The organism is Amycolatopsis sp. NPDC114478 (genome assembly GCF_055633805.1).
In genome coordinates, this window is record NZ_JBVKDO010000016.1 from 1 (window position 1) to 56,861 (window position 56,861).

Annotated in this window: 49 protein-coding genes and 1 rRNA gene (1 of these 50 running past the window's edge); 33 read left to right on the forward strand and 17 right to left on the reverse strand. The window is 71.7% G+C overall.

The annotated features are described in order from the left end of the window. Positions 1 to 124: 124 nt before the first annotated feature. From rrf to recN, 7 genes are all read left to right on the forward strand, one after another. Positions 125 to 241 (forward strand): 5S ribosomal RNA (gene rrf, locus ACZ7OH_RS35195). A 97-nt stretch (positions 242 to 338) separates the two neighbouring features. Further along, positions 339 to 2,339 carry a tetratricopeptide repeat protein gene (locus ACZ7OH_RS35200; protein ID WP_470284798.1) on the forward strand — a complete coding sequence of 667 codons (2,001 nt, stop codon included), beginning with the start codon at positions 339 to 341 and terminating at the stop codon, positions 2,337 to 2,339. Then, entirely contained in the window at positions 2,332 to 3,297 is a 966-nt protein-coding gene (locus ACZ7OH_RS35205) for an HAD-IIA family hydrolase (RefSeq protein WP_470284799.1), read from the forward strand. Before ACZ7OH_RS35200 ends, ACZ7OH_RS35205 begins: the two co-directional genes overlap by 8 nt. 16 nt (positions 3,298 to 3,313) lie before the next feature. After that, positions 3,314 to 3,511 carry a hypothetical protein gene (locus ACZ7OH_RS35210; RefSeq protein ID WP_043774930.1) on the forward strand — a complete coding sequence of 66 codons (198 nt, stop codon included), beginning with the start codon at positions 3,314 to 3,316 and terminating at the stop codon, positions 3,509 to 3,511. A gap of 5 nt (positions 3,512 to 3,516) precedes the next feature. Next, positions 3,517 to 4,344 (forward strand): TlyA family RNA methyltransferase, encoded by an 828-nt coding sequence (locus ACZ7OH_RS35215; RefSeq protein WP_470284800.1) that lies wholly within the window; start codon positions 3,517 to 3,519, stop codon positions 4,342 to 4,344. Then, the gene (locus ACZ7OH_RS35220; protein WP_470284801.1) at positions 4,341 to 5,267 is read left to right on the forward strand and encodes an NAD kinase; all 927 of its coding nucleotides are present in this window, start codon (positions 4,341 to 4,343) and stop codon (positions 5,265 to 5,267) included. The genes ACZ7OH_RS35215 and ACZ7OH_RS35220 overlap by 4 nt, the downstream gene beginning before the upstream one ends. 87 nt (positions 5,268 to 5,354) lie before the next feature. After that, a complete protein-coding gene (recN, locus tag ACZ7OH_RS35225) occupies positions 5,355 to 7,136 on the forward strand; it encodes a DNA repair protein RecN (protein ID WP_470284802.1) in 1,782 nt (593 codons plus the stop codon). Between the two features lie 178 nt (positions 7,137 to 7,314). On the opposite strand, the gene ACZ7OH_RS35230 is transcribed toward recN, so the two are convergent. After that, positions 7,315 to 7,761, reverse strand: coding sequence for a MarR family winged helix-turn-helix transcriptional regulator (locus ACZ7OH_RS35230; RefSeq protein ID WP_470284803.1), 447 nt, complete (start codon positions 7,759 to 7,761; stop codon positions 7,315 to 7,317). Between the two features lie 66 nt (positions 7,762 to 7,827). Between ACZ7OH_RS35230 and ACZ7OH_RS35235 the strand changes: the two genes are divergently transcribed. From ACZ7OH_RS35235 to ACZ7OH_RS35250, 4 genes are all read left to right on the forward strand, one after another. Continuing rightward, a complete protein-coding gene (locus tag ACZ7OH_RS35235) occupies positions 7,828 to 8,814 on the forward strand; it encodes a zinc-binding alcohol dehydrogenase family protein (protein ID WP_470284804.1) in 987 nt (328 codons plus the stop codon). Next, entirely contained in the window at positions 8,811 to 9,986 is a 1,176-nt protein-coding gene (locus ACZ7OH_RS35240) for a DUF1266 domain-containing protein (RefSeq protein WP_470284805.1), read from the forward strand. The genes ACZ7OH_RS35235 and ACZ7OH_RS35240 overlap by 4 nt, the downstream gene beginning before the upstream one ends. Before the next feature lie 88 nt (positions 9,987 to 10,074). After that, a complete protein-coding gene (steA, locus tag ACZ7OH_RS35245) occupies positions 10,075 to 11,259 on the forward strand; it encodes a putative cytokinetic ring protein SteA (RefSeq protein WP_470284806.1) in 1,185 nt (394 codons plus the stop codon). Beyond that, positions 11,256 to 12,206 (forward strand): copper transporter, encoded by a 951-nt coding sequence (locus tag ACZ7OH_RS35250; RefSeq protein ID WP_470284807.1) that lies wholly within the window; start codon positions 11,256 to 11,258, stop codon positions 12,204 to 12,206. Before steA ends, ACZ7OH_RS35250 begins: the two co-directional genes overlap by 4 nt. 3 nt (positions 12,207 to 12,209) lie before the next feature. On the opposite strand, the gene ACZ7OH_RS35255 is transcribed toward ACZ7OH_RS35250, so the two are convergent. The 4 genes from ACZ7OH_RS35255 to ACZ7OH_RS35270 all read right to left on the reverse strand — a co-directional run bounded on the left by ACZ7OH_RS35255 (position 12,210) and on the right by ACZ7OH_RS35270 (position 17,589). Continuing rightward, entirely contained in the window at positions 12,210 to 13,913 is a 1,704-nt protein-coding gene (locus ACZ7OH_RS35255) for a glycosyl hydrolase family 18 protein (protein WP_470284808.1), read from the reverse strand. Between the two features lie 193 nt (positions 13,914 to 14,106). Further along, entirely contained in the window at positions 14,107 to 15,372 is a 1,266-nt protein-coding gene (locus ACZ7OH_RS35260) for an alginate lyase family protein (protein WP_470284809.1), read from the reverse strand. Positions 15,373 to 15,463: 91 nt separating this feature from the next. Then, entirely contained in the window at positions 15,464 to 16,171 is a 708-nt protein-coding gene (locus tag ACZ7OH_RS35265) for an aspartate/glutamate racemase family protein (RefSeq protein WP_452069334.1), read from the reverse strand. Beyond that, entirely contained in the window at positions 16,168 to 17,589 is a 1,422-nt protein-coding gene (locus tag ACZ7OH_RS35270; protein WP_470284810.1) for an NCS1 family nucleobase:cation symporter-1, read from the reverse strand. The genes ACZ7OH_RS35265 and ACZ7OH_RS35270 overlap by 4 nt, the downstream gene beginning before the upstream one ends. A 199-nt stretch (positions 17,590 to 17,788) precedes the next feature. On the opposite strand from ACZ7OH_RS35270, the gene ACZ7OH_RS35275 reads away from it, so the two are divergent. The 4 genes from ACZ7OH_RS35275 (at position 17,789) to ACZ7OH_RS35290 (ending at position 22,813) form a co-directional block, all read left to right on the forward strand. Beyond that, positions 17,789 to 18,472, forward strand: a complete 684-nt coding sequence (locus tag ACZ7OH_RS35275) for a GntR family transcriptional regulator (RefSeq protein ID WP_470284811.1) — start codon at positions 17,789 to 17,791, stop codon at positions 18,470 to 18,472. Positions 18,473 to 19,237: 765 nt separating this feature from the next. Beyond that, entirely contained in the window at positions 19,238 to 20,398 is a 1,161-nt protein-coding gene (locus ACZ7OH_RS35280) for an acyltransferase (RefSeq protein ID WP_470284812.1), read from the forward strand. An 88-nt stretch (positions 20,399 to 20,486) separates the two neighbouring features. Then, positions 20,487 to 22,187 carry a CTP synthase gene (locus tag ACZ7OH_RS35285; protein ID WP_470284813.1) on the forward strand — a complete coding sequence of 567 codons (1,701 nt, stop codon included), beginning with the start codon at positions 20,487 to 20,489 and terminating at the stop codon, positions 22,185 to 22,187. Then, the gene (locus ACZ7OH_RS35290) at positions 22,184 to 22,813 is read left to right on the forward strand and encodes an NUDIX domain-containing protein (protein ID WP_470284814.1); all 630 of its coding nucleotides are present in this window, start codon (positions 22,184 to 22,186) and stop codon (positions 22,811 to 22,813) included. The genes ACZ7OH_RS35285 and ACZ7OH_RS35290 overlap by 4 nt, the downstream gene beginning before the upstream one ends. 21 nt (positions 22,814 to 22,834) lie before the next feature. On the opposite strand, the gene ACZ7OH_RS35295 is transcribed toward ACZ7OH_RS35290, so the two are convergent. Further along, positions 22,835 to 23,344, reverse strand: a complete 510-nt coding sequence (locus tag ACZ7OH_RS35295) for a DUF1707 domain-containing protein (RefSeq protein ID WP_400897679.1) — start codon at positions 23,342 to 23,344, stop codon at positions 22,835 to 22,837. 109 nt (positions 23,345 to 23,453) lie between these two features. Here ACZ7OH_RS35295 and xerD point away from each other — a divergent pair, with 109 nt between their 5' ends. From xerD to ACZ7OH_RS35325, 6 genes are all read left to right on the forward strand, one after another. After that, the gene (xerD, locus tag ACZ7OH_RS35300) at positions 23,454 to 24,356 is read left to right on the forward strand and encodes a site-specific tyrosine recombinase XerD (protein WP_400899749.1); all 903 of its coding nucleotides are present in this window, start codon (positions 23,454 to 23,456) and stop codon (positions 24,354 to 24,356) included. Between the two features lie 146 nt (positions 24,357 to 24,502). Further along, positions 24,503 to 25,474, forward strand: a complete 972-nt coding sequence (locus ACZ7OH_RS35305; protein ID WP_372665604.1) for a ParA family protein — start codon at positions 24,503 to 24,505, stop codon at positions 25,472 to 25,474. Next, the gene (locus ACZ7OH_RS35310) at positions 25,471 to 25,878 is read left to right on the forward strand and encodes a cobyrinic acid a,c-diamide synthase (RefSeq protein ID WP_400897683.1); all 408 of its coding nucleotides are present in this window, start codon (positions 25,471 to 25,473) and stop codon (positions 25,876 to 25,878) included. The genes ACZ7OH_RS35305 and ACZ7OH_RS35310 overlap by 4 nt, the downstream gene beginning before the upstream one ends. Beyond that, positions 25,878 to 26,792 (forward strand): segregation and condensation protein A, encoded by a 915-nt coding sequence (locus tag ACZ7OH_RS35315; protein ID WP_400897685.1) that lies wholly within the window; start codon positions 25,878 to 25,880, stop codon positions 26,790 to 26,792. Before ACZ7OH_RS35310 ends, ACZ7OH_RS35315 begins: the two co-directional genes overlap by 1 nt. Then, positions 26,789 to 27,709, forward strand: a complete 921-nt coding sequence (scpB, locus tag ACZ7OH_RS35320) for an SMC-Scp complex subunit ScpB (protein WP_470284815.1) — start codon at positions 26,789 to 26,791, stop codon at positions 27,707 to 27,709. Before ACZ7OH_RS35315 ends, scpB begins: the two co-directional genes overlap by 4 nt. Then, on the forward strand, positions 27,696 to 28,448 hold the full coding sequence (locus ACZ7OH_RS35325) for a pseudouridine synthase (protein WP_470284816.1): 753 nt from the start codon (positions 27,696 to 27,698) through the stop codon (positions 28,446 to 28,448). The genes scpB and ACZ7OH_RS35325 overlap by 14 nt, the downstream gene beginning before the upstream one ends. Here ACZ7OH_RS35325 and ACZ7OH_RS35330 read toward each other — a convergent pair. Next, on the reverse strand, positions 28,427 to 29,248 hold the full coding sequence (locus tag ACZ7OH_RS35330; RefSeq protein WP_470284817.1) for an SAM-dependent methyltransferase: 822 nt from the start codon (positions 29,246 to 29,248) through the stop codon (positions 28,427 to 28,429). The genes ACZ7OH_RS35325 and ACZ7OH_RS35330 overlap by 22 nt on opposite strands. A 66-nt stretch (positions 29,249 to 29,314) precedes the next feature. On the opposite strand from ACZ7OH_RS35330, the gene ACZ7OH_RS35335 reads away from it, so the two are divergent. Continuing rightward, complete coding sequence (locus ACZ7OH_RS35335; RefSeq protein WP_470284818.1) at positions 29,315 to 31,156, forward strand: Xaa-Pro dipeptidyl-peptidase; 1,842 nt, start codon at positions 29,315 to 29,317, stop codon at positions 31,154 to 31,156. Here the strand turns inward: ACZ7OH_RS35335 and ACZ7OH_RS35340 are convergent. Genes ACZ7OH_RS35340 through ACZ7OH_RS35355 form a run of 4 tightly spaced genes read right to left on the reverse strand, consistent with a single transcriptional unit; the run spans position 31,153 to position 33,671 of the window. Next, positions 31,153 to 31,509, reverse strand: a complete 357-nt coding sequence (locus tag ACZ7OH_RS35340; protein WP_470284819.1) for a nuclear transport factor 2 family protein — start codon at positions 31,507 to 31,509, stop codon at positions 31,153 to 31,155. The two genes, ACZ7OH_RS35335 and ACZ7OH_RS35340, sit on opposite strands and share 4 nt — an antisense overlap. Positions 31,510 to 31,558: 49 nt before the next feature. After that, complete coding sequence (locus ACZ7OH_RS35345) at positions 31,559 to 32,752, reverse strand: cation:proton antiporter (protein ID WP_470284820.1); 1,194 nt, start codon at positions 32,750 to 32,752, stop codon at positions 31,559 to 31,561. A 7-nt stretch (positions 32,753 to 32,759) separates the two neighbouring features. Further along, positions 32,760 to 33,242 carry a cation:proton antiporter regulatory subunit gene (locus ACZ7OH_RS35350; protein ID WP_470284821.1) on the reverse strand — a complete coding sequence of 161 codons (483 nt, stop codon included), beginning with the start codon at positions 33,240 to 33,242 and terminating at the stop codon, positions 32,760 to 32,762. 36 nt (positions 33,243 to 33,278) lie between these two features. Beyond that, the gene (locus tag ACZ7OH_RS35355; RefSeq protein WP_470284822.1) at positions 33,279 to 33,671 is read right to left on the reverse strand and encodes a DUF4267 domain-containing protein; all 393 of its coding nucleotides are present in this window, start codon (positions 33,669 to 33,671) and stop codon (positions 33,279 to 33,281) included. 66 nt (positions 33,672 to 33,737) lie between these two features. Between ACZ7OH_RS35355 and ACZ7OH_RS35360 the strand changes: the two genes are divergently transcribed. The 10 genes from ACZ7OH_RS35360 to ACZ7OH_RS35405 all read left to right on the forward strand — a co-directional run bounded on the left by ACZ7OH_RS35360 (position 33,738) and on the right by ACZ7OH_RS35405 (position 49,109). Next, positions 33,738 to 34,304 carry a TetR/AcrR family transcriptional regulator gene (locus tag ACZ7OH_RS35360; protein WP_470284823.1) on the forward strand — a complete coding sequence of 189 codons (567 nt, stop codon included), beginning with the start codon at positions 33,738 to 33,740 and terminating at the stop codon, positions 34,302 to 34,304. A 92-nt stretch (positions 34,305 to 34,396) separates the two neighbouring features. Then, positions 34,397 to 35,101 (forward strand): (d)CMP kinase, encoded by a 705-nt coding sequence (gene cmk, locus ACZ7OH_RS35365; protein WP_400899753.1) that lies wholly within the window; start codon positions 34,397 to 34,399, stop codon positions 35,099 to 35,101. Continuing rightward, positions 35,098 to 35,757 (forward strand): lysophospholipid acyltransferase family protein, encoded by a 660-nt coding sequence (locus tag ACZ7OH_RS35370; RefSeq protein ID WP_470284824.1) that lies wholly within the window; start codon positions 35,098 to 35,100, stop codon positions 35,755 to 35,757. Before cmk ends, ACZ7OH_RS35370 begins: the two co-directional genes overlap by 4 nt. 16 nt (positions 35,758 to 35,773) lie before the next feature. Beyond that, positions 35,774 to 37,234: a ribosome biogenesis GTPase Der gene (gene der, locus ACZ7OH_RS35375; RefSeq protein WP_470284825.1), complete on the forward strand. Its 1,461-nt coding sequence runs from the start codon at positions 35,774 to 35,776 to the stop codon at positions 37,232 to 37,234. Between the two features lie 254 nt (positions 37,235 to 37,488). Continuing rightward, a complete protein-coding gene (locus ACZ7OH_RS35380) occupies positions 37,489 to 41,385 on the forward strand; it encodes a Pls/PosA family non-ribosomal peptide synthetase (protein ID WP_470284826.1) in 3,897 nt (1,298 codons plus the stop codon). Positions 41,386 to 41,475: 90 nt separating this feature from the next. Then, positions 41,476 to 42,891, forward strand: a complete 1,416-nt coding sequence (locus ACZ7OH_RS35385; RefSeq protein ID WP_470284827.1) for a M1 family metallopeptidase — start codon at positions 41,476 to 41,478, stop codon at positions 42,889 to 42,891. 241 nt (positions 42,892 to 43,132) lie between these two features. Then, positions 43,133 to 43,387 (forward strand): hypothetical protein, encoded by a 255-nt coding sequence (locus ACZ7OH_RS35390; RefSeq protein WP_470284828.1) that lies wholly within the window; start codon positions 43,133 to 43,135, stop codon positions 43,385 to 43,387. Positions 43,388 to 43,516: 129 nt separating this feature from the next. Then, the gene (locus tag ACZ7OH_RS35395; protein WP_470284829.1) at positions 43,517 to 45,811 is read left to right on the forward strand and encodes a glycosyl hydrolase family 95 catalytic domain-containing protein; all 2,295 of its coding nucleotides are present in this window, start codon (positions 43,517 to 43,519) and stop codon (positions 45,809 to 45,811) included. Between the two features lie 25 nt (positions 45,812 to 45,836). After that, on the forward strand, positions 45,837 to 48,113 hold the full coding sequence (locus ACZ7OH_RS35400; protein WP_470284830.1) for a glycosyl hydrolase family 95 catalytic domain-containing protein: 2,277 nt from the start codon (positions 45,837 to 45,839) through the stop codon (positions 48,111 to 48,113). Between the two features lie 84 nt (positions 48,114 to 48,197). Then, positions 48,198 to 49,109 carry a peptidylprolyl isomerase gene (locus ACZ7OH_RS35405; RefSeq protein WP_470284831.1) on the forward strand — a complete coding sequence of 304 codons (912 nt, stop codon included), beginning with the start codon at positions 48,198 to 48,200 and terminating at the stop codon, positions 49,107 to 49,109. Here the strand turns inward: ACZ7OH_RS35405 and ACZ7OH_RS35410 are convergent, their stop codons facing one another. The 5 genes from ACZ7OH_RS35410 to ACZ7OH_RS35430 form a co-directional block, all read right to left on the reverse strand. Then, positions 49,110 to 50,852, reverse strand: a complete 1,743-nt coding sequence (locus tag ACZ7OH_RS35410; protein WP_470284832.1) for an FAD-dependent oxidoreductase — start codon at positions 50,850 to 50,852, stop codon at positions 49,110 to 49,112. Further along, positions 50,849 to 52,624 carry a maleylacetate reductase and hydroxyquinol 1,2-dioxygenase domain-containing protein gene (locus tag ACZ7OH_RS35415; protein WP_470284833.1) on the reverse strand — a complete coding sequence of 592 codons (1,776 nt, stop codon included), beginning with the start codon at positions 52,622 to 52,624 and terminating at the stop codon, positions 50,849 to 50,851. Before ACZ7OH_RS35415 ends, ACZ7OH_RS35410 begins: the two co-directional genes overlap by 4 nt. A gap of 134 nt (positions 52,625 to 52,758) precedes the next feature. Beyond that, positions 52,759 to 53,634: a helix-turn-helix domain-containing protein gene (locus tag ACZ7OH_RS35420; RefSeq protein WP_470284834.1), complete on the reverse strand. Its 876-nt coding sequence runs from the start codon at positions 53,632 to 53,634 to the stop codon at positions 52,759 to 52,761. A gap of 135 nt (positions 53,635 to 53,769) precedes the next feature. Beyond that, positions 53,770 to 54,651, reverse strand: coding sequence for a PDR/VanB family oxidoreductase (locus ACZ7OH_RS35425; RefSeq protein ID WP_470284835.1), 882 nt, complete (start codon positions 54,649 to 54,651; stop codon positions 53,770 to 53,772). Between the two features lies 1 nt (position 54,652). Next, on the reverse strand, positions 54,653 to 55,291 hold the full coding sequence (locus tag ACZ7OH_RS35430) for an MSMEG_1061 family FMN-dependent PPOX-type flavoprotein (protein ID WP_470284836.1): 639 nt from the start codon (positions 55,289 to 55,291) through the stop codon (positions 54,653 to 54,655). A gap of 67 nt (positions 55,292 to 55,358) precedes the next feature. Here ACZ7OH_RS35430 and ACZ7OH_RS35435 point away from each other — a divergent pair, with 67 nt between their 5' ends. Further along, positions 55,359 to 55,976, forward strand: a complete 618-nt coding sequence (locus ACZ7OH_RS35435; RefSeq protein ID WP_470284837.1) for a TetR/AcrR family transcriptional regulator — start codon at positions 55,359 to 55,361, stop codon at positions 55,974 to 55,976. Positions 55,977 to 55,980: 4 nt separating this feature from the next. Here the strand turns inward: ACZ7OH_RS35435 and ACZ7OH_RS35440 are convergent, their stop codons facing one another. Next, positions 55,981 to 56,861 carry the 3' portion of an aminoglycoside phosphotransferase/kinase family protein gene (locus ACZ7OH_RS35440; protein ID WP_470284838.1) on the reverse strand. It continues 16 nt past the right edge of the window, so the window shows 881 of its 897 coding nt (coding positions 17-897); the start codon falls outside the window, past its right edge; it ends in the stop codon at positions 55,981 to 55,983.

Consider the following 56,861-nt stretch of genomic DNA (forward strand, 5'->3'; position numbering starts at 1 on the left):
ACAGTAATGTGTTGTCGAGTTGACTGGTACTAATAGGCCGAGGACTTGTCTACGAAGATGTTGCGCATCCACTCTACGGTTCTGAAACACCACGCCGGTGACGGTGTGTGTTGTTTCGGAGTGTTTCGGTGGTTTTAGCGTCAGGGAAACGCCCGGTCCCATTCCGAACCCGGAAGCTAAGCCTGACAGCGCCGATGGTACTGCAACCGAAGGGTTGTGGGAGAGTAGGACACCGCCGAACTTACCTTACGTACGGCCCGTTAGGATAGCCAGTTGGCTGCCCTAGCGGGCCGTACGTGTATGTCCGGAACAAGATTTTTTTCATGGCAGGAGGCCAGGTGTCCGAGTTCGGTCGACGAGACTCAGCGGATGATGGGTCCGGCCGGTCGGCACGCCGGGACGAAGGCTCCCGGGGCCGATCGGACGAACCCCGGGGGAACCAGCGCGGTGGCGCGAAGCAGGACCGCGGCGGCCGCGACAGCGGTCACCAGGGCCGGCCTCGCCGTGACGACCGCGGGGTCCGCGGCGGCGGCAAGCCGTTCCGCGGCAGCGACGGTCCCCGCGACCAGCGCGGAGGATACGCAGGTCAGGGCCGTGGTACGAGCGACCGCGACGACCGTCGCGGCAGCTTCCGCGACGGTGGCCGCGACTCCGGCGGCCGGCCGGGCGGCAGCAGCCGGTATTCGGGCGGCCCGAGCCGTTCCGGCGGTGGCCGGTACGAGGACCGCGACAGCAACCGCTCCGGCGGGCGCTCCGAGAACTCGAGCCGAGGTCAGGACGACCGCGGCGGCCGCCCCCAGGGCAAGTCCTCGTACGGCGATCGCAAGCCGCGCTGGGAGGACCGCAGCAGCCGCCCCGGCTCGGACTCGCGCGGCGGCGGCTACCAGCGCCGCGACGACGACCGTAGCCGTGGCAGTTCGGACTCCCGCGGCAGCTACCAGCGCCGGGACGACGACCGCGGCCGTAGTAGTTCGGATTCGCGCGGTGGTTACCAGCGCCGCGACGACGACCGCGGGCGCGGCAGTTCGGACTCGCGTGGCAGTTACCAGCGGCGCGACGACGATCGCGGCCGTAGTAGCTCGGACTCGCGTGGCAGTTACCAGCGGCGCGACGACGATCGCGGCCGTAGTAGCTCGGACTCGCGCGGTAGCTACCAGCGCCGCGACGACGACCGGAGCCGTGGCAGCTCCGACTCCCGCGGCAGCTACCAGCGCCGCGACGACGACCGCGGCAGCCGGACTGGTGGCTTCAAGCGCGAGGACCGCGGCGGCTACCAGCGGCGCGACGACGATCGCGGTGCGCGCACCGGCGGTTTCAAGCGGGATGATCGCAGTGGTTCCGACCGTCGCGACGATCGCGGTGGCCAGACCGGCGGGTTCAAGCGCGAAGACCGTGGCAGCTACCAGCGTCGCGATGACCGCGGTGGTTCCGACCGTCGCGATGACCGCGGTGGCCAGACCGGCGGCTTCAAACGTGAAGACCGCGGCAGTTACCAGCGGCGCGACGACGACCGCGGCCCCCGCACCGGCGGCTTCAAGCGGGACGACAGCCGGCGCGACGACACCCGGCGTGACCGGCCCCGTCGCGACCCGCAGCCGCGCGTCGGGGGTCCTCTCGACGACGAGGCCCTCGCCAGGGAGCTCCTCGAAGCCCCGGAACTCCCCGAGGACATCGAGTTCTCCGACCTCGACGAGGAGGCCCGCCGCGAGCTGCGGACCCTGCCCAAGGGCCTGGCCGAGACCGTCGGGAAGCACCTCGTCGCCGCCGGGGGCCTGATCGACTCCGATCCGGAAGCCGCGCTCGAGCACGCCAAGTACGCCAAGGCCAAGGCCTCGCGCGTGCCGATCGTGCGGGAAGCGCTCGGCCTCGTCGCCTACCACGCCGGCAACTGGTCGGAAGCCCTCTCCGAACTGCGGGCCGTCCGGCGGATGACGCGTAGCGACGACCACATCGCCATCATCGCCGATGCCGAGCGTGCGCTGGGCCGGCCCGAGCGCGCCCTCGACCTCGCGAAGGAAGCCGACACCACGAAGCTGGCGAAGGCCGTCCAGGTCGAGCTCGCCATCGTCGCGGCCGGCGCGCGGCGGGACTTGGGGCAGCTCGACGCCGCCGTCGTCTCGCTGCAGGGTGACGACCTCAAGGCCGAGAAGCGCGACCCGTGGAGCGCTCGCCTCTTCTACGCCTACGCCGACAACCTCGTGGCCGCCGGCCGCAAGGACGAGGCCGTCCAGTGGTTCCTCAACTCCGCCGAGGCCGACGCCGAGGACGAGACCGACGCCGCGGAACGCGCGGCGGAACTGGCGAACGAGAAGAAGGACACCGAAGACTCGGATGAGTGACGCCCTGCTCGCGGCCTACGACGCGGTCCTGTTCGACCTCGACGGCACCGTCTACCACGGCACCCGGGTGATCCCGGGCGCCCCGGAGACGGTGCGGGCCGCGCGTGAGCACGGCACACCGGTCCGGTTCGTCACGAACAACGCGTCCAAGGCCCCGGCCGAGGTCGTCGACCACCTCACCGGCCTCGGCATGCCCGCCGACGCCGGTGAGGTGCACACCAGCGCCCAAGCGGGCGTGCAGCTGCTGAAGGAACGGCTCGAGCCCGGCGCCGAGGTCCTGGTCGTCGGCACCGAGTCCCTCGCCGCCGAAGTCACCGGAGCCGGCCTCGAAGCCGTCCGCGAGAACGCCCCGAGCGTCCAAGCCGTCGTCCAGGGCCACTCGCCCGACAACACCTGGGCCGCGCTGGCCGAAGCCTGCCTGGCCATCCGCGCCGGCGCGCTCTGGGTGGCCTGCAACGTCGACGCCACCCTGCCCACCGAGCGCGGGCTGCTGCCCGGCAACGGCGCGATGGTCGCCGCGCTGCGCACCGCCACCGACGTCGAGCCGCTCGTCGCCGGGAAGCCGGAGCCGCTGCTGTTCGAGACCGCCGCGCGGTCGGCGGGCGCGGAGCGGCCCCTGGTCGTCGGCGACCGGCTGGACACCGACATCGCCGGCGCGGTCGCCGCGGGCATGGACTCGCTGGTCGTCCTCTCCGGCGTCGCGACGCCGGAGCAGCTGATCGAGGCCGTCCCGGCCCAGCGCGCCACGTACCTCGCGAAGGACCTCACCGCGCTCACCGAGTCGGCCGACGACCTGAAGATCGGCCCTCGCCCGGGCTGGACCGTGACCGTCGAGCACGGCACCCTCACGGCGAAGGGCGACGGCGACGCCCTGGACCTGCTCCGCGCGCTGTGCCACGTGGCCTGGGAGACCGGCGTCACCGAACTCGGCGAGGACGCGAAGGCCCGGCTGCGCTGACTGCTACCGTCGTAACGTGCAGGATCATCCCTACCCCGTCCCGGGCCCGCCGCCCGGTTCGTTCTCGCAGCAGACCGACCCGCGCGCCGGCATCGACGAAGCCGTCGCCGGGCTGGACGACCTCGACGCGCTGCCGCTCGCGGAGCACGTCGAGCGGTTCGACGCCGTGCACACCGAGCTGACGGTCGCCCTCTCCAGCATCGACAAGGTCTGACCGCGGTGCCCAAGCGGGCGCGCCTCGACGCGGAGCTGGTCCGGCGCGGCCTCGCCCGGTCGCGCGAGCAGGCCTCGGCCCTGATCACCGGCGGCAAGGTCACCGTGCGCGGCATGGTGGCCAGCAAGCCCGCCACCGGTGTGGAGTCCGACGCGCCCATCGTCGTCAGGGACGAGGACGACCCCGGCTGGGCCTCCCGCGGCGCGCACAAGCTGCTCGGCGCCCTGGAAGCGTTCAGGGACCTCAGCGTCGAGGGCAAGCGCTGCCTCGACGCCGGCGCGTCCACCGGCGGCTTCACCGACGTCCTGCTCCGCAACGGCGCCGCGACCGTGATCGCCGCCGACGTGGGCCGCGGCCTGCTCGACTGGCGGATCCGCACCGACGACCGGGTAGTGGTCATGGACCGCACCAACGTTCGCAACCTCTCTCCCGAAGACCTCGGCGGCCAGGTCGACGTCGTCGTCGGGGATCTCTCGTTCATTTCGCTGAAGCTCGTGCTGCCTGCGCTCGCCGCCTGCGCGCGCGAAGGCGGCGACCTCGTGCCGATGGTGAAACCGCAGTTCGAAGTGGGCAAAGACCGGCTCGGCAGCGGTGGCGTCGTCCGCGACCCCGAACTGCGCGCCGAATCGGTGCTCGCGGTCATCGACGAGGCCGCGAAGCTCGGGCTCGCGCTGCGCGGCGTCACCGCGAGCCCGCTGCCCGGGCCGTCCGGGAACGTCGAGTACTTCGTGTGGCTGAAGAAAGAACACGTGGCCGAGTCCACTGTGGACGCGGTAGACAGGTCTGAGGCCGAGCGGCTCGTCCGAACCGCCGTCGAGGAAGGGCCCGCATGACCACCGAACGTGAAGTGCTCCTCATGGTGCACCCCGATCGCGAAGCGACGGGCGAGGCCGCGCGCGAGGTTTCGGCGCGCTTCGCCAAGGCCGGCATCCGGATCCGGGTGATCGAGCAAGACGTCTGCGCGCTGATCAACCCCGACGAGCACGGCGTCGGGGCGACGTGCACCGTCGTGGACCCGGACGACAACCCCGCCGAAGGGGTCGAGCTCGTCTTCGTCCTCGGCGGCGACGGCACGCTGCTGCGCGCGGCCGAGCTGGCCCGCCCGGCCGGCGTGCCGGTGCTCGGCGTCAACCTCGGCCGCGTCGGCTTCCTCGCCGAGGCCGACTCGGACGCGCTGGCCGACACCGTGCAGCGCGTGGTCGACGGCGACTACCAGGTCGAACCGCGGATGACCATCGACGTCACGGTCACCCACGACGGCGAAGAGCTCGCCCGCGAGTGGGCGCTCAACGAGGCCAGCGTCGAGAAGAGCACCCGCGAGCGGGTCCTGGACGCGCTGATCGAGGTCGACGGCCGCCCGGTGTCCGCGTTCGGCTGCGACGGTGTGCTGTGCGCCACACCGACCGGTTCGACGGCGTACGCGTTCTCGGCGGGCGGCCCGATCATCTGGCCGGACGTCCAGGCGCTGCTGGTCGTGCCGAGCAACGCGCACGCGATGTTCGCACGGCCCCTCGTCGTCTCGCGGAACTCGGTGATCACCGTCGGGATCGACCCCGACGGCTCGCCCGCCGTCCTGACCTGCGACGGCGGCCGGCTCATCGAGCTGCCGCCGGGGGCCCGCGTGCGGGTGACGTGCGGCAAGACCCCGGTGCGGCTGGTCCGCCTGTGGGACGGCCCGTTCACCGATCGGCTCGTGCAGAAGTTTTCGCTGCCGGTGAAGAGCTGGCGGGAGCGCCACGCGCGCCCCTGCGAGTGACCACTCGGCGATTCATTCGAACATATCGGCGACTCGCCGGGTGCCCGCGCGCGCAGAGTGTCGGTGGGGGCCGCTACCGTAGGCGGCGTGCTGGCCGAGATGCGCATCCAGGGCCTCGGAGTCATCGAGGACGCCCTGCTGGAACTGCACGCGGGCTTCACCGTCGTCACCGGTGAAACGGGTGCGGGGAAGACCATGGTCGTCACCGGGCTGCACCTGCTGTCCGGGGGCCGAGCCGAGGTGTCCAAAGTCCGGACGGGGATGCTCAAGGCGTTCGTGGAAGGGCGGTTCACCTATTCCGGTGTCGAAGGCGCCGAACGGATCGTCACCGAGTCGGGTGCCGACGTCGACGAGGACGGCAGCGTCATCGCGCTGCGGGCCGTCGCGGTCGACGGGCGCTCACGCGCCCACCTGGGTGGCCGGTCGGTGCCGGTCGGCGTGCTCGCGGAGCTGTCCGAACAGCTGATCGCGGTGCACGGGCAGAACGACCAGCTGCGGCTGCTGCGCCCGAGCGAACAGCGTGACGTGATCGACCGGTTCGCCGGCGACGCGGTGGCGAAGCCGCTGACCGCGTACCGCGAGGTCCGGTCCGAGTGGCTGGCGGTGATCGCGGAGCTGACCGAGCGGTCGACGCGGTCGCGGGAGATGGCCCAGCAGGCCGACCTGCTCAAGCACGGGCTGACCGAGATCGACGCCGTCGCGCCGGAGCCGGGCGAGGACGTCGAGCTCACCGCGCAGATCAAGCGGCTCGCGGCGGCCGACGAGCTGCGCGCGGCCGCGACCGAGGCGCACCTGGCGTTGTCGGGCTCGCCGGACGGCGACCCGGACGCCCCGAGCGCGATGGGCATGGTTTCCGAGGCGCTGCGGCGGCTTGCGACGTCCGAAGACGCGGTGCTGCGCGAGCTGGCGCCGCGGCTGGAGGAGGCGTCGACGCTGCTGACCGACGTCGGGTCGGAGCTGGGCAGCTACGTCGAGACGCTGGACGCCGACCCGGCGCTGCTGGAGAAGGTCCTCGCCCGCCAGGCCGACCTGAAGCGGCTGACCCGCAAGTACGCGGCGGACGTCGACGGCGTGCTCGCCTGGGCCGACGACGCCCGGCGCCGGCTCGAGTCGATGGACACGTCGGAGGAGGCGCTCGCCGAGCTCGCGCTGCGGCGCGACCAGCTCGCGGTGCAGCTGGCCTCGCACGCGGTCGAGGTGTCGGCGGCGCGCGTCGAGGCCGCGGCCGCGCTGGCGGAGGAGATCACGCGCGAGCTGTCCGGGCTGGCGATGGGCCAGGCGGCGATCGAAGTGACGGTCGAGCAGCGCCCGGCCGAGCACGGCGACACGCACGCGCTGCCCCTCGACGGCCGCGCGGTGCACGCGGGGCCGGACGGCGTCGACGACGTCGAGCTGCTGCTGCGCGCCCACGACGGTGCGCCGCCGCTGCCGGTCCACAAGGCCGCCTCGGGCGGTGAGCTGTCGCGGGTGATGCTGGCGATCGAGGTGGTGCTCGCGCACGCGGACACGGTCCAGACGCTGGTGTTCGACGAGGTCGACGCCGGGGTCGGCGGCCGCGCGGCGGTCGAGATCGGCCGGCGGCTGGCCCGGTTGGCCCGGACGCACCAGGTTCTGGTGGTGACGCACCTGCCGCAGGTGGCGGCGTTCGCGGACCAGCACCTGGTGGTGGACAAGGGCCACAGCGGCGGGGTGACGCGCAGTGGCGTGAAGAACCTGAGCCAGACCGAGCGGGTCAACGAGCTGGCCCGGATGCTCGCCGGCATGGACGACACCGAGACGGGCCGCGCGCACGCGGAGGAGCTGCTGGCGACGGCGGAGAAGGCCAAAGCCGAGCCGGCACCGAAGCCCAAGCGGGGCAAGAAGAAGTAGGCGGCTCTTCGGGCGGAGGGCCGGGGCCCCGGGACTGGGGCGCCGCCGGGGTTGGGGCCGGGCCAGGGCCGGGCTGGGCCGCCGGGGCTGGGATGTCGCCGGGGGGTGGGGCCGCCCCGGGGGCCGAACTGGGCCGCTGGGTTGGGGCGCCACCGGGGGATGGGGCTGCGCCGGGGGCTTAGCGGCGCTCGAGGTCGGCGTTGATCGCGCCGAACACCTGCGCCAGCGTTCGCGCCTGCTCACGGCTCACGTGGTCCGCGAAGTGCCGCTGTACCCCGCGCACGTGGGTCGGCCAGGCCCGTTCCAAGGCCGCCAAACCCTCGTCGGTCAGCACCACCAGCGTCGACCTGCGGTTGGCCGGGTCCACCTCGCGCCGCGCGTAGCCGTCGCGCTCCAAGCCGTCCACCACGCGCGTCAAGCCGCTCGGGCTGTGCACCAGCGCCTCCGCCAGCTCCTTCATGTGCAGCCGGCGGTCCGGGGCCTCCGACAGCTGGACCAGCGCGTCGTACGTCCGGTGCGGCATCCCGTGCTCGGCTCGCAGCTCCGCGTCCAGCACCCTCAGCAGCAGCGCCGATGAGCGCAGGAACCCCCGCCAGGCCGCGTCGTGTTCGTGGGACAAGCTCACGCCGGGAATACTACTCGCGCGGACTGTTGTTGTGCGGACTGTTCGCATGCGAAGAAAGGACCCAGGATGCGCGCGGTGGTACTCCGGGAACCCGGTCCCGTCGAAAACCTCGAACTCAAAGAACTTCCGCTGCCCGAGGTGAAACCCGGCTGGGTGCGGATCGCCGTCAAGGCGTTCGGGCTCAACCGGTCCGAACTGCACACCCGCCTCGGCCTGGCCGACGGCGTCACCTTCCCGCGGGTGCCCGGGATCGAGGCCGTCGGGGTCGTCGACGCCGGTGGTCGTTTCGCACCCGGGCAGCAGGTCGCCACCATGATGGGCGGGATGGGCCGCACCTTCGACGGTGGCTACGCCGAATACACCCTCGTGCCGGAGAGCCAGGTCATCCCGTTCCGGAGCGACCTGCCGTGGGAGGTCCTCGGCCAGGTCCCCGAAACGCTGCAGACCGCGTACGGCTCGCTCACCACCGGGCTCGACCTCAAGGACGGCCAGACGCTCCTGATCCGCGGTGGTACGTCCGCGCTCGGGTTCGCCACCGCTGCCCTGGCGAAGGACCTCGGCGCCACCGTCTTCGCGACCACACGCCAACAAGAGCGGCTTCAGACCCTGCGCGACCACGGTGTCGACCACCCGCTCCTCGACGACGGCGACATCGCCACCCAGGTCCGGAAGATCGCGCCCGAGGGGGTCGACGCCGCCCTCGAACTCGTCGGGACGCCGACCCTGCCGGACACCCTGAACGCCACCCGCGTGCACGGCACCGTCTGCTTCGCCGGCATGTTGTCCAACCAATGGACGATCTCGAACTTCTATCCGATCGGATACCTTCCCGCCGGGGTGCGGTTGACCGCTTATGGTGGTGAGGCGGACGACCTGCCCGCCTCCGTCCTTCAGCGCCACCTCGACCGGATCGCCGCCGGCGAAACGAGCCTCGGCCCGGCGAAGGTGTACGCGATGACGGAGATCCGGCAGGCGCACGACGACTTGGAGCACAACCGGACGGCGGGCAAGCTCGTCGTGCTGACCGGCCGAGCGGAGGGAGCCGCCCCGTGATCCTGCCGCCGCCCGCCGACGTCGAAGCCCAGCTGGCCGCCGCCCGCCGCGACGGCGACCTGGACCGCTACCTCGGCCTGCTCGCCGGGGAAGAGCTCTTCGTCCCGATCCGGCGGGTGGACGCCCACAGCATCCTCGACGAGCGGGCGGAGACGTTCCCCAACGTCTACTTCGAGACCGGCGGCGACGAGTTCCTGCAGGTCTTCACCCGCGGCGCGCTGCCCGACCTCGGTCCGGACGTCGTCGCCATGAGCGGCGCGCTGGACTGGGCGGTCGACGGCGTCGGCCGGCACGAGCGGGTCGTGTTCAACCGCGGCACCCGGGGCGAGTGGCGGCTGGCCGGCGCGACCCTGCAGCCGTGGCTCGACGCGCACCACGACGACGTCGTCCCGCTGGAGGAGCAGGTCGAACGGCTGATCACCGCGCCGTACGGGCACCTCGAAGGACCGATCGCGCACGCGCTGGCGTGCGGTGCGCACCTGGCCGTGCTCAACGCGGCGCCGTGGAACGTCCTCGACGCGCGCCGCCACGACTACGTCGCCGAGGTGCGGGGCCTGCGGGACTGGTGGGGCGTGCCGGACCCGCCGGCCTGGCGCGCGACGATGGCCGACCTGATCGGCGACGGCTACGCGCTGACGCCGGGCAACCTCGTGCTCATGCTGCGCCTGCGGTTCGCCGCCGAGTACGGGCTGACCAGCGGCGAGTTCGACCCGCTGACGTGGGCGGACCTGGTCGACCGGTGGTGCGCGGAGAACGACGCGGCCGAGCAGGCCGAGGAGCTGCGGCACACCGTCCGCCGGGTGTCGCGCTGCGAACAGCGCTTCCGGGCCGACGGCCTGGTCGACGCGGACGGCTTCGTCACGACGGCGCTTTCGTGGGACGTCGGCCGCGCGGTCAACATCGCGCGGTGGGGGCTCGCGGCCGGTTATTGCGACGCGCTGACCGCCGAGCTGATGGTGCTCGAAGCGGGTTCGCTGGCGCGCCGCTACCACCAGTCATGGGCCGACCTGTCGGCCGGGTACCTGATGGGCCGCGTCCTGCACGCCGAGGAGGACGAGTTCGGCGAGTGGTACCCGGCGGCCGTGCGGGTCCACCACCAGCTCCTTCAGGACCCGGGCAGCCCCTGGGTGAACCTCGATTTCGGGTCGCTCTCGGAGGAGTCCGACGCCTGACCCGTGCGGGGGAGGTCACCACAACGAGTCACCTGGGCTACGGCGTGGCGAGCATCGTCCCACGAGCAAATTTGTCACCATCGGCCACATGAAGCTCACCGGCTTGCTCACGCGGAACCAAGAACCCCTCCCGGGGATCACCGGCGTCGCCCGCGTGGACCGCCGGACCCGGGAGCTGCTGCGCCGGATCAGTCCCGGCGACATCGTCGTGCTCGACCAGCTGGACCTCGACCGCCAGACGGCCGACGCCCTGGTCGAGGCGGAGGTGGCCGGCGTGGTCAACGCGTCGCCGTCGATCTCCGGCCGGTTCCCGAACCTGGGGCCGGAAATCCTCATCGCCGCCGGCGTCCCGCTGGTCGACTCGGTCGGCGGCGAGCTGCTGCGCACGATCAAGGACGGCACCAAGCTGCGGCTGCACGAAGGCCTCGTGTACGTCGGCGAGCGCCAGGTCGCCTCCGGGATCGAGCAGACCGCCGACAGCGTCGCGGACCAGATGATCGAGGCCAAGGCCGGGATGTCGACGCAGCTGGAGGCGTTCTCGGCCAACACCATCGAGTTCCTCCGCCGCGAGCGCACGCTGATCCTCGACGGCGTCGGCGTGCCGGAGCTGAAGGTCGCCCTTCGCGACCGGCACGTGCTGGTCGTCGCGGGCGGCAACGGGCACGCCGAAGACCTCAAGAAGCTCAAGAAGTACGTCGCCGAGCACCGCCCGGTGCTGATCGGTGTCGACGCCGGCGCCGACACCCTGCGCGTGCAGGGGTACCGCCCGGACGTCATCGTCGGCGACCCCACCGGCATCGGCACCGCCACCCTGCGCGGGGGCGCCGAGGTCGTGGTGCCCGCCCAGCCGGACGGGCACGCCCCCGGTGTCGAGCGGATCCAGGACCTCGGCATCGGCGCGGTGACGTTCCCCGCGTCGGGCAACGCCGAGGACCTCGCGCTGCTGCTGGCCGACGCGCACGGCGCGAGCCTGGTCGTCACGGTCGGCTTCCAGGCGACGCTGCGCGAGTTCCTCGACCACGGCCGGTCCGGCTCGAACCCGTCGACGTTCCTGACCCGGCTGAAGCTCGGCACGAAGCTCGTCGACGGGAAGGCGGTGGCGACGCTGCACCGCAGCCGGGTGTCGATCGGCGCGGTCGTGCTGCTCGTGCTCGCCGCGGTCGTGGTGGTCGCCGCGGCCCTGCTGGTGTCCGACGTCGGCTCGGTCTACCTGGACTGGCTCCGGCACACCTGGAATTCGCTCGCCGCCTGGGTCAAGGGATTGTTCACGTGATTTCGCTGCGCTACCACGTCGTTTCCATCGCCGCCTGCTTCCTCGCGCTGGCTGTCGGGGTCGTGCTCGGCTCGACGGCGCTGAACGGCACGCTGCTGTCGGGGCTCGCGGGGGAGAAGAAGGACCTCGGCAGCCAGGTCTCCGACCTCGAGGCGCAGCGCAACGCGCTCAACGCCCGGCTGGCCGACGCCGACGCGTTCGCCGGCTCGATGGGGCCGAAGGTCGTCGCGGGCGCGCTGGACAAGCGGTCGGTGGTGCTCGTGACCACCGAGGACGCGCGCCCGGCCGACCGGGACGCGCTCAAGCAGCTGGTCGGCCAGGCCGGCGCGTCGGTGACCGGCGAAGTGCAGCTGACGTCCGCGTTCGCCGACCCGGGGAAGGCCGACCAGCTGCGCGACGTCGTCACGCGGCTGCAGCCCGCCGGCTCGAAGTTCCCGACCGCGGGCGACTCCGGCACGCTCGCCGGCGCACTGCTCGGTTCGGTACTGCTGCTGGACAAGACCACCGCGAAGCCGCAGTCCTCGGGTGAGGAGCTGGCGGCCGCGATCGGCGGTCTCACCGACGGCGGGTTCGTCAAGGCGGGCGGGGACGTCAAGCCCGCGCAGCTGGCGCTCGTGCTGACCGGGGCGCAGGCGACCGGCGACGGCGCGGGTGACCGCGCGGCGACGATCGCCCGGTTCGCCACGCAGCTCGACCGCTCCGGCGCCGGCACGGTGCTCGCGGGCGACGCCGGTTCGGCCGAAGGCACCGGCGCGCTGGGCGTGGTCCGCGCGGACACGTCGGCGACGTCGATCCTGTCCACTGTGGACAACGTGGACAGCTCGGCCGGCCGGGTGAGCACGATCCTGGCGCTGAAGGAACAGCTCGACGGGGGCGCTGGACGCTACGGCATCGCCGGTAACGCCCAGGCCCCCGCGCCCGGGGTCAGCCACCCCGACGGGAACTGAGGCTCAGCTCGCGAGCCACAACGCCGGGACGTTCGGCGGTTCCCAGCCCGGCTGCGACGTGTGCGCCTGGCGGCACGTGTACGTGACGCCGTTGTAGGTCACCTTGGCGCCGGCCGCATACGCGGTCCACGGTGCCCACGCGGGGACCGACGGCGGTGTGCTGGTCGTCGTCGGCGGAGTGGTGGGCGTGGTCGGAGTCGTGGGCGTGGTGGGTGTGGTCGGAGTTGTCGGGGTTGTGGGGGTGGTGGGTGTCGTGGTCGGCGGGGCCGAGCAGTTCGGCGTCGAGGCCGCGAGACCGTCGACCACCGCGTGGAACAACGTCGACCCCGGGTCCAGGTCGTAGAGCGAGAACATCATCGCGCCACCGAGACCCGTGCAGTGGATGTAGTCCGTGCGCGCCCGGACCGATTGCGCCGACGAGCCGCCGTAGAAGTTCGTCCCGTCGTAGAACCAGGCCGACTGCGTGACCGGGTCCCAGTACGTGTCCGCCGGGTTGTCGACGACGCCGGACAGTTCCTTGTACATCGCGACGCCGGGGACGTTGCCGCTCAACGCGTGCCCGGGCGACGGGCCCGAGGCCGACTGGTACAGGCCGTGGTTCGACCCGGCGGGCACGCCGGTCCAGCCGCGGTAGTAGAACGGGATGCCGAGCGTCAGCTTGGCCGCCGGGAAGCCGCCGGCGATGCCGTACGCGCTGTTGCCGTGCAGGTAGTCCTTCACCACCGAATCGATCGTGTACTTCTCGGTGCCCGGCGGGATCGTGCCGGACGGGTCGTTCGGCGACGAGTACAGCGGGTCCTGGAAGTTCGTCGGCCCGGTCGCGTCCCACGCGCCGTGCATGTCGTAGGTCATCGCGTCGCCGAAGTCCAGGTACTGGCCGATCCGGTCGGTCTGGATCTTCGCGATCTTGTCCTGGCCGCCGGGCAGGGCGGCCGAGAGCGCGTAGTGCTTGCCGCCCAACGCGTCCAGCTCGCTGCGGAACTCAGCCATCAGCGCGGTGTAGTTCGCGGTGTCGGCGGCGCTGTAGTGGTTGCCGACGTGCCCGGTCGGCGACCCCGGGTACTCCCAGTCGATGTCGATGCCGTCGAAGATGCCGGCCGCGGTGCCCGGGCCGCCGTAGCCGCCCGACGCCGGGATGTTGCCCTTGACGAACATGTCCAGGCACGAGCTGACGAACTTCTTGCGGGACGCGTCGGTCGCGGCGGCGTCGGAGAAGTACTTCGAGTACGTCCAGCCGCCGATCGACAGCAGCACCTTGAGGTTCGGGTGCTTGGCTTTCAGCTCCTGGAGCTGGTGGAAGTTGCCGGCGATGGGCTGGTTCCAGGTGTCGGCGGTGCCGTCGACGCTGATGTCGGAGCCGAACGTCTTCTGGTAGTCGGCGAACTGGTCCTCGGCGCCGTCCCCGGCGTTGGGATCGCTTTCCCCGCCGGGATCCGGCGTTGTCGCCTTGGTCGCCTCGAAGCACGTGAGGTTCGCGGGATCGATGTTCTCGAAGTCGTAGAGCAGGTAGTCGAGGTTGCCGGCGATGGCGTCGACGTTCTTCAGGTAGTAGGCGTTCTGGTAGATGCTCCACTGGTCGTAGTAGGCGATCCGGACCCCGCCGGAGGTCGCGGCGGCCGCGCCCGGCGCGGCCGGGCCGGCGACGGTCAGCCCGCCGATCACGACGGCGGCGGCCGCGGCGGCGACCAGGGCGAATCTTCGCTGCATGGGCGTCTCCTCGCGCAGGCGGACGGCCCTCTCCCGGCCGCGACGGCGCGGGAGAGGGCGTACGCGACGGTTCTTCACGAAGCGGGTCCGGCCCCGGTCATGAATGTGCGCGCGGAGACGACGAGGTGTCAATACTTTGGACTAGACCAATCTGCCGGACCGCGCGCTATGCGACGCGGTGTCCGGATTCTCCCTACTTCAGTGGTGGGTCGAGCGGGAAGCACGACACGCGCACCGGCCACGTGTCGCCGCCGGCCGGCAGCGGCATCTGCATCAGCGCGGCCGCCGCGTCGGAGTCGTGGGCCTCTTCGGCGGCGGCGTGGAAGATGTCCGCCGCGATCGACTGGTCGAACACGCCGATCTGCTGGTGCGGCCACGCTTCCGCGCCGTGCAGCGCGCCCGGGATCAGCTGGTCGACGACCTTCCGCAGCGTCACGCCGTTCGACGCCTGGTACTTCCAGACGTCGACGCCGAGGTTCTTCCCGGCCTCCGCCATCCGGCCCCACGCGGTGAGGTTGAAGTTGACGTAGTGCCACGACATCGTCCGCGACAGCTCGAGGGGCTGGCTGCCGTCGGCGGCGAACTGCACCGGGAACCGCTTCTGCTCCGCGTCGAGGATGATCTTCCGGGCGGCGTCGCGGTGCCCCAGGTACGCCGAGATCGCCGCGTTCTGCATGTCGAGGAAGGTGCCGTGGTTGTTGGTGGCGGCCAGTTCCAGCTTCGCCTGCGGGCTCGTCTGCATCCAGTCGAGGTACTGGCTCAGCCACGCCTTGATCCCGGAGCGGTCCTTGCCCGTCCAGCCCGGCGCGCCGCCGTCGAGCAGCGCGAACGCGTCCATCAGCTGGCTGAACGACTGGGTCGAGTCGATGATCCCGGTGCCGCTGATCGTGGTCTTGCACGGGATGATCTGCGAGTACGTCATGTTCGGGTTCATCTTGGTGGCCGGGTCGAGGAACCACGTCCGGATGTCCAGCGCCGCCCGCTTCGCGTACTTCGCGTCGCCGGTGTAGTACCAGGCCAGCGAGAGGTAGTACATCGCGTCCCAGGCCCACATCCGGTAGGTGTGGTCGGTGATCGCGTCGGCCTCGGGGTTGCGCTGGCCGTCCTTGCTGACGTACGGGCAGCCCTGCGGGTTTTCCGGCGTCTTCGGCTGGCTCGCCCACCAGTACGGCGCCTGGCTCGTGTAGTCGTGCTTGTCACCGCTGGGCGGCGCGGACGGCTTGTCCACGACCGACCACGGGCCGGCGGTGAGCGCGGTGTCCGCCTTGGCCAGCACGGCTTTCAGCGCGTCCCGCTGGGCCTGGGACGCGTGGCCGGCGCGGATCGCCTGCTTGGTGTTCGCGAGCTTGGCGCCGTCGGTGACGATCGTGTGCGGTGGCGACGCGGCGGCCGCCGTCCCGCTGACCGGGACCAGGAGCATGCTCGCGGAAACCGCCAGCGCGCCTAGGACTCTTCGCACGTCGACCGCCTTCCGGGGACGTCGAAATCCCCACGTCGTCACCGGGCGGCGGTACGGCTGCAGGGATTCTGACGTCCTCGGGCGGCAGGTGTCAATCGGGCCAGGTGCGGCGCTTGGCCAGCGGCCGGGCGTACGAACCCGCGCGGCTGGTCTTCAACCCCAGGGCCACCAGCGACTCGGCGAGCCGGACCGCCGCCGCGACGCCGTCGATGACCGGAATGTCCAGCATCGTCGCGATCTTCCGGTCCAGGCCGGTCATCCCGGCGCAGCCGAGCACGAGCACCTCGGCGCCGGCGTCCCGGGCGCGGCGGCCGGCGGTGAGCAACGCCGATTCCGTACGACGCTCGTCGGTCAGCTCCAGCACCCCGAGGCCGGCGCCGGTCACCGTGACGCAGTTCTGCGCGACCCCGGCGGCGTGCAGGCTGTCCTCGATCAGCCCGCACGTCCGGTCCAAAGTGGTCACGACGCCGTAGCGGCGGCCGAGCAGGCAGGCCAGGTGCGCGGCCGCTTCGGTGATGTCGACGACCGGGACGTCCAGCAGCTCGCGGGCGCCTTCGCGGCCGTGCTCGCCGAAGCCGGCGAGCACGACGGCGTCGAACGGTTCTTCCAGGCCCCGCAACAGATCCAGCACAGCCGCGGCGGACAGGAAGCTGTCCAGCCAGCCCTCGGCCGACTCCGGGCCCCAGCGCGGCGTCCGGGCGAGGATCTCGGTGCCGGGGCTCGCGGCCGCGCGGGCCCCGGCTTCGATCTCCTTCGTCATCGCCTCGGTGGTGTTGCAGTTGGTGACGACGATCCTCATCGATGCTTCCTCGAAACCGCGAAGTACAGCAGCGCCGAGGACGCCGTGCCGATGAACCACGAGTACGGCGCGGCCGGGGCGAAGAACGGCACCAGCGCGATCACCGCGGACAGCGCGGCCGTCGGGAAGAACGTGACCAGCGCCCGCGGGTTCACGCGCGGGTAGATCCCGTCGGCGACGAACAGCTGCGCGACGTCGACCTTGCCGCGCCGGATCAGGTAGTAGTCGACGATCATGATCCCGAACAGCGGCCCGAGGAACGCGCCGAGCCCGCCGAGGAAGTAGTTGACCACCGCCGGCGAGGAGTACAGCTTCCACGGCAGCACGCACAGCGCGGCGACCGCGCTGATCATCCCGCCGACGGTGAAGGTGATCCGCTTCGGCCAGATGTTGGCGAGGTCGTAGGCCGGGGAGACGAAGTTGGCGACGATGTTGACGCCCATGGTGGCGATGGCGAACGTCAGCGCGCCGACGATCAGCACCGGCGTGTTGTGCACCTTGGACAGCAGCTCGGCCGGGTCGGTGATGGCCTCGCCGAACACCTGCATGCTGCCCGCCGTGACGATCACCGACAGCAGCGCGAACGCCGTCGAGTTGATCGGCAGGCCCCAGAAGTTGCCGCGCTTGACCGTCTTCTGGTCCGGGGCGTTGCGGGAGAAGTCGCAGAAGTTCAGCATCAGCGTGCCGTAGGTGGCCAGGATCAGCCCGGCCGCGCCGAACCACTGGCGGATCTGCTCGCCCGTCGAAAGCTGCTTCGGGCTGCTGGTCAGCGAAATGTGCCAGTTGCCGGCGGCGAGGATCCACACGGCGAGGGCGATCATGACGACCCAGATCGCCGGGCCGCACCAGTCCTGGAACTTGCGGACCGACTCCATGCCGCGGGTGAGGATGAGCGCCTGGACCGCCCACAGCGCGATGAAGCAGATCCAGCCGAGCGCGTGCAGGCCGAGGAAGCCATGCTCGGTCAACGGTTTCAGACCCGGGTCGATGGTGAGCACGAGCAGCGTGATGGCCACGCTCGCGAGGTAGGTCTGGATGCCGTACCAGAAGATCGCGATGATCGCGCGGATGAGCGCGGGCAGGTTGGCGCCGAACGTGCCGAAGCTGATCCGCGCGACGACCGGGAACGGCACGCCGGTGCGCTGGCCGATCCGGCCCATCAGGTTCATGCCGGCGTAGATGATCACGAAGCCGAACAGCAGGGCGGTGAACACCTGCCAGGCGGACAGGCCGAGCACGAACAGCCCGGCCGCGAAGGTGTAGTTGCCGAGGTTGTGCACGTCCGACATCCACAGCGCGAAGATGTCGTAGACCTTCCAGCGACGTTCTTTCGCGGGGGCGAGGTCTTCGTTCCAAAGCCGGGGATCCGGCGGTGGGCTCGTCTCTTGCTGGTTCTCGGTGAGCGGGGCGGCGGTCATGCTGGCCTCCGGTCCACGGATATTTTGGGGGTTCCGGGTGGCGGAGCCCCCGGCCGGGGCGAAGCTCCGCTCGATTCAGTGCAGCGACGGCGATTTGGGATACCAAAATTTGGCATCCCAAATATCACCCCGATGTCCGCCGTCGTCAACCCTTCGGCCCGTAAACTCTTGTTACGGGCGTGTTGAGGAGAGGGGACCGGTGACGACGGCGAGCGAGCGGCAGCCCCTCGCGGCCACCCGCCAGCGGGTGCGCGACGAGCTGCGCGAACGGATCTTGACCGGCCGGCTGCGCCCGGGCGACCGGCTGGTCGAGCGCGAGCTGGCCGAGGACCTCGGTGTCTCCAGGGTGCCCGTCCGCGAGGCGATCCGCAGCCTCGAGGCCGAGGGGTTCCTCGTCGAGCAGTCGGCGCGGCGGATCGTCGTCCGGCAGCTCGCGCGGGTCGACGTCGAGGAGCTGTTCGACGTCCGGGAAGCCCTCGAAGGACTCGCGACGGGGCGGGCCGCCGAACGAGCGGGCGCGGCGGAGCTGAAGCGGCTCGAGCGGGTGCTCGCCGACGCCGCCCGCGCGACCGCCCGCGGCGACGCGGCCCGGATCACCGTGCTCAACTCGCGGTTCCACGACGAGATCGTGGCCATCGCCGGCAACACGCTGCTGACCACGATGCTGCAGCCCCTGCAGGGCCGGCTCCGCTGGCTCACGAGCCAGAACGAGCACTGGGACGACCTGCTCGGCGAGCACCGCCGGCTCTACGAGGCGATCGCGTCGGGGAACGCGGAGCGCGCGCACGCCGAAGCGGTCGAGCACGTGCGGGTCAACCGCGAGGTGACGCTGAAGTCCCTCTTCGGCGACGATCAGGCGGAGATCGCGGCCGGCTCGAGGTAGGGCGCCACGGCACGCAGGGCCCGCTCGCCGGCGGGCGCGATGTAGCGCATGGCGCTTTCGGCGGCTTCGAGGCCGTGCAGCCGGGCGAGGACCCAGGTGGCGGGTTAGGTCGAGGCGAGGCAGCCGCCGGCGGTAGCCAGGGTGCCGCGACGCCAGCCGCGAGGAGCTGGGTGCTCTCCGCCGGGCAGGGCACGCGGCTCGTCGGGATCGTCCGGCAGCACGGCGCGACGATCATCGAGGACGCCCCGCCGCCGCTGGCGATCGCCGGAAGCCACCGTCTACGTCTCGGGGCTGTCGAAGAGCGTCGCGACGGGGTTGCGCGCGGCGCTGGCTCGAAGGCGGTACCGTCGCACGCTGGGAGGCCCGCAAGCGCGAGGACGCCAAGCGCTCGCCTCGGCGGTGCTGGCGGTCGCCACAGCCGAGCCGTTCGCTACGACGCCGACGGTGCCGCAGGTGCTCCGGCCGGCGCCGGGATCGGTGGGACACGCCGAACTGCGCGCTGGTCTCGAAGGGGTCCGCGACGAGGTCGAGCGGGATGTTTTCCGCTGATCACGGCCGGATGACGAAGGTCACGCTCGGTACCGGAGAGCTCACGTATTAACATGATCCGCGGGTCCTCGCTCCATGAGCGGACGTGGCATATCCAACAGCCCGCGGACCCGCTGCCAACAGGCGCTTCCCAGTGCCTTCATGGGAAATTCACAGAATGGGTGGCAAGTCTGACAACGTGAACGACGCCGACGACGGTGCCGGAACGGCGGCACGATGACGACTGCCCAGGCCACTCTCGAAGCGCCCTCCCGGATCGCGAGACCGGGTGGGAAAGCGCCGTACCTGCACCAGATCGACCTGTTCCGGCTGGTCACGTTCGCCTGCGTGATCCTCATCCACGTGGTGGGCGCGACCAACTTCCCGCAGGACGTCGGCGCCAACGCCGTCGAGACACCGCTGCACTTCACGCGGGAGGCGTTCTTCGCGCTCACCGGGTTCGTGCTGGTGTTCCAGAACCGCGGCCGCGAGATCACCCCGGGCGACTTCTGGCGCAAGCGGCTGCCGCTGGTCGCGACGCCGTACCTGGCGTGGTCGATGTTCTTCTGGGCGTTCTCGCTGGTGACCGGCACGCAGCAGCCGGCCTCGCTCGAGGCGTCGATGCGCCTGCTGCTCAGGGACCTCGTCACCGGGGGCGCGTGGTACCACCTGTACTTCCTGCTCGTGACGATGCAGGTGTACCTGCTGTTCCCGTGGATCATGAAGCTGCTGCGCGCGACCGAGGGCAAGCACAAGTGGCTGCTGCTCGGCAGCGGCGGGCTGCAGGTCGGCGTGACGCTCTTCATGACCTACCAGCCGTTCGGTGTCAGCTACGAGACGATCACCCACCTGTACGCCACGGTCCTGCCGTACCAGTTCTACACACTGTTCGGCGCCGTCGTGGCCATGCACTTCGAGGCCGTGCACGCCTGGGTCGGCCGGCACCGGCTGCTGCTCGGCGGCGCCCTGGTCGCGGTGCTGGCCGGCACCGAGTGGTACTACCTGCACACCGTCCACAGTGGAACGTTCCCGCAGGTGGCCAGCGACCCGTTCCAGCCGTACCTCATCCCGTGGTGCGTCACCGTCATCGCCGCGATCTACGCCTTCACCACCTGGTGGTCGGGTCGCCGCGTCGACGGCGGCCGCGGCGCCCGGCTGGTCTCCTGGGCGGCGAACCGGTCGTTCAGCATCTTCCTGGTCCACCCGCTCGCGCTGGCGTTCCTCGGCCCGCTGATCCCGCGGGTGGCCGACCGCTTCGGGGCGCCTTGGCTGAGCGTGATCATCTACGTGGCCACGATCGCGCTGACGATCGTCATGGTCGAGGCGCTGCGGCGCCTGCCGGGCAGCCGCGCGCTCACCGGACGGCCGCGCCTGCGGCTCGCGAAGGCCGCCGCGTAGTCACCCCGAAGGGTGGTCAGGAGCACAAAAGAGAGTTCCGGCATGTCCCGGCGCGCGGATCCGCGGTCTTCGGATATGCTGGCGGCCCGTGGGACTTCAGTCACGGGCTACCAAGTACGTTTTTGTCACCGGAGGCGTCGCCTCCTCTCTGGGTAAAGGACTCACGGCTTCCAGCCTGGGACAGCTCCTTACCGCGCGCGGGCTTCGCGTCACGATGCAGAAGCTCGATCCGTACCTCAACGTCGACCCCGGGACGATGAACCCGTTCCAGCACGGTGAGGTGTTCGTCACCGACGACGGCGCCGAGACCGACCTCGACATCGGGCACTACGAGCGCTTCCTCGACCGCGACCTCGACGGCAAGGCCAACGTCACGACCGGTCAGGTCTACTCCGAGGTGATCGCCAAGGAGCGCCGCGGCGAGTACCTCGGCGACACCGTGCAGGTCATCCCGCACATCACCGACGAGATCAAGGCCCGGATCACCGCCGCGGCCGAGCCCGACGAGGCCGGGAACGCCCCGGACGTCGTGATCACCGAGGTCGGCGGCACGGTCGGCGACATCGAGTCCCTGCCGTTCCTGGAGGCCTGCCGCCAGGTCCGCCACGACGTCGGCCGCGACCACTGCTTCTTCCTGCACGTCTCGCTGGTGCCGTACCTGGCGCCCTCGGGCGAGCTCAAGACGAAGCCGACCCAGCACTCGGTCGCCGCGCTGCGCAACATCGGCATCCAGCCCGACGCGCTGGTCTGCCGGGCCGACCGCGAGATCCCCGAGGACCTCAAGCGCAAGATCGGCCTGATGTGCGACGTCGACACCGAGGCCGTCATCGCCTGCCCGGACGCGCGGTCGATCTACGACATCCCGAAGGTGCTGCACAGCGAGGCGCTCGACGCCTACGTCGTCCGGCGCCTCGGGCTGCCGTTCCGGGACGTCGACTGGACGGTGTGGGGCGACCTGCTCGACCGGGTGCACAACCCGAACGAGGTCGTGCGGATCGCGGTCGTCGGCAAGTACATCGACCTGCCCGACGCCTACCTGTCGGTCACCGAGGCCCTGCGTGCGGGCGGGTTCGCCCACCGCGCCAAGGTCGAGATCGTCTGGGTCGCCTCCGACGACGCGCAGACCGCGTCCGGCGCCGCGTCCGTGCTGTCCGATGTGGACGGTGTGCTGATCCCGGGCGGGTTCGGCATCCGCGGCATCGAGGGCAAGGTCGGCGCGATCGAGTACGCCCGCACCCGCGGCGTGCCGCTGCTCGGCCTGTGCCTCGGCCTGCAGTGCATGGTCATCGAGGCCGCCCGGCACCTGGCCGGGATCAAGGACGCCGGGTCGTCGGAGTTCGACGAGAACACCACGCACCCGGTGATCTCGACGATGGCCGACCAGCGCGACGTCGTCGCGGGCGAGCGGGACATGGGCGGCACCATGCGCCTGGGCGCCTACCCGGCGAAGCTCAAGCCGGGTTCGCAGGTCGCCAAGGCGTACGGCACCACCGAGGTGTCCGAGCGCCACCGCCACCGCTACGAGGTGAACAACGCCTACCGCAAGCAGCTCTCGGACGCGGGCCTGGTCTTCTCCGGCACGTCGCCGGACGACCGCCTGGTCGAGTTCGTCGAGCTGCCCGCCGACCAGCACCCGTTCTTCGTCGGCACCCAGGCGCACCCCGAGCTGAAGAGCCGCCCGACCCGGCCGCACCCGCTGTTCAGCGCGTTCGTCAAGGCCGTCGTCGACCGCAAGGTCGCCGAGCGGCTGCCGGTCGAGCTGCCCGAGGCGCCGGTGGCGGCCCGATGACGGCCCCGGGCGAGCACGAGTTCAGCGTCGCGTCGAGCCGGGACGTCCACATCGGACGCGTCGTCGGCCTGCGGATCGACGACGTCGTGATGCCGGGCGGCGACACCGCGGTCCGCGAGGTGATCGAGCACCTCGGCGCGGTCGCGATCGTCGCGCTGGACGACGACCGGCAGGTCACGCTCATCCACCAGTACCGGCACCCGATCGGGCACCGGCTGTGGGAGCTGCCGGCGGGCCTGATCGACCACCTCGGCGAGGACCCGGTCGGCACGGCCGAGCGCGAGCTGGTCGAAGAGGTCGGCCTGGCCGCTTCGGACTGGGTGACGCTGGTCGACGTCGCGGCGTCGCCCGGCTTCACCGACGAGGTCGTGCGGGTCTTCCTGGCCCGCGGACTGTCCGATGTGGACCGTGAGGTGCTCGGCGAGGAGGAGGCGGACCTGGTCATCCGCAAGTTCCCGCTCGCGGAGGCCGTGCGGATGGCCCTGGCGGGCGAGCTGATCAACGGCGCCACGGTGTCCGGGGTACTGGCCGCGCACGCGGTGGTCACCGGAGTGGCCCCGGCGCGTCCGGCGGACGCGCCGTGGGACGACCGCCCGACGGCGTTCGCCAAGCGCAAGCAGTCCTGAGGGGGTCCGCTGCGTCCCGCTTCAGGGGCGCAGCGGACGGCCCTGGGCGTCGAGGCCGCCGTCCTTCAGCAGCATGATGCCGTCGATCATCGGCCACAGGAAGCCGATGCCGGTCACCAGCACCACGAAGAGCTGGAGCAGGCCCAGCCCGACCTGGCCGGTGTAGAACCGCCCCACGCCGAACGGCAGGACGATCTGGAGCACGCCGGCGACGGTCTTGGACCGGTAGGAGTAGGGGACCGGCGCGTACGGCATCGGAGCCGGTGGCGGCGCGTACGGGTCCGGCGCGTACATCGGCAGCTGCATCGTCGCCTGCGCGTACGCCGGCGGCGGCCCGAAGAAGCCCGGGTGCGGGGGCGGCAGGTCGCGGAATAGCGGCCGCAGGTCGCCGAGGGTCGTCGCCGCGTAGGCGTCCGTCACCCGCGTCTCGTACTCGTCCGGCGTGATGCGGCCCATGCCGAAGTGGTCGGCGAGCAGCCGCGCCGCTTCCTCCCGCTCGGCCGTGCCGATGCGGAGTTCGTCCGACTCCATGGAATCCAAGGTAACCGCGCGAACCTGAGAACGGGGTTTCTGCCGGGTCACGAGTCCCGGGCGGCCTAAGGTGTGCCGCGTGGCCTCCAGCCCGCACAGCACGGACGGCGTGATCGCCGCGTACCTCGACCACCTGGCCGTCGAACGCGGGACCGCGCGCAACACCCTGGACAGCTACGCCCGTGACCTGCGCCGGTACGCCGCGCACCTCGACGGCGCGGGCGTCGCCAAGATCGCCGACGCCACGTCCGCGCACGTCACGTCGTTCGGCGCCGCGCTGCGCGAAGGCGACGGCGAACACCGGCCCCTGGCGGCGTCTTCGGCCGCGCGGGCGCTCGTCGCCGTGCGCGGCCTGCACAAGTTCGCCCACGCCGAAGGCCTCACCGAGCACAACCCGGCCCGCGAGGTCCGCCCGCCGACGCCGGCGAAGCGGCTGCCCAAGGCGCTGCCGGTCGACGACGTCCTGCGGCTGCTCGAGACCCCGCCGCCGGACGGCGAGCGCCCGCTGCGCGACCGGGCGCTGCTGGAACTGCTCTACTCGACCGGTGCCCGGATCTCCGAAGCCGTCGGGCTGGACATCGACGACGTCGACGACGCCGAACGGACCGTCCTGCTCGACGGCAAGGGCGGCAAGCAGCGGCTCGTCCCGATCGGGCGGCCCGCGCTCGCCGCGGTGCACGCCTACACCGTCCGCGCGCGCCCGGCGCTCGCCGCGCACGGCCGCGGCACCGCGGCGCTGTTCCTCAACGCCCGCGGCAGCCGGCTTTCGCGCCAGAGCGCGTGGCAGGTCCTCAAGGACACCGCCGAACGGGCGGGGATCGCCGCCGTCGTGTCGCCGCACACGCTCCGCCACTCCTTCGCCACGCACCTGCTCGAAGGCGGCGCGGACGTCCGGGTCGTGCAGGAACTGCTCGGCCACGCGTCGGTGACGACGACGCAGGTGTACACGCTGGTCACGGTCAACACCCTGCGCGAGGTGTACGCGACGGCGCACCCGCGGGCGTTGGGCTAGATGGCCCCATGGAGGGCGAAGGGCCTTCGTACGCTGCACCGACGGTCGAGTGACATTGCCCCGTCGAGTCCGGCGCGTTGCTTTGCCGGGGCTCCGGCTCCGCGCATAGGCTGCGTCGGACGCGACGAACAAGGAGTCTTCTCGCCATGTCGACACCGAACCAGCCGGCCCACGCGGCCGAGTCCGCCGGGTCGGCGGCGGCGAACCTCAACGACGTCAAGATCGCGACGCCGGAGATCCACGACGGCGACGAGCCGCAGGAGCGCAACGGCAAGAAGGTGAAGCTCGAGGGGATCGGGCCCACCGGCCGCCCCATCCGCGAGCACCCCGACCCGGCCCCGCTGGACAAGCACGGCCCGGCCAAGATCATGGCGATGTGCAACCAGAAGGGCGGCGTCGGCAAGACGACGTCGACCATCAACCTGGGTGCCGCCCTCGCCGAGTACGGCCGCAAGGTGCTGCTCGTCGACTTCGACCCGCAGGGCGCCCTCGCCGTCGGTCTCGGCATCCAGCCGCACGAACTGGACCACACGGTCTACAACGCCATCATGGAGCGGTCGGTCAGCGCCACCGACGTGCTGATGAAAACCCGCGTCGACGGCGTTGACCTGCTGCCGAGCAACATCGACCTGTCCGCGGCGGAGGTCCAGCTCGTTGCCGAGGTAGGGCGCGAGCACACGTTGTTACGGGTCCTTCGTCCGGTCATGAACGACTACGACTATGTTCTTGTCGACTGCCAGCCCTCACTCGGCTTGCTCACGGTGAACGCGCTGACCGCCGCGGACGGCGTGATCATCCCGCTCGAGTGCGAGTTCTTCAGTCTCCGAGGCGTCGCGCTCCTGATCGACACGATCGAGAAGGTGCAGGAACGCCTCAACCCCAAACTGGACATAGTCGGGATTCTCGCCACCATGTACGACCCGAGAACCCTGCACTCGAAGGAGGTCATGGCTCGCGTGGTGGAGGCATTCGGCGAGACCGTGTTCGACACGGTCATCAACCGCACCGTGCGGTTCCCCGAGACGACGGTCGCGGGTGAGCCGATCACGACCTGGGCGCCCAAGTCGGCCGGCGCGGCGGCGTACCGCCAGCTGGCCCGTGAGGTGATCGCTCGGTGAGCAGGCGCGCCTCCCTGCCCGGAGCGTCGGAACTCTTCAGGATCACCTCCAGTCCCGCCCTCGATCTCCCTCCCCAGGCACCACCCGCCGAGCCCGTCGAGAAGGCCAGGCCTTCGGACAACGGCCGGACGGAACAGCTGGCCCGCAGCGCGGCCCCGCACGGGTCCGGCCGGACCAAGCACGACGCGAAGATCACCGTGTACGTCTCCGGCGACGAGCTCGTCGCCATGGAGCAGGCCCGGCTGACGCTGCGCGCGAAGCACGACCTGGTCGTCGACCGCGGCCGGCTGGTCCGCGAGGCGGTCGCCGTGCTGCTGGCCGACTTCGACGCCAACGGCGAGGAGTCGGTGCTGGTGCAGCGGCTGCGGGTGGTCGGCTCAGACGGCGGCGAAACCGAGGGCTGATGGACGAGCCGGCACCGGTCCCGGCATCGGCTCCGGAGGAACAGGTTCCCGAAGAGCACCAGACGGTGCACGGCGGGATGATCCCCGAAGGCGTCAACACCGAGGAACTGAGCACGTCGAAGTTCAAGGTGCGGCTGGCCAACTTCGAGGGACCGTTCGACCTGCTGCTGCAGCTGATCTCGCAGCACCAGCTCGACGTCACCGAGGTGGCGCTGCACCGGGTCACCGACGACTTCATCGCCTACACGCGGGCGCTGGGCACCGACTGGAACCTCGACGAGACGACGGAGTTCCTGGTCATCGCGGCGACGCTGCTGGACCTGAAGGCGGCGCGCCTGCTGCCGTCGGCCGAGGTGGAGAGCGAGGACGACCTCGCGCTGCTCGAGGCCCGCGACCTGCTGTTCGCGCGGATCCTGCAGTACCGCGCGTACAAGCAGGTGGCGGCGCTGTTCGGCGAGCTGGAGCAGGGCGCGCTGCGTCGCTACCCGCGTTCGGTGGCGCTGGAGGAGCGGTTCATCGGGCTGCTGCCCGAGGTGATGCTGGGCGTGACGCCGCAGAAGTTCGCGGAGATCGCGGTGGCGGTGTTCCGGCCGAAGCCGCCGCCGACGGTGTCGATCGCCCACATCCACATGGGCCGCGTGTCGGTGCGCGAGCACGCGGCGCTGCTGCGGGTCAAACTGGCCGCGGCGGGGCAGGCGACGTTCGGCGAGCTGGTCGACGACTGCGAGCACACGGTCGAGATCGTGGCGCGCTTCCTGGCGCTGCTCGAGCTCTACCGCGAGGCGACGGTCCAGTTCGAGCAGAGCGAGGCGCTGGCGGAGCTGCACGTCCGCTGGACGGGCGGCTCGATGGCGGAAGCCTCCGCGGCGGCCGAGCTGGACCGGTCCGCCGGAGACGAAGAGGAGTACGGGTGAGCCCCGAAGACAAGACGCCGGAGCCGGTCTCGGAGGAGATCCCGGAGCCGGGGTCGGAGCAGGTCGAGGCGGCCGCGGCGGAGCTGGCGCTGGACGAGGCGCTGTCCGGCGAGCCGGTCACCGTGGACGGCGAGCCGGAGGAGCCGCTGGAGCCGCTGGTCGCGGAAGCTCCGGCCGAGGAGGCTGCGGCGGAAGAGCCGACCGAGGAGAGTGCCGTCGAGCCCGAAGCCGGCGTCGAGCCGGCCGAGCCGGATGCGGAGCTTTCACCCGAAAGCTCCGAGCCTGAGTCCGAAGCCGCCGAGCCCGGTCTCGATCCCGACGATCCCGAGTCGGACCTCGTCGCCGCCGGGGACGTCAGCCTGCTGCCCGACGTCACCTCCGATGAGGCCCTCGAAGCCGCCCTCGAGTCGCTTCTCCTCGTCGTCGACTCGCCGGCCAGCGAGGAGCTGCTCGCCGAAACCCTCGAACAGCCCAAGGCGCGGATCGTCGTCGCCCTGCGGACCATGGCGCAGAAGTTCACCGACCGGACCTCCGGGATCGACCTGCGCCGCGTCGGGGAAGGGTGGCGGTTCTACACTAGGGACGTCTACGCCCCGTTCGTGGAGAAGCTCCTGCTGGACGGCCAGCGGTCGAAGCTGACCCGGGCCGCGCTGGAGAGCCTCGCCGTGATCGCGTACCGGCAGCCGGTGACCCGGGCCAGGGTCGCCGCGGTGCGCGGCGTGAACGTGGACGGCGTGATCCGGACGCTGCTCGCGCGCGGCCTCATCGAAGAGATGGGGACCGACCCCGAGACGACCGGCACGCTGTACGTGACGACCGAGCTGTTCCTGGAGCGACTGGGGCTGTCGTCACTGAACGACCTGCCCGCCATCGCTCCGTTGCTACCCGAAGTGGACACCATCGATGACATCCAGTGAGCACCCCGACGGCATCCGCCTGCAGAAGGTGCTGTCGCAGGCCGGGGTCGCCTCCCGGCGGGCGGCGGAAGACCTGATCGCGGCCGGCCGGGTCGAGGTGGACGGCCAGATCGTCACCGAGCTGGGCCGCCGGGTGCACCCGGACGAGGCGGTCATCCACGTCGACGGCACCCGCGTGAACCTGCGCGACGACCTGATCTACCTCGCCCTGAACAAGCCCAAGGGCGTGCACTCGACGATGTCGGACGACCGCGGCCGCCCGTGCGTCGGCGACTACCTCGCCGGCCGCTACGAGGAGACGCCTGGTGTCGTGCACGTCGGCCGGCTCGACGAGAACACCGAGGGCCTGCTGCTGCTGACCAACGACGGCGACCTCGGGCACCGGCTGATGCACCCGTCCTACCGGGTGCTCAAGACCTACCTCGCCGAGGTCGACGGCCTCGTCCCGCGCGGGCTCGGCAAGGAGCTGCGCAACGGCTGGGAGCTGCCGGACGGCATCGTCAAGGTCGACCAGTTCCGGGTGAAGGACATGCATTCCGGCAAGTCGCTGGTCGAGCTGGTCATCCACGAGGGCAAGAAGCACATCGTGCGCCGCCTGCTCAAGGACACCGGCCACCCGGTGCTCAAGCTGGTCCGCACGGCGGTCGGCGACGTCCAGCTCGGCAACCAGCGCGTCGGCTCGATCCGGCGGCTGACGAAGGGCGAGGTCGGCGCGCTCTACCGCAATGTCGAGCTCTGACACACGGCAGTGACGAAGCCGCCGGGGGTCGCGTCGTCCGGGCGGCCGTAGTCCGCGGCCAACTGGGCGCCGGTGACCGTGGCCGGTTCCCAGCCGTGCTCGCGCAGCCACTCCGGTGCCCGGTCGCCGAGGCCGCCCTTCCACAGGCCGGTGATGTGCTCGCTGCCCGGCGCCGCCTTGGCGCGGGCCAGCAGGCTGTCCGGCGTCCCGTCCGCCCGGTGCTCGAACGACACGGTGCTGCCGGGCGCGGAGAGCCCGGTCACCGTGGTGAGCATCCGGTCGGTTTCGTCGTGGGACAGGTAGACGAGCAGGCCCTCGGCCAGCCACGCGGTCGGGATGTCCGGGACGAACCCGGCGGCGAGGAGCGCGCTCGCCCAGTCTTCGCGCAGGTCGACCGGGACGGCGATCCGCTCGCAGGACGGCTCGGCGCCCTGTTCGGCGAGCACGCCGTCCTTGAACGCCAGGACCTCGGGCAGGTCCAGCTCGAACAGCCGGGTACCGGCCGGCCAGGGCAGGCGGAACCCGCGCGCGTCGAGCCCGGCGGCGAGCAGCACGACCTGGGCGCACCCGGAACCCAGCAGGTACTCGTCGTAGAACCGGGTGCGGATCACGACCTGGGAGGCGAAGAACGCGCCGAGGCGGCCGGCCGGGCGGTTCTCGGGCAGGACCGACCGGCCCGCGGTGAAGAACGCGGCCGCGTGCGGATCGTCGAAGAGCCGGTCGGGGCGGCGGCTTTCGCGGGCCCGCAGGCCGGCGACGCCGACCGCGGTCCGGCCCACGGCGGGCAGGGACTCCGTCATGATCTCCAACCTACGCCCGACTTTCCGCCGTGGTGAGCGCGGTTGCGGCTCGCTAGCGTGACGGGCATGCGACTCGGGGTGGTGTGCGGGGTCCTCGCGGTGCTCCTGTCCGGTGCGGTGGCCCCGGCGGCCGCGGCGCCCGCGGCGAGCGAACCGGTCTACGACTACGCGAAAGCGATCCGCGAAACCGTCTGGGTCGACATCGGCCACGACGGGGACGGCGACGGCAAGCCCGACCGCGTCGCCGCCGACATCATCCGGCCGAGCGAAGCCACTTCGCGGGTGCCGGTGATCATGGACGCCAGCCCGTACTACTCGTGCTGCGGGCGCGGCAACGAGAGCGAGCTGAAGTCCTACGACAGCGCCGGGAAGCCGGTGAAGTTCCCGCTGTTCTACGACAACTACTTCGTGCCGCGCGGGTACGCCGTGGTGCTCGTCGACCTGGCCGGGACGAACCGCTCGGCGGGCTGCGCGGACGTCGGCGGCACCTCCGACGTCGACTCGGCGCGCAAGGTCGTCGACTGGCTCAACGGCCGCGCGACCGGCTACAGCGCCAAGACCGGCGGCAGCGCGGTGCCGGCGAGCTGGAGCACCGGGAACGTCGGGATGATCGGCAAGTCCTACGACGGCACGATCGCCAACGGCGTCGCGGCGACCGGTGTCGCCGGGCTGAAGACGATCGTGCCGATCTCGGCGATCAGCTCCTGGTACGACTACTACCGCTCCGACGGCGCGACGTTCGGCTTCAACCCGGCGGGGCTCGCGCAGACGGTCGAGGCGCGCAACAGCGGCCAGAACTGCTCGGCGCAGAACCAGGTCCTCACCAACGGCGCCACCGCGAACGGCGACTACGGGCCGCTGTGGGCGGACCGCGACTACGTCGCCCACGCGGGCAACGTGCGGGCCAGCGTGCTGCTTTCCCACGGCGTCAACGACCTGAACGTCAAGACCATCCACTTCGGACAGTGGTGGGCCGGGCTGAACGTCGAGAAGAAGATCTGGCTGTCGCAGACCGGGCACGTCGACCCGTTCGACTACCGGCGCGCGGACTGGGTCGACCTGCTGCACCGGTGGTTCGACCACTACCTGCTCGGCATCGACAACGGCGTCCAGAACGGGCCGCAGGCGAGCGTCGAGCGGCAGCCGGACCAGTGGGAAGACCAGAGCGCGTACCCGGCGGCCGGTGCGGTGGCGACGACGTTGCGGCCGGGGGCGTCCGGCAAGCTGGGCACCTCGCCGGCGTCCGGGACGGCGTCCTTCACCGACAGCCCCAGCCTGGGCGAGGACACGTGGGTGACGAACCCGGGCAGCGCGGCGTTGACGTACTCGACCGGTGCGCTGGCCTCGGACCTGCAGGTTTCCGGGACGACGTCGGTGACCGTGACGGCGACGCCGAGCACGTCGTCGGCCCGGGTGTCGGCGCTGCTGGTGGACCTCGGCGCGGCGACGATCCGCAACTTCGCCGGCAGCGGCGAGGGGATCCGGACGGGCACGGCGGAGAACTGCTGGGGCTCGTCGACGTCGGGTGACGACGCTTGCTACCGGATCACGTCGGCCGACGTGAAGAAGGTGAACTACACGATCCTCAGCCGAGGCTGGGCGGACTTGGCGAACTACGCGTCGCTTTCGCAGGAACGGGTTCTGACGCCGGGGACGGCGTACACGATGACGTTCCGGCTGGCGTCGACCGACCACGTCGTGCCGCGCGGCCACGCCCTGGCGTTGATCATCGGGGGGACGGACGGCAGCTTCATCCGCGGTCCGGCCCAGCCGGGCCGGGTGACGCTGGACCTGGCGCGGACGACGGCGTCGGTGCCGCTGGCGGGCGTGGTCCCCGCGGCGACGACGCATCCGGCCGAGGCCGGTGGCGAGCACGTGCCGTCGGCGGGCCGGGCGGACCTGCGCTAGTCCGCGGCCGGCGTGCCCTGGTGGTGGAAGAGCTGCCAGTGCCCGCGGGCGACGCGGCGCCACAGGGACGTGCGGTGGGCGCGCCGTCCGGCGTGCTCGGAGGTGTACTTCACCAGCACGACGCCGTCGGCGACGAGCGATCCCCGTAGGTTCTCCACGGTGATCGGCTCGTCGTCCGACGCCGCCACGAGCCGGAGTGCCTCCTCGTAGCCGAACTCCCCGCCGGACTTGCCGAATTCGTGGAAGTCCGGGGCGAGCAGCCGCGCGAACCGGGCCGCGTCGGCGCGGCACCCGGGCCGGAGGGACTCCCGCTCCGCGGCGAGAGCTTCCGCGATCTGGTCTTCGTCGTCCATGGCCCGACTGTGCCGGACCGGCCTCGCCGCGCGCGACCGGTTATCGGCTTCAGTTCGCCTCGGCGGGAGCCGTCCGCGTCGCCGACTTCCGTTGCAGCGCCCGGGCGATCGGCTCCACCACCCGCGCCGCCGTCGGGCCGAGGATCGCCATCAGCAGCACGTACGCCGTGGCCAGTGCCGCCAGCTCGCCGTCCACCGCGCCCGCCGTCACCGCCAGCCCCGCGATCACGATCGAGAACTCGCCCCGCGCGACCAACGCCGCTCCCGCGCGGGCCCGGCCCATCTTCCCGATGCCCTGCCGGCGCGCCGCCCACCAGCCGGTGCCGACCTTCGTCAGCGTCGTCACCACCGCCAGCACGATCGCCCAGCCGAGCACCGGCGGGATCGACGCCGGGTTCGTGTTGAGCCCGAACACCACGAAGAACACCGCCGCGAACAAGTCGCGCAACGGCTCCAGCAGGTGCGTCGCGTTCTCCGCCGTCGAACCGGAGATCGCGATGCCGAGCAGGAACGCGCCCACCGCCGCCGACACCTGCATCGCCGAGGCCACCCCCGCCACCAGCAGCGCCGCGCCGAGGACCTTGAGCAGGAACACCTCGCGGTCGGGGCTGTCGACCGCCGCCGAGACGTACCGGCCGAACTTCAGCGCGATCACCAGCACCACCGTGATCACCAGCAGCGAGATCCCGACGGCCTCCATGCCGCCGAGCAGCGAGACCCCGCCCAGCACCGCCGTGAGGATCGGCAGGTAGAGCGCCATCACGAGGTCCTCGAACACGAGGATCGACAGCACCACCGGCGTCTCGCGGTTGCCGAGCCGGCCGAGGTCGCCGAGGACCTTAGCGACGATCCCGGACGACGAGATGTACGTGACGCCCGCCATCACCATCGCGCCGACCGGGCCCCAGCCGAGCAGCAGCGCGACCGCCGCGCCGGGGGCGGCGTTGAGCACGATGTCGAGCAGCCCCGCCGTCCACGACCGGCGCAGCCCGGTGAACAGCTCGGCCGCGGAGTATTCGAGCCCCAGCAGCAGAAGCAGCAGCACGACGCCGATTTCGCTGGCCAGGTGGGTGAAGCCGCCGATGTCGGTGAGCGGGATCAGCCCGCCGGAACCGAAGCAGAGGCCGCCGAGCAGGTAGAGCGGGATGGGGGAGAGGCCGATCTTGCCGGCCAGGCGCCCGAGCGCGCCCAGCACGAAGAAGACCGCCCCCAGTTCGATCAGGGACAGCGCGGTGTGGTCCATCGTGCGCTCAGCCGTACTTCAGGATCTTGACGGCGGCTTCGAGGCCCTCGCCGGTGCCGACCGCGACGAGCAGGTCGCCGCCGGTGAGCGTGAAGTCGGGCGTCGGCGAGGGGTGCACCTGCCCCGCCCGCGCCACCGCGACCACCGAAACCCCGGTGCGGGTGCGCATCGCCGTGTCGCCGAGCGTCCGGCCGTCGAAGGGGCCGGCCGGCTTGACCGGCAGCTGCCGCGTGCTGATCCCCGGCAGGTCCCGGTGCTCCTCCGTCAGCTGGGCGACCAGCTGCGGCGCGCCGAGCAGGTTGGCCAGCGTGCCCGCCTCGTCCGCGGTCAGCGGGATCGAGGCGGCACAGGCGTCCGGGTCGTCCGACTTGGACACGATGAGCTCGGTGTGGCCGTCCCGCTGGGTCACGACGCCGATGCGGCGGCCGGTCCGGGTGCTGAAGTCCTTGCGGACCCCGATGCCGGGCAGGGGAGTTACTTCGACGTTCACCCAACCACCGTAACTCACGTGTCCGATTCGCGGTGTTCAGCCGAGCAGCAGGAGCGCCGCCGCGACGACCATCACGGCCGCGGTCACGCCGTGGACTCCGAAGGCGATGGCCTTCTTCCCCCGGTGGCGCAGGACGATCAGCATGTCGAAGACGGGCCAGAGGGCCGCGGTGAGGAAGACCCAGCCCAGCGCGTGCGGGTCGCCGTAGATCATCAGGGCCAGCGGGACCAGGCCGGCTCCGATGTCGCGGCCGCCCTTGATGTTGAGGAAGCTTTCGGCGTTCTCGGGGACCTCGGTGAAGCCGAAGCTCGCGGCGGTCTTCGCCGGCGCGAAGACGTAGTTGAGGCCGACGTAGATGATGCCGAGTGAGACGATCGCGACGAGGATGTAGCCGGTGACGATCATGGTGTTCCCTTCGTTTTCTAGCATCGCTAGGATTGCTAGCAACGCTAATCTAGCGGCGCTAGTTTGTCTAGCAGTGCTAGGGTGTGACGTATGACCCAGCGACAACGGCGTGTGCGCGACCGGACCGAGCGGGGGCAGCGGATCGTCACCGCGGCCCGGGAGCTGGCCGAGGCGGAAGGCTGGGACGCGGTCACGACCCGCCGGCTCGCGGCGCTGATCGAGTACAGCCAGCCGGTGCTCTACAGCCACTTCCCGGGCGGCAAGGACGCGATCATGGCGGCGGCCGCCCTGGAGGGCTTCGGCGAGCTGGCCACGGCGCTGGCCGCGGCCCGCGCCGCCGGCCTGGCCGGGGTCGCGCGGGCGTACGTCGAGTTCGCCGAGGCGAAGCCGGCCCTCTACGACGCGATGTTCACCCTGGCCTCGGAGCTGCGGTTCGCCGAGGACGACACCCCGGAGGTGATGAAGGCGAGTTTCGCGGAGCTCCTCGCGGTCATCGAGCCGGTGGCGGGCACCCGGAACGCGGGCGTCCTGACCGAGGTGTTCTGGAGCACGCTGCACGGCTTGATCACCCTCGACCGGGGCCACCGGCTGTCCCGGGAGCACCGTGACGAGCGCCTCTCGCTGGTGGTCGCCCGCTTCGGCGTGCGGGGCGACTGATCTCCTCCGCGGCCCGACCGGCAGAATGGACACCGGCGGAGAACGTTGACGAGAACGCGAGGAGAGTGCCGGTGACGGGAGCCCTACGTGGTGTGGTCGCGCTGGACGGCCCGTCGGGGACCGGGAAGACCACCGTCGCGCGCAAGCTCGCCCAGCGGCTCGGGGCCGGCTACCTCGACACCGGCGCCATGTACCGGATGGTCACCCTCGCCGTGCTGCGCGCGGGCGTCGACCCGGCCGACGCGGACGCCGTCGCCCGCCTGGCCGACGCCACCGACTTCGCCATCGGCACCAGCCCCGACCGGCCCGAGATCCGGCTGGCCGGCGCGGACGTCGCCGCCGACATCCGCGGCCCCGAGGTCACCAAGGCCGTCTCGCCCGTCTCCGCCGTCCCGCACGTGCGGGAGCTGCTGGTCGCCCGGCAGCGGCAGATCATCGAGGACGTCGTGGGCCACCGCGGCGGGATCGTCGTCGAGGGCCGGGACATCGGCACGGTCGTCGCGCCGGACTCGCCGCTGAAGGTCTTCCTCACCGCGTCGGCCGACGTCCGCGCGTCGCGCCGCAGCACCCAGGACACCGCGGCCGGCCGGAAGTCGTCGGTCGCCGACGCCCTCGCGAGCGTCGAACGCCGCGACCACCTCGACTCGACCCGCGCCGCCTCGCCGCTGCGCGCGGCCGACGACGCCGTGCACGTCGACACCTCGGAACTGTCGATCGACCAGGTGATCGTCGCCCTCAGCGAACTGGCCAGCCACCGCGGCCTGCTGGCGGGGTGCAACGCCGAGGTCGCCCGATGAAAGCTGACGGGTTGCCGGAAGGCTCCGTCGGCTGGCTCCACGACGCCGGGCGGGTCTTCGCCCGGTATCATCTGCGGTCGGCCTTCCGCATCCGCGTGCACGGCCGTGAGCGCATGCCCGCCACCGGGCCCGTGCTCGTGATCGCCAACCACAGCTCGATGATCGAACCGCAGCTGATCTTCGGAATGCTGCCGCGCCGCTCGGCGTTCCTGGTCAAGGCCGAGATGTTCGGCGGGATCGTGGGGAAGTTCTTCCTGGCGATCGGACAGATCCCGCTCAAGCGCGGCGAGATCGACCGCAAGCCGCTGCTCACCGCGGTCGGCGTGCTCAAGGACGGCGGCGTCGTCGGGATCTTCCCCGAAGGCACCCGCGGTGCCGGGGACGTCGGTGCGGCCGAACGCGGCGCGGCCTGGCTCGTCCGGGCCTCCGGTGCGACCGTGCTCCCGGTCGCGACGCGGGGCACGCGCAAGCCTGCCGACGGCAAGAGGCGCTGGCGCCCCCGCGTGGACATCCTCGTGGGGGAGCCGTTCACGCCGAAGGTCGGCCCCGGCAAGACCGGGCTCGACCAGGGCACCGAAGAGCTGCGCGGCGAGCTCGCGGCGCTCGTGAAGACTTTGGACGATTGGCGTACCGAAAACGGATTCGTTACGCCATAAGGGAAATTGGGTTGTAATGGAAGAGTTCGACAGCGTCGGCGAAGTCGACGGCACCTGGTCCGATGAGACCGAGTTCGCCGCGCTCGACGCGCAGATCGAGGCGGCCGAGCTGGCCGAGGAGGCCGCCCTCGGGCAGCCGGTGCTCGCCGTCGTCGGCCGCCCGAACGTGGGCAAGTCGACGCTGGTCAACCGCATCCTCGGCCGCCGTGAAGCCGTCGTGCAGGACGTGCCGGGCGTGACCCGCGACCGCGTCGCCTACGACGCCTACTGGGGCGGGCGGAAGTTCACCCTGGTCGACACGGGCGGCTGGGAGCCGGACGCGACCGGGCTGCAGGCCTCCGTCGCCGCGCAGGCCGAGCTGGCCATGCAGTCCGCGGACGCCGTGCTGCTGGTGATCGACGCCTCGGTCGGCGCCACCGCCACCGACGAGGCCGTGTCGAAGGTCCTGCGCCGCTCCAAGAAGCCGGTGCTGCTGGCCGCCAACAAGGTCGACGATGACCGGCTGCTCGCGGACACCGCGTCGCTGTGGTCGCTCGGCCTCGGCGAGCCGCACCCGGTCAGCGCGCTGCACGGCCGCAGCTCCGGCGACCTGCTCGACGCCATCCTCAAGGCCCTGCCCGAGGCGCCGCGCGAGGGCGGCGGCGTCTCGACCGGCCCGCGGCGCGTCGCGCTGGTCGGCAAGCCGAACGTCGGCAAGTCGAGCCTGCTGAACAAGCTCTCCGGCGAGGAGCGCTCGGTCGTCGACTCGGTCGCGGGCACCACCGTCGACCCGGTCGACTCGCTGGTCGAGCTGGACGGCGAGACCTGGCGGTTCGTCGACACGGCCGGCCTGCGCAAGCGCGTGAACTTCGCCGCCGGCGCCGAGTACTACGCCTCGCTGCGCACCAAGACCGCGATCGACGCGGCCGAGGTCGCGATCGTGCTGCTCGACGCGGCCGAGCCGATCTCGGAGCAGGACCTGCGGGTGCTGACCATGGTCGTCGAGGCCGGGCGTGCCTGCGTGCTCGCGTTCAACAAGTGGGACCTGGTCGACGAGGACCGCCGGCACGCGATGGTCCGCGAGCTGGAGCGCGGCCTGGTCCGCGTGCCGTGGGCGGAGAAGGTCAACATCTCGGCGCTGACCGGCCGTTCGGTGCGCAAGATCGCCCCGGCGCTGCGGACGGCGCTGGCGTCGTGGGACCAGCGGGTGCCTACCGGGCAGCTCAACGCGTGGCTGTCCGACCTGATCGCGGCGACCCCGCCGCCGGTCCGGGGCGGCAAGCAGCCGAAGGTGCTGTTCGCGACGCAGGCCGGCATCCGGCCGCCGACGCTGGTGCTGTTCACCACCGGCTTCCTCGAGGCGGGCTACCGCCGGTTCATCGAGCGCAAGTTCCGCGAACAGTTCGGTTTCGCGGGCAGCCCCGTTCGGGTGAATGTGCGGGTTCGCGAAAAGAAGGCGAAACCGAAGATCGGCGGAAAAGCCGCGCGCACGCGGTGATTTCCTGACGCCCCGGCCGGCGTGGTCCGTCGATTGCGACCTGGATCACGCTGGTCAGGGCCGTGATCGTGAGGTCCGACACTCCGTCGTGACCGGGAAGATATATTTCCTTCACCAGCGAGTATGGTGGAGGGTCGTTGCGGGCGCCTCATTCAGGAGAGCAAGCCCGGTGAGGCTCGCGGAAGGTGAGTGATGGGCTTGCGCGCCCATAGTCCGTCCCTGCACGTCTTCGTTCCGGTCGAGGTGAACGCCCGATGACCGTCACGATCGAACCCGCCGAAACGGCCCCGGTGCTCTCCACGCCCGTGGCCGCCCCCGTCGCCGACCGGGCGCTGTTCTGGTCCGGTCTCGGCGCCGGCGAGCGCACCCTGCTCGACATCGTCGCGGAGACCGCCGAGCGGTACCCGGCCGCCGCCGCGATCGACGACGGCACGACCACCCTGACCTACCGCCGGCTGCTCGAGGAGATCGACGCCTACGGCCGCCGCCTGCGCTCGTACGGCGTCGGCCTGGGCGACCGCGTGGGCATCCGGATCTCCTCCGGCACCGCCGAGCTCTACGTCGCGATCCTCGCCACCCTGTCCGTCGGCGCCGCCTACGTGCCGGTCGACGCGGACGACCCGGACGAGCGCGCCGAGCTGGTCTTCGAAGAGGCCCAGGTCGCGGCCGTCGCCACCGACGGCAAGATCGAGGTCCACAGCACCCCGGGCGGCCGTGACGGCGTCCCCGGTGCGGCCGACGACGCCTGGATCATCTTCACCTCCGGGTCCACCGGCAAGCCCAAGGGCGTCGCGGTGACGCACGCGTCCGCCGCGGCGTTCGTCGACGCCGAGGCCGAGCTCTTCCTGACCGAGGAGCCGATCGGCCCGGACGACCGCGTGCTGGCCGGGCTGAGCGTCGCCTTCGACGCCTCCTGCGAAGAGATGTGGCTGGCCTGGCGGCACGGCGCGTGCCTGGTCCCGGCGCCGCGCGCGCTGGTCCGCACCGGGGTCGACCTCGGCCCCTGGCTGGTCGCGCAGGGCATCACCGTCGTCTCGACCGTGCCGACGCTGGCCGCGCTGTGGCCCGCCGACGCCCTCGAAGACGTCCGCCTGCTCATCTTCGGCGGCGAAGCCTGCCCGCCGGAGCTGGCCGAGCGCGTCGCCGTCGAAGGCCGCGAAGTCTGGAACACCTACGGCCCGACCGAGGCCACCGTCGTCGCCTGCGCCGCGCAGCTGACCGGCGAGGGCCCGGTCCGGATCGGCCTGCCGCTGGCCGGCTGGCAGCTCGCCGTCGTCAACGACGAGGGCGAGCCGGTCGCCATGGGCGAGACCGGCGAGCTGGTCATCGGTGGCGTCGGCCTGGCCCGCTACCTCGACGCCGAGAAGGACGCCGAGAAGTTCGCGCCGCTGCCGTCGCTGGGCTGGCAGCGCGCCTACCGCTCCGGCGACATGGTCCGCGCCGAAGAGGACGGCCTGCTGTTCCTGGGCCGCCTCGACGAGCAGGTCAAGCTCGGCGGCCGCCGCATCGAGCTGGGCGAGGTCGACGCCGCGCTGCAGGCCCTGCCGGGCGTGCAGGGCGCGGCCGCCGCGATCCGCCGCACCAAGGCCGGCAACCAGGTCCTCGTCGGGTACGTCGTCCCGGCCGCCGGTGTCCCGTTCGACCAGGACGAGTCCGCGACCCGGCTGCGCGAGCACCTGCCCGCCGCGCTGGTGCCGCTGCTCGCCGTCGTCGACGACCTGCCGACCCGCACGTCCGGCAAGGTCGACCGCAACGCGCTCCCGTGGCCGCTGTCCACTGTGGACGCCGCCGGTCTCTCGCCGACCGAGACGTGGCTCGCCGAAGGCTGGGCCGAGATCCTCGGCGTGTCGGTCGACGACCCGAAGGCCGACTTCTTCACCCACGGCGGCGGCAGTCTCACTGCCGCGCAGGTCGTCGCGCGCATCCGCACCCGCCACCCGCAGGTGTCGGTCGCCGACGTCTACGCCTACCCGAAGCTCGGCGCGCTGGCCGCGATGCTGGACGCGCTGAGCGGCCAGGCCACCGAGCGCCGCGACATCGCGCCGACCCCGCGGCGCGCCGGGGTCGTCCAGACGCTGCTGATGGTCCCGCTGATGGGCCTGGTCGGGCTGCGCTGGGCGACGCTCGCCGCCGCGCTGTCGAACGTCCTGTCCTTGCTCGGGTTCGCCTGGGCGCCGACGCTGAGCTGGGCGTGGGTCGGCCTGGCCTGGCTGGTGCTGTTCAGCCCGGCCGGCCGCATCGCGATCGCCGCGGGCGGCGCGCGCGTGCTGCTCTCCGGCGTCCGCCCCGGCACGTACCCGCGTGGCGGCAGTGTCCACTTGCGACTGTGGACGGCCGAGAAGCTCGCCGAGTTCTCCGGCGCGGACAGCGTCGCCGGCGCGTCGTGGATGACGACGTACGCCAAGGCGCTCGGCGCGCGGATCGGCAAGGACGTCGACCTGCACTCGCCGCCGCCGGTCACCGGCTTCCTCAAGCTGGGCCGCGGCGCCGCGATCGAGCCCGAGGTCGACCTGACCGGCCACTGGGTCGACGGCGACGTCGTGCACATCGGGAAGGTCCGCGTCGGCGCGGAGGCCCGCATCGGCGCGCGAAGCACGCTCTTCCCGGGTGTCCGGATCGGCAAGGGCGCGGAGATCGCGGCCGGGTCGACCGTCCGCGGCGCCGTCCCGGCCGGGCAGCGCTGGGCCGGTTCGCCCGCCGCGCGCGTGGCCAAGGACGAGCGCGACGCGCTGAAGTGGCCGTCGAGCCGCCCGCCGCGGTCGCACTTCTGGGCCGCCGTCTACGGCGCGACCTCCCTGGCGCTCGGCTTCCTGCCCGGCGTGGCCGCGCTCGCGGGTGTCGCCGTGCTCGGCTACGCGATTGCCGGTGCGCCGACGCTGCTGGACGCGTTCACCCGCGCGCTGGTCTTCGTCCCGGCCGCGACCGCCGCGTACTTCCTGGCGTACATGCTGCTCGTGCTGGTCGGGGTCCGGTGCTTGAGCATCGGCATGGTCGAGGGCTACCACCCGGTGCACGGCCGCGTCGCGTGGCAGGTCTGGGCCACCGAGCGCCTGATGAACATGGCCCGCGAAGGCCTGTTCCCCTTGTACGCCAGCCTGTTCACGCCGGTGTGGCTGCGGCTGCTCGGCGCGAAGGTCGGCCGCAACGTCGAGGCGTCGACGGTCCTGGCGCTGCCGAAGATGACCAAGGTCGACAGCGGCGCGTTCCTGGCCGACGACACCATGGTCGCCACCTACGAGCTCGGCCACGGCTGGCTGCACGTCGCTCCGGCCCGGATCGGCAAGCAGGCGTTCCTCGGCAACTCGGGGATGACCGCGCCCGGCCGGTCGGTGCCCAAGCGCGGCCTGGTCGGCGTCCTGTCCTCGACGCCGTTGAAGGCGAAGAAGGGCTCGTCGTACCTCGGGATGCCGCCGCTGCCGGTCCGCCGCGCGGTCGGCGAGGCCGACACCAGCCGCACCTACACCCCGGCGCTGCACTTCAAGGCGGCGCGGGCGCTGGTCGAGCTGTGCCGGATCATCCCGGTGATGTGCGGGGTCGCGCTGACGGTCTCGGTCGCCTTCGGGCTGCTGTGGGCGGCGACGGCGTTCGGCTTCGGCGTCGCCCTGCTGCTGGCCGGGCCCGCCCTGCTGGCCGCCGGGATCGTGGCGGCGCTGACCGCGACCGCGATGAAGTGGCTGCTGGTCGGCAAGTTCCGCGAGATCGACCACCCGCTGTGGAGCTCCTTCGTCTGGCGCAACGAGCTGGCCGACACCTTCGTCGAGGCGCTCGCGGTGCCGTGGCTGATCGGCTCGGTCGGCGGCACCCCGCTGCTGACCGCGTGGCTGCGCACGATGGGCGTCAAGATCGGCCGCGGTGTCTGGCTCGAGACGTACTGGCTGCCCGAGGCGGACCTGGTGTCGCTGGGCGACGGCGCGACGATCAACCGCGGCTGCGTCGTGCAGACGCACCTGTTCCACGACCGGATCATGAGTATGTCGCGCGTGGCGCTCGGCGAAGGCGCGACGCTCGGCCCGCACGGCATCGTGCTCCCGGGCGCCGGCATCGGCGCGCGCACCACGGTGGGCCCCGGCTCGCTGGTGACCCGCGGCGACGAGGTGCCGGCCGACACGCGCTGGCTCGGGAACCCGATCTCCGCGTGGACGGGTAAGTAGAAGGTCACGAAGTACCCGCCTGGCTCGCCGGACTCACCCGTCCGTGCGAGCCTGGTTTGGTACGGCCGCTCGACGAAAGGTTCGCAACGGGTGATTTCGAAGGCTCCGGCACCGGCCCCCGGCGCGGACACCTCGGGTGACCCCTACCTCCCCGCGCACGGCAACGGCGGCTACCGGGTCCGGCACTACGACCTGAACCTCGACTACAAGGTCGGGCCGAACCGGCTCTCGGCGTCCGCGGTGCTCACCGCCGAGGCGACGCAGGCGCTTTCCCGCGTCAGCCTGGACTTCGGCGAGTTCCGGATCAACCGCGTGCTCGTCGACGGCAAGCCCGCGAAGTACCTGAAGCGCGGCGCGAAGCTGCACGTCCGGCCGGCGAAGTCGATCGCGCCGGGTGCCGCGTTCACGATCGAAGTGCACTACGTAGGCAACCCGCGTCCGGTGCGCAGCCGCTGGGGCGACGTCGGCTGGGACGAGCTGACCGACGGCGCGCTCGTGGCGAGCCAGCCGGTCGGGGCGCCGTCCTGGTTTCCGTGCAACGACCACCCGTCGGACAAGGCCGCGTACCGCGTGACCCTGACGACGGCGTCGCCGTACCTGGTCGCTGTCACCGGCAACCTGGTCGAGCGGTCCATCGGGGGCAGCACGACGCGGTGGGTGTTCGAGCGGCCCGAGCCGACGGCGACGTACCTGATGAGCGTCCAGCTCGGCCGGTACGACGAGCTGGAGCTGACCGGCCGCGGCTGGTTCCCCCACACGGGGGTCGGCGCGCGCCGATTCACGCTCGGCTTCGGCCGCGGTCACGTCGACTCGGTCCTGCAGACGGTGCCGCAGCGAGCCGCCGTACCCCCGCGGCTGCGGCGCGCGTTCGAGCGCGACTTCGGCCGGCAGGGCCGGATGATCGACATGCTGCAGCGGCTGTTCGGGCCGTACCCGTTCGACGAGTACGTCATCGTCGTCACCGACGACGACCTCGACGACCCGATCGAGGCGCAAGGCATGGCGATCTTCGGCGCCAACCACGTCGACGGCCGCCGCACGTACGAGCGGCTGGTGGTGCACGAGCTGGCCCACCAGTGGTTCGGCAACAGCTTGACGGTGGCGGATTGGCGGCACATCTGGCTGAACGAGGGCTTCGCGACGTACGCGGAGTGGCTGTGGTCGGAGGAGTCGGGCGGCCAGTCGGCCCAGGCGCTGGCCCGCAGCTGGCACACGCGCATCAAGGCCAAACCGGCCGACGTCCGGATCGCGGACCCGGGCGTGTCCCGGTTGTTCGACGAGCGCGTGTACAAGCGCGGCGGGTTGACGTTGCACGCGCTGCGGGCGGAGATCGGGGACCCGGCGTTCTTCGCGTTGCTGAAGGCGTGGACGGGGGACCACCGGCACGGGCTGGTGACCACGGAGCAGTTCGTCGCGATGGCCGAGGCTTACGCGGCCCGCTCGCTGGACGCGTTCTTCACGCGGTGGCTGTTCACTCCGGCGCTGCCCCCGCTGCCCGGCGCCTAGGCAGTCCGGATCGCGTCCACCAGCCAGACCGCGCCCGGGATCCGGACCCCTTCCGGGGTTTCGTACGCCTCGAGCCCTTCCTCCAGCTGCTCCCGCGTCCGTTCGACGACACCCGGGTCGAGTCCGGCCAGGTTGGTGCGGACCGGTCCGCGTCGGCGGCGTCGCGGCCGTAGTCCATCGGCGCGGTGACCGGCTCGACGCGGATGCCGGTGAACCCGGCCGCGTCGCCCCGATCGTCGAGATGCCGCGCGCGGCCGCGTCGGCCGACTCGGCGGTCGCCGGGCAATGGGACGCCGGCGCCGACCCCCGGTTCGCCGTCCACCTCGAAGCCGCCCGGTCCCTGGTGGCCAAGCCGGGGGTGCGGGCCGGGATGACCGCCGAGCACGCCGCCGACCTGCTGAGGCCGGAGCAGTACCAGGTGTTCGTCCGGGACCGCGGCTGGTCGCCCGAGCGGTGGGAGAGCTGGGCGGCCGACACCTTGATCGCCCAGATCTGAGCTATACATCGGATGTCTCTGCCGCTTTCCGGGTGAATCCTCCTGGCGTTTCGGGACGCCCTCTGCAAGTATGGCCGCACGCCGCCTGCTGAACGCACCGAAACGTAGTATGAATTCGGAGGACACTTCATGGATGCAGTGTCGCGGCGTGCGGTGCTTCGCTCGGCGTCGGTCGCGGTGGGGGCCGCCGCGTTCGGGGGACTCTGGGCTCGGGCCGCGTCGCCCGCCGCCGCGAGCGCGGGGAACCCGCACCGGGACGTCGCCGCCGATGCGCGGATGGTCTGGAAGCGGCTTCCCGGGAACTGGCAGGAAGGTCCCTTCCTCGCCAACGGCTACCTCGGTGCCCAGGTCTACGCCGGCAAGACACCCGACACCCTCAAGGTCATGCTGAGCCACACCCAGGTGCAGGACCAGCGGATCCAGTGGGAGGCCGGCATCGGGCTGTCCCGCCTGCCGATCGGCTACCTCACTCTCACCTTCGCCGGTGCGATCACCGCCGTCGACTGGACGCTCGACCTCTACAACGCCGAACTCGGCGGCACCATCACCACCACCCGCGGCTCGGTCGCCTTCTCCGCCGTCGTGCACAACGACCTCGGCGTGCTGCTCGTCTCGCTGACCCCGAGCGACGGCGAAAAGAGCGCCGCCTGGGCCTTCCAGCCACTGGAGTCGGCGACGACCCGGACCGTGCGCAAGCCGCCCGAGTACGTCGCCAACCCCGCCCCCGAGGTCGCCGACGGCTACTGCGCGCAGCCGATGCTCGCCGGCGGCGGGTACACCACCGCGTGGCAGGAGCGGGCGATCGGCACGAGACGGCTGTTCGCCGCCACCGTCGCCTACAGCTTCCCGGGCACCACGCACACTGCGGACGCCCGCGGAAGCATCGAGAAAGCGCTTGCCGCGAACCCGGACGCGCTGCTGGCCCGTCACCGCCGCTGGTGGAACGACTACCACCGCCGCAGCTTCGTTTCGGTGCCGGACAAGCAGGTCCAGCGGTTCTACTGGATCCAGCTGTACAAGATCGCCGCCGCCACCCGCGCGGACGGGCCGGTGGTGTCCGAGTGGGGACCGTGGTTCCCCGAGGTCGGCAACAGCTGGACCGCTGTGTGGTGGAACCTCAACGTCCAGGTCACCTACCCGATCGTGAACAGCAGCAACCACCCCGAACTCGACGCCGTCACCGAGACGTTCCGGCGCGACCACGCGAACCTCGAGACGTCCGTGCCGCCGGCCTACCGCGACGGCGACACCTACGCGCTCTCGCACCCGGGGGACTGGCGGCTGCGGCCCGGCGGCACGCGCTCGGTCGGCGTCCCCGGCACGACGTCCAAGACCGACCAGACCGGGAACTTGTTGTGGGGCCTGCACAACGTCTGGCTCGCCTACCGCCACCACCTCGACCGGCAGGTCTTGCGCGACGTCCTGTACCCGACGCTGGCCAAGGCGCTGAACTTCTACCGCCACTTCCTGTTCACCGGCCCGGACGGGTCGCTCCACCTGCCGCTGACCCGCTCGCCGGAGTACGCCGACGCGCCCGACTGCACCTACGACCTGTCGCTGATCCGGTGGGCCGCCCGGACGCTCGTCGACACCGCGCGGCTCCTTCGCCTCGACGAACCACGCGTGCCGATCTGGCGCGAGATCGGTGCGAAACTCGTGCCGTACCACGAAGATCCGGCGAACGGCGTGCTGATCGGCGACGGCGTCCCGCTGTCCGCGTCGCACCGGCACTTCTCCCACTTGCTGTGGCTCTACCCGCTGCGGGAGAAGGTCTGGGACCGGCCGGCGGATTGCGACGTCATGACCCGGACGTTCGACCACTGGGTCGCCGACCAGTCCGCTTGGCACGGATACAGCTACGCGGCCGCGTCTTCGATGAAGTCCGTGATGGACGCGCCCGAGGAAGCGTTGCGCTACCTGAAGTTCTTCCTCGACCGCAACGTCGTCGCCGACACCGAGCTGACGGCGAACACGATGTACCGCGAGGGTGCCAACTTCGCCATCGAGAGCCCGATCACCGCCGCGCAGTCCGTAGTGGACATGCTGATGCAGGGCTCCGGCGGCGTGCTCAAGATCTTCCCGTCGGTCTCGGCGACCTGGCGGGACGCCTCGATCGCCGGGTTGCGCGCGGAAGGCGCGTTCCTCGTGGACGCCTCCCGCCGCGACGGCCGCACGGAGTTCGTCCGCGTGCACAGCGAAGCCGGTGAGCCGCTGGTCCTCCAGCACGGCGTCGCCGGGGACGTCGACGTCCGCGACGAGCACGGCCGCCGCCTGCCGTGGCGCCCGGCCGGACCCGGGCGGATCGCGATCGGGCTGCGCCGCGGCGGCACCGCCGTCGTCACCCCGCGAGGCGGGCGGCCGGACTGCGCGCCGCGGGACGTCCCCGCCCTCGGCCCCGCGCCGGCGTGGGGCCTGCCGAGCTGAAACCCGCTTTCGACGAGGAGGTCGGATGGACATCACCCGCAGGACCGTGCTCGGTGGCGCGCTCGCCGGGATCGCCGCCGGCGCGGCCGGGATCACGCCCGCCTTCGCCGCCGAACCCGGCGGCGACGACTTCGCCTGGGCCGGGTTCCTCGGCACCGCCGACCTGTACTGGCGCCGGCTGCCGAAGACCTGGTACGAGGGACCGTTCCTGGGCAACGGGTTCCTCGGGTCCGGCATCTACGCCGAACCCGGGCAGAACGCCATCCGGTTCAACGTCCAGCACAGCCAGGTGCAGGACCACCGCCCCGAGTTCGGCTCGCTGTTCGGCCTGGCCCGGCTGCCGATCGGGTACTTCACCCTCGAACCGGTCGGCGCGATCACCGCGATCGACTGGCGGATGGACCTGTGGAACGCCGAGCTGACCGGCACGATCACCACGGCCGCGGGCAGCCTGAGCCTGCGCGCGATCGTCCACACCGGACAGTCGCTGCTCGCCGTCGAAATCCGGCCCTCGGAAGGGGAACGCGGGTTCAAGTGGGTGTTCCACCCGGCGGTCGCGGTCAGCCCGCGCGCCGACCCGGTGTGGAACAAGCCGCCGCCGGACGGCTACACCGCGAACCCGCCGGTGCAGCTGAGCGGCAGCGGCGACGCGCGGCTGGCCGTGCAGCCGCTGCTGGCCGGCGGCGAGCACGTGACGGCGTGGCGCGAGGTCGCCCGCGGCGGGGCGCGGACGTTGTACACATCGGTGGCGTGGTCGCACCCGGCAAAGACGTCGGCGGCGCGGGCGCTCTCGACGGTCCGCCACGCGGAGCCGTTCGCGGCGCTCACCCAGGACCACCGCCGCTGGTGGCACGACTACTACCAGCGCAGCTTCGTGTCCATTCCGGACACCCGGCTGCAGAGCTTCTACTGGATCCAGCTGTACAAGGTCGCGTCGGCGGCCCGGCGCGAGGCGCCGGTGATGGCGACGTCGGGGCCGTGGCTGGAGAACACGCCGTGGCCGGCGACGTGGTGGAACCTCAACGTGCAGCTCGAATACTGGCTGATCCACGGCTCGAACCACCTGGAGCTGGACGCCGTCAGCCACGCGCTCGACAAGTACCGGGCCAACCTGACCAGCCAGGTCGCGTCGCCGTACCAGGCCGACTCGGCGGGCATCCCGCGCACGACCGACATGACGCTGCTCAACGGCGTCTCGAACGTCACCAGCGGGTTCCCGGTCGGCATCCCCGGGCACGACACGCCGACACCGGAGGTCGGCAACCTGACGTGGGCGCTGCACAACGTGTGGCTGTCCTACCGGCACACGATGGACCGGTCGCTGCTCCAGGGCACGCTGGTCCCGTTGCTGCGCAAGGCGATCAACTACTACCTGCACTTCCTCGCACCGGGCCCGGACGGCAAGCTGCACCTGCCGCCGACGTTCTCACCCGAGTACGGCGTCAACGCGCCGGACTGCAACTACGACCTCTCGCTGATCCGCTGGGGCTGCAAGACGCTGCTGCAGAACGCGCCCGGCGACCCGCTCGCGCCGAAGTGGCGGGACGTGTTGGCGAACCTCGTCGACTACCCGGCCGACGCGAACGGGTACATGATCGGCGCCGGCGTGCCGTTCGCTAAGTCGCACCGGCACTACTCGCACCTGCTGCAGATCTACCCGCTCTACGACGTCACCTGGGAACAGCCGGAGCACCGGCAGATCATCGAGACGTCGCTGAACCACTGGGTCGGCTTCGAAGGCGCGCTGCAGGGCTACACGTTCACCGGGGCGGCGTCGATCTCGGCGCAGATGCTGCGCGGCGAGCAGGCGGCCTTCTACCTCGGCGAACTGCAGCGCCGGTACATCCAGCCGAACACCATGTACAAGGAGTCCGGGCCGGTCATCGAGACACCGCTGTCGGCGGCGAAGTCCGTGCAGGACATGCTGGTCCAGAGCTGGGGCGGGGTGGTCCGGCTGTTCCCGGCGGTGCCCGCGGCCTGGGGCGACATCGCGCTGCGCGACTTCCGGACCGAAGGCGCGTTCCTGCTCAGCGCGTCCCGGGCGGCGGGGAAGACGCGCTGGCTGAAGGTGCATAGCGAGGCAGGAGCGCCGTGCGTGCTGCGGCCGGGCATCGACGGCGAGCCGGCGGTGACGGACGCGCGAGGCCGGGCGCGGCGCTGGCGCCGGCTGGCCAATGGAGACATCCAGGTCGAGCTGGGACGGGGTGAGGACGCCTTCGTGTACCGGAAGGGCGATCGGCCGGACTTCGCGGTGCGGCCGGTGGCGCCCGGCGGGGCGAGCACGCCGTGGGGGCTGCCGTGAGGGGGTGATCGGGCCGGCTTTGCGCGTTCGCGCCCCGCGCGCCGGTCCGCGCGGCAGAATGGTGCTTCCGACGAGGGAGCGTGGATGAGCGAGCCGGACGGCAGACCGGGGTACGGCCCACCGCCGTACTCGTACCCGCAGTGGCAGCCGCCGGTGCCGCCGAAGAAGACCTCGCCGGCGGCGGTCGTGCTGATCGCCGGGTCGGTCGTCGTCGTCATCCTGATGGCGCTCGCGTTCCTGGCCTGGGGTTATCCCGGGTTCCTGCGCGAGCCGGACGCCCGGAGCGCCATCGGGACCCGGCCCGCCGGCTCGGCGACGGTCGTGTCGCCCACCCCGGCGACCACGAGCGTCCCGGTGGCGCCGCCCGCCGACGGCCGGGCCCCGCTGCCGAAACGGCCGAAGCCGCTGGCCGATCCGGTGACGTGCGCTTTCACCCCCGAATCGATTTCGCCGGCGCCGAAGAAGGTCGCGCCGCCGCCCGACGGCCCGGCGCGGTCGTCCGGCACCGTCCCCGTGCGGCTCGCGACGAGCGCCGGCACCATCGGGCTCACGCTCGACCGCGCGCTCGCCCCGTGCACCGTGGTCAACTTCCTGAGCCTGGTGAAGCAGGGGTTCTACGACGGCACGTCGTGCCACCGGCTGTCCGTGGCGTCCGGGCTGCGGATGCTGCAGTGCGGCGACCCGGTCGGCGACGGCACCGGCGGCCCCGGCTACACGATCCGCGACGAGGTGTTCCCCGAGCTGACCTACGGCCGCGGCGTCCTCGCGATGGCGAAGACCGACCAGCCCGACTCCGGCGGCTCCCAGTTCTTCCTGGTCTACGGCACGACGGAGATCCCGCCGGAGTACACCGTGTTCGGCAGCATCGACGACCCCGGCCTGGCCGTGCTGGACAAGGTCGCCCAGGGCGGCGTCGACACGGCCAAGTCGGCCCTCGGCGACGGCAGCGGGCCGCCGAAGATCCCGGTGACCTTCACCCAGGTCAGCACGCCGTGATCAGGGCCGGTCGAGCAGCTTCCGCAACGCCGTGAGCAGCGACTTCGCCGCTTCGGGCGACGCCGTGCGGTGGCGCCAGGCGACGTAGCCGTCCGGACGGACCAGCAAGCAGCCGTCCTCGTCGATGCCGCTGAGGCGTGCCCAGTCGCCGTACGCGTCACGGCCTTCCGGGTCGCCGACGCGCACCGCGCGCACGTCGAGGCCCAGCTCGGCGCCCACCTTGGCCGCCGCGTCGCGCCACGGCGTGCCGGTCAGCCCGGTCAGCACCGTCCAGCGGCCGTCGCCGACGAGGTCCAAAGTGGACACCCGGCGGCCGTGCGGGCCGACCAGCCACGCGTGCGGCAGCTTCGCGCCCGGCTCGGTGCTCGGCCGGTGGAACAGTTCGGGGTCGCGGTCCGCCTCGGCGGCGACGCCGTCGGGCAGCACCGCGCCCGAGGCGTACCGCTGGTCCATTTCGACTCCGTGGGCGTTGAACTCGTAGTGCTTGAGCTCGATCGCTTTCTCCAGCTCACGCCGTTTCCGCGCGCCCTCGGCCGTCGGCGCGAGACAGGTCTCGAGCCCGGCCGTGATGCCGTCGGCGTCGGTGTCGCCGGTGATGCCCAGCGCGGCGAAGATCGGCCCGAACTGGTCGCGGCTCAGGTTCGCGCGGTCGACGATCTGCTTGCCCACGGGAGCGCGTTCGGCGGTGTAGCTGTCGAGCAGCCCTTCGCCCGCTTCGCGGCGAAGCACCATCGCGAGCTTCCACGCGAGGTTGTAGGAGTCCTGGATCGAGGTGTTCGAGCCGAGCCCGTTGGACGGCGGGTGCCGGTGCACGGCGTCGCCGGCGCAGAACACCCGGCCGCTGCGGTACTCCGTCGCGTAGTTGTGGTTGACCGTCCACAGGGACGTCGAGGTGATCTCGACGTCGAGGTCCGGGTCGCCGACCAGGTCGCGCACCAGCCGCGTCGCCTCCTCGACGTCGACCTCCGGTGGCGCCTGCTCGATGTCGTAACCCCAGGTCAGCAGCCACTGGTTCCACGGCCGGACCATCCGGACCAGGCCCATCCCGATGCCGCCGAGGTGTGCGCCGGGCCGCATGACCCAGTAGAGGACGCTCGGCCGGTGCGCGACGTACGGCGCGAGGTCGGCGGTGAACGTGATGTTCATGCTGCCCGCTTTGCCGGTCTGCCCGGCGATCGACAGCCCGGCCTGGTCGGCGACGCGGCTGCGGGCGCCGTCCGCGCCGATGAGGTACTTGGCGCGCAAGGTGAACTCGTCGCCGCGGACGCGGTCGCGGAACCGGGCCGTGACACCGGTTTCGTCCTGGGTGAAGTCGAGGAACTCGGTGTCCAGCCGCAGTTTCGCGCCGCGCGCGGCGGCTTCGCTGGCCAGGATCGGCTCGAGGTAGGTCTGCGGGAGGTCGATCATGTGGCACGGGCTCGCCGCGGCGTACTCGGCCGCCGACCGGTCGCCGGTGCCCCAGCTCGCGATGCGGCCGATCTCCGGACCCGTCAGCGATGTGCAGAGCACGGTGTCGCCCATCAGCTCCGGCGGCGTGCCCACGGCGAGGGCCTTGTCCTCGACGCCGAGGTCGCGCAGCACCTCCATGGTGCGCTGGTTGGTGATGTGCGCGCGGGGCGTGTTGGCCATCCAGCCGTACTTGGTGGCCAGCACGGTGGGCACGCCGTAGGTGGCGAGCAGCAGGGCCGCGGAGCCGCCGGCCGGGCCGCTGCCGACCACGATGACGTCGGTGTCGTAGGTCATGCGCTGCTCCCTGAGATGCGGAAGGTGAACTCGAGCCGGCGTCCGGTGCCGTCGGGCTGTTCGGCGAAGTCGACGATGAGGCCGTCTTTGACGCCGAAGACGGTGTCGGAGTCGAGGTACTCGCCGCCGGCGACGAACAGCTGGGTGATCAGCGTGCGGTAGCCGGGCTTGGCGATCATGAAGTGCACGTGCGGCGCCCGGTAGGGGTGCCGGCCGACGACGTCGAGCATCTGCCCGACCGGGCCGTCGGCCGGGATCGGGTAGGCGCTCGGGACGATGGTGCGGAACCGCAGCCGGCCGTCTTCGTCGGTGCGGAAGCGGGCGCGCAGGACCGGGCCGTCCACCTCGGGCAGCTGGACGTCGTAGAAACCGTCCTCATTGGACTGCCAGACGTCGACGATCGCTTCGGCGACAGGGTGGTCTTCGGTGTCCGTGACGCGGATGTCCGTCCACAAGGGAGTGCCCGGCAGCCCTTCGGCCAGGTTCGCGCCCTGCGGGGTCTCCGGTGGACCGTCCACGTAGAACGGGCCGAGCACGGCCGACGGGGTCGTGTCCGGCGTGCGCGAGTTGGTCAGGACGTCGACGACGCTCGACACGCCGAGGGTGTCCGACAGCAGGATGAACTCCTGCCGCGTGTCGGTGGTGATGTGTCCGGCGCGGGTGAGGAACCCGATCGCGTACTCCCACTCGTCCTGGGTGAGGTCGGTGCGGATGGCGTAGGCGTGCAGCGTCTCGACGAGGTCGGTGAGCAGGGTGCGGACGCGGTCGGGCGCGGCGGCGAAGCTGTCGACGACCTGCTGGGTGAGCGCCTTGAGGCTGGGCGGCGCGGCGGGGTGGGTGCCGGTGAGGGCCTGGCGGAGCAGGTCGGCTTCCGGTTCGCCGGCGATGTCCGCTTCGGTGAGACCCAGTTCGGCCAGCGAGTGCGGGATCGGGAGGCCGTCTGCGAGGGCGAAGACTTCGCCGGCGTCGTCGAGACCCTTGTGCGCCATGACGTAGGGGAGGAGCACGGCGTGCGTCTCGGCGTGGGGCAGGCCGAACTTGCCGCCGAGGAGGTGGCAGAGCTGGTGGTGCAAGCCCATCTGCACGGCGTCCAGGCAGGTGCCGGCCAGGTAGGCGCCGCGGAGGGCGTCGGTGCGGGCGTCCACATCGGACGGATCGGCGGCGATGCGGGGGAGGGCGCTGGTGAGGAGTTTTGCGGCTTCGTTCGCGAGGAGGTCGGTTATGGGGTTGGCGTCGGGGGCGTAGCGGGCTTCGACGGCGTGGGCGAGGGCGTTGAGCCCGCTGGCGGCCGAGAGCGGGACGGGCAGGCCGAGGGTGAGGTCGACGTCGTAGAGGACGGCTTCCGGCCGGACTTTCGGGTTCTTCTTGGTGGTCTTGCGGCCGTCGGCGGTCTGGCCGAGGACGGCGGTGAGTTCCGAGCCGGCGTAGGTGGTCGGGACGATCAGCTGCGGCAGGTCGGTGTGCAGGGCGATGGCCTTGGAGAGCCCGGTGGCCGAGCCCCCGCCGACGGCGACGACGCCGTCGACGTCGTGCTCGGCGACGACCTTGAGGGCGCGCTCGGTGACGTCGACGGGGGTGTGCATGGCGGGATCTTCGAACCGGGCGGCCAGGAGCGGGCCGAGGTTTTCGGCGGCTCGGTCGGCGTGGCGAGGGGTGCCGACGAGCAGAACGCGGTTCATCCCGAGGCGGCGGACCTCGTCCCCGAGGGCGCCGAGGGTGCCGCGGCCGAAGATCACCCGGACGGGGTTGGCGGCGTAGGTGAACGAGGTCATGCGGGGGAGTATCCGGGTGGGGAGGGGAGCGGTCCTGCACGTTCGTGCTGCGGCTCGGCACGAAACGCGCGAACCGGCGGATGACGGCGGAGCGTGGGGCAGTCGGCGCCGCCGGGCTCGGCCCGGTCGAAGCCTCAGCCCGTCCGGCGCAGGGCCGCCGGGGTCGTGCCCAGCTGCGCCCGCAGCACCCGCGTCAGATGCTCCTGATGGGAAAACCCGCACCGAGCGGCGATCTCCGCGATGGGGTCGTCACCCGTGCGCAGCAGCAACCCCGCGCGCTCGACCCGCAACCTCAGCAGATACCGGTGCGGCGGCACCCCCGTGCGCGCCTTGAACTGCCGCGAAAACTGGCTCACGCTCAACCCCGCCAGCGCCGCCAGCTCGGCCAGTGGCACCGCCTCGGCCAGGCGTTCGGCCATGAAGTCCCGGACCCTCGTGAACTGCCGGTCGGACAGTCCCCGCGCCGTCGCCGGCTCGGGAACCGGGCCCGCGTGGTGGCGGCGGACCAGCTGCGCGGCGACCAGCGCGCCCAGCTGGTCCGCGTACGTGCGCGCGCTCGGTTCCCAGTCGCGGACCACGCCGTCCAAGCTGAGCACCAGCTGCTCCAGCAGGGGGTCCGTGCTGCCGAGCTCCTCGGCGAGCCGGATCGGCGCGTGCTCACCCGCGGCCTCCTGCACGGCGTCGTCCGCGACGTACACGTGCACCGTCTCGAGCTCTCCGCCCAGCTCGACCGACAAATCCGCGTGCGACGGCTGCAGGAAAAGCCCGCCCACCGGCATCCGGCGGCTGCGCTCGCGCGGGGTCCCGACGCCGCGCCGGACCGTCACCGGGCCGTCGAGGTGCAGGATCAGCTGGTGGCTGGCGGCGGCCGCGAACTCGGCGCGGTACGGACGTTCCCGCTGCTTGGAGAGGTAGACCCGGTCCCAGCCGAGCCCGGCGCTGGTGCGTTCGGGCCGCACCCAGGGCAGCGCGAGGATGCCGTTGGTGTCGCCCAGCCCGAGTTCGCCCACGCCTGCCTCCTCGACGTCGAGGCTGTTCGCGATGGTACGCGAACCGCGCGCCCTTGCCAGGTGACGAGCTGACGCACGAGCCGCGCGGGCCGGTCACCGTCGACGTCGTGCCGGGCGGCGCACCTTCAGGATCATTCAGACGTCCAGCACGAGCCGGGGCGACAGCGCGCGCGACACGCACGGGTACATCCGCCCCTCCGGTGCGCCGATGTCGTCGCGGTGCTCGGGATCGCCGTCGAGGACGGACAGTTCGCAGCTCCCGCAGACACCTTCGCGGCAGCCGGACGGCACCGGCTTCCCGGCGTGGTTCAGCACGTCCAGCAGGGATTCGTCGGCCGGCACCCGGAGGGTCTGCCCGGAGCGGGCGCACACGACCTCGAACGGCGTGTCCGGCTCGAAGACGCGCTGGGCTGGCTGGAAGCGTTCGGTGTGCACGCGGGGGAACAGCGCTTCGGCCGCGTCCACCATGGACGCCGGGCCGCAGCAGTAGACCTCCGCCGACGGGAACTCCGCCGCCAGGGCCGCGAGGTCCGGGCGGCCGTGGTCGAACAGCCGCACGCGATCGCCGTACTCGGCCCGCAGCTCCGCCGCGAACGGCATCGCCGAAGGCGAGCGGCCCGTGTACACCAGCGTCGCCCCGGCGCCGGCGGCCCGCAGCATCGGCACGATCGGCGTGATCCCGATCCCGCCGGCCAGGAACAGGTACTCCGGCGCGGGTACGAGCGGGAAGTGGTTGCGCGGCAACGAAACTTCGAGCGTCCGGCCGGGACGCAGGTACAGGTGGACGTACTCCGACCCGCCCCGGCTCAACGGGTCGTGCCGGACGGCGATGCGGTAGGCGGAGAGGTCGGCGGGATCGCCGCACAGCGAGTACTGCCGGGTCAGCCAGTTCGGCAGCGCGAGGTCGATGTGCGCGCCGGGCTCCCAAGGCGCCAAGGGCCCTTCGTCGCCGCGCAGCACGAGGGAGAGGACGTCGTCGGCGACGTGCTCGATGCGGTCCAGGATCGTCTTCTGCATGTCAATACAGCTTCCGGTAGCTCTCTTCGAGGACCTGGTCGAACATCGCCGGGGCGACGGCGATGCCCAGCTGGTCGGCGGCGATCTCGCCGGCCGACGGCATCTCCGCGGCCAGCGCCTGGCTGGCGGGGTCCCACAGCCGCGACCGCAGCAGTGCCCGGCCGCAGTGCAGGTACGACTCGGCGACCTCGACGATGATGGCGAGCATCGGCGCCTTGGCTTCGGTGCGCATCCGGGCGAGCACGTCCTCGTCGTCGGTGACGTACGCGCTTCCGTTGACGCGCAGCACTTCCCGCATGCCGGGGATGAGGAACAACAGGCCGGCGTGGTCGTTTTCGGCGATGTTGCCGAACGAGTCGGCGATCTTGTTGCCGGGCCGGTCGGGCAGGGCGAGCGTGTGCTCGTCGAGCACCTTGACGAAGCCGGGGTAGTCGCCGCGCGGCGAGCAGTCCCCGCGGCCCGCGGCGTCGGAGGTGGCCAGCGCGAGGAACGGCGAGTGCGCGATGAAGCGGCGGGCGTGCTTGTCGATGTGGTCGAGCTTCTTGCCCTCGATCATCTCTTCGGGCGCGCCCAGCCGGCTCCGGACCTCGGCCATGGATACCCGCCGGTACCGGCGGGTCAGCGTGTTTGTGCTGGTCATGCCATAATTATGAGTAAATACTCAGATCTTGACTACTCGCTTTCCACGCTCACCGGAGGGAGGGGCTGTGACGCCGGACCAGCGCCGCATCCAGCCACGTAAACAGCCGCGTCAGGTCCGCGCCGAGCTGACCCGGCAGCGGATCCTGACCGCGGCTGCTCACGTTTTCGCCGACCACGGCTACGCCGCCGGCACCACCAACCGCATCGCCGAGCGGGCCGGGATCTCGATCGGCTCGCTGTACCAGTACTTCCCGAACAAGGACGCGATCCTGGCCGAGCTGCTGATCCGCCACCTCGACGACGGCACGGCGGCCGCGGCGAAGGTCCTGACCGGCCCGCTGCCGGATTCGATCGAGGAGACCTTCCGCGTCTTCGTCCGGCTCGCCGTCGAAGCCCACCTCGACGACCCGCACCTGCTGCGGATGCTGCTCGAGCAGGCCCCGCGGTCGAACGAGCTGCTCGAGCGGATCGGCCGGGTGAAGCGGGACATGGTCGGCCACACCCGCGCCCTCCTGGAGGGCCACCCCGAGGTGCGCGTCGCCGATACGGACACGGCGGCCCGCCTGGTCATCGCGACGGTCGAGCTGGCCGTCCACGACCTGCTGGCCGAGCCCGACCCGATCGACGCCCGGCGGCTCGAGGACGAGATGGTCGCGATGCTGACCCGCTACGTCAAGGGGTGAACGGTCAGGCGCGGGCGCGCCGGAGGCGTTCGGCCGCCTGGCCGCGGACCGCCTCGCCGCACACCGGGGGATCGCCGTGCAGCGCCTCCCACCGTGCGTTGTGCACGGCCGTCCACAGGCTCGCCGCCCACGCGATCTCCAGCTCCTCCGCGGTGAACCGGCGTTCCCGGCGTTCCTGGTAGGTGGCCAAGAACGCGGCGGAGCTCGCGATGGGAGCCAGAGTCGGCGGCGAAGCGTTGGCGAACGTCGCCGAGGCCGCTCCCACGAGGGCGGCTTCCGGTTGCCACGCCAGGCTGTCCCAGTCGTGCACGGCCCGGATTTCGCCGTCCCGCCAGCGGAGGTTCTGGGCCTCGAAGTCGGCGTGGCCCAGCACGCACGGCAGATCCATGGCCAGCAACCGCTTCCGGGCCCGGCTCGCCGTCTCCACGACGTGCGCGGGCACGGCGCGCTGGTCCCGTTCGTCCAGGAACCCGATCGCGGGCCACAGCCCCGGGTCCAGGTGATCCCACCGGGCCCAGCGCGGGTTCGGCAACGGTGGTGGCACGACGACGTCGGCCAGCTCGCTCTTCAGCCACGCGAACACCGCCGCGTAGCGCTCGGCGATGTCCGGGGTGTCGCCGAGCAGCAGCTCGCCGCCGGGCAGGAGCTCCTCCGCGTGGACGGCCAGCGAGCCGACCTTGGTGACCGGCGTAAGCGGCCGCGGGCAAGGGAAGCCGCGCTCCGCCAGCCGCGCCTGGGCGGCGACGCAGGACGCCTCCCGGCCTTCGCCGTCGCGAGCCTTCACGACGACTTCGCGGGCGTCGGCCAGCCGCAGCCCGGCCACCTCGGACAGCGACTTGCGTTCGAAGAGCACCTCGGCCGGGACGCTCCCCAGGTGCTCCGCGC

What these genes read in the sequence shown, in the direction of transcription:
- ACZ7OH_RS35205 (WP_470284799.1), top strand. Translation starts at nt 2,332, where the DNA reads ATGAGTGACGCCCTGCTCGCGGCCTACGACGCGGTCCTGTTCGACCTC.
- ACZ7OH_RS35220 (WP_470284801.1), top strand. Translation starts at nt 4,341, where the DNA reads ATGACCACCGAACGTGAAGTGCTCCTCATGGTGCACCCCGATCGCGAA.
- ACZ7OH_RS35235 (WP_470284804.1), top strand. Translation starts at nt 7,828, where the DNA reads ATGCGCGCGGTGGTACTCCGGGAACCCGGTCCCGTCGAAAACCTCGAA.
- steA (WP_470284806.1), top strand. Translation starts at nt 10,075, where the DNA reads ATGAAGCTCACCGGCTTGCTCACGCGGAACCAAGAACCCCTCCCGGGG.
- ACZ7OH_RS35255 (WP_470284808.1), bottom strand. Translation starts at nt 13,913, where the DNA reads ATGCAGCGAAGATTCGCCCTGGTCGCCGCCGCGGCCGCCGCCGTCGTG.
- ACZ7OH_RS35265 (WP_452069334.1), bottom strand. Translation starts at nt 16,171, where the DNA reads ATGAGGATCGTCGTCACCAACTGCAACACCACCGAGGCGATGACGAAG.
- ACZ7OH_RS35270 (WP_470284810.1), bottom strand. Translation starts at nt 17,589, where the DNA reads ATGACCGCCGCCCCGCTCACCGAGAACCAGCAAGAGACGAGCCCACCG.
- ACZ7OH_RS35280 (WP_470284812.1), top strand. Translation starts at nt 19,238, where the DNA reads ATGACGACTGCCCAGGCCACTCTCGAAGCGCCCTCCCGGATCGCGAGA.
- ACZ7OH_RS35290 (WP_470284814.1), top strand. Translation starts at nt 22,184, where the DNA reads ATGACGGCCCCGGGCGAGCACGAGTTCAGCGTCGCGTCGAGCCGGGAC.
- ACZ7OH_RS35295 (WP_400897679.1), bottom strand. Translation starts at nt 23,344, where the DNA reads ATGGAGTCGGACGAACTCCGCATCGGCACGGCCGAGCGGGAGGAAGCG.
- ACZ7OH_RS35305 (WP_372665604.1), top strand. Translation starts at nt 24,503, where the DNA reads ATGTCGACACCGAACCAGCCGGCCCACGCGGCCGAGTCCGCCGGGTCG.
- ACZ7OH_RS35315 (WP_400897685.1), top strand. Translation starts at nt 25,878, where the DNA reads ATGGACGAGCCGGCACCGGTCCCGGCATCGGCTCCGGAGGAACAGGTT.
- ACZ7OH_RS35325 (WP_470284816.1), top strand. Translation starts at nt 27,696, where the DNA reads ATGACATCCAGTGAGCACCCCGACGGCATCCGCCTGCAGAAGGTGCTG.
- ACZ7OH_RS35330 (WP_470284817.1), bottom strand. Translation starts at nt 29,248, where the DNA reads ATGACGGAGTCCCTGCCCGCCGTGGGCCGGACCGCGGTCGGCGTCGCC.
- ACZ7OH_RS35335 (WP_470284818.1), top strand. Translation starts at nt 29,315, where the DNA reads ATGCGACTCGGGGTGGTGTGCGGGGTCCTCGCGGTGCTCCTGTCCGGT.
- ACZ7OH_RS35340 (WP_470284819.1), bottom strand. Translation starts at nt 31,509, where the DNA reads ATGGACGACGAAGACCAGATCGCGGAAGCTCTCGCCGCGGAGCGGGAG.
- ACZ7OH_RS35345 (WP_470284820.1), bottom strand. Translation starts at nt 32,752, where the DNA reads ATGGACCACACCGCGCTGTCCCTGATCGAACTGGGGGCGGTCTTCTTC.
- ACZ7OH_RS35355 (WP_470284822.1), bottom strand. Translation starts at nt 33,671, where the DNA reads ATGCTAGAAAACGAAGGGAACACCATGATCGTCACCGGCTACATCCTC.
- ACZ7OH_RS35360 (WP_470284823.1), top strand. Translation starts at nt 33,738, where the DNA reads ATGACCCAGCGACAACGGCGTGTGCGCGACCGGACCGAGCGGGGGCAG.
- ACZ7OH_RS35370 (WP_470284824.1), top strand. Translation starts at nt 35,098, where the DNA reads ATGAAAGCTGACGGGTTGCCGGAAGGCTCCGTCGGCTGGCTCCACGAC.
- der (WP_470284825.1), top strand. Translation starts at nt 35,774, where the DNA reads ATGGAAGAGTTCGACAGCGTCGGCGAAGTCGACGGCACCTGGTCCGAT.
- ACZ7OH_RS35380 (WP_470284826.1), top strand. Translation starts at nt 37,489, where the DNA reads ATGACCGTCACGATCGAACCCGCCGAAACGGCCCCGGTGCTCTCCACG.
- ACZ7OH_RS35390 (WP_470284828.1), top strand. Translation starts at nt 43,133, where the DNA reads ATGCCGCGCGCGGCCGCGTCGGCCGACTCGGCGGTCGCCGGGCAATGG.
- ACZ7OH_RS35395 (WP_470284829.1), top strand. Translation starts at nt 43,517, where the DNA reads ATGGATGCAGTGTCGCGGCGTGCGGTGCTTCGCTCGGCGTCGGTCGCG.
- ACZ7OH_RS35400 (WP_470284830.1), top strand. Translation starts at nt 45,837, where the DNA reads ATGGACATCACCCGCAGGACCGTGCTCGGTGGCGCGCTCGCCGGGATC.
- ACZ7OH_RS35405 (WP_470284831.1), top strand. Translation starts at nt 48,198, where the DNA reads ATGAGCGAGCCGGACGGCAGACCGGGGTACGGCCCACCGCCGTACTCG.
- ACZ7OH_RS35410 (WP_470284832.1), bottom strand. Translation starts at nt 50,852, where the DNA reads ATGACCTACGACACCGACGTCATCGTGGTCGGCAGCGGCCCGGCCGGC.
- ACZ7OH_RS35415 (WP_470284833.1), bottom strand. Translation starts at nt 52,624, where the DNA reads ATGACCTCGTTCACCTACGCCGCCAACCCCGTCCGGGTGATCTTCGGC.
- ACZ7OH_RS35425 (WP_470284835.1), bottom strand. Translation starts at nt 54,651, where the DNA reads ATGCAGAAGACGATCCTGGACCGCATCGAGCACGTCGCCGACGACGTC.
- ACZ7OH_RS35430 (WP_470284836.1), bottom strand. Translation starts at nt 55,291, where the DNA reads ATGACCAGCACAAACACGCTGACCCGCCGGTACCGGCGGGTATCCATG.